This window comes from Actinomyces bovis, assembly GCF_900444995.1.
In the GTDB taxonomy this organism is placed as follows: Bacteria; Actinomycetota; Actinomycetes; order Actinomycetales; family Actinomycetaceae; genus Actinomyces; species Actinomyces bovis.
In genome coordinates this window covers 172493-230163 of sequence record NZ_UAPQ01000008.1, presented here as the reverse complement: position 1 = coordinate 230163, position 57671 = coordinate 172493, and the positions used below count along the sequence as shown (strand labels likewise).

The following is a 57671-nucleotide window of genomic DNA, read 5'->3' as shown; positions in this document are numbered from 1 at the left end:
CTGGCAGCGCTCCGAGGAGTCGAAGTCGTTGGCATTGTTTCCAGAGAAGTAGTTTGCGGAGACCGTCAGGCCGTAGGTCTCATTCGCCATCATGCCCACCCCAGCGTTGTCCACCACTTTGGAGGAGGTCAGGGATTGCCCGGAGCCGTTAGTGAAGTGGAGGGCGGAGCCGGAGGTGGCCTGTCGCAGCACAGTGGAGTCGATGTTGACCTTGTCTCCCAGCACCAGCACCATCGTGCCTGCACCTTGAGTGCCGATCTCCGGGTCCTGCAGGCCCCACATTTGGGTGGGGGCGTATTTCTCGATGGTTAGGTTGGCGACGGCGGCGCCGTTTCCAGCGATAGTGAGTGCCCGGGCATGCTGCACTACCTCCACCAGGTGTCCTTTGGGATTTGAACCCATGACGTAATGGGCACGGCGGGAACCAAGCACCTTTCCAATGCGGTCTTGTCCCCCACCTTCAAACTCCATGGGCTGGCGCTCCACGAAGAAGGTGCCTTCTTTGACCTCCTCGCGGCTAGCAACCTGTGTCAGTGGCCGTCCGTCCAGGTAGATCTGCTCTGGGTAGCCCTTGACGCCGTCGTGCTCAGAATCCGGGTTGAATGTGCACTCCTGGCAGAAGCGCACCAGTTCATCGCGGGAGGTCCAGACCTCGCCGTCGGCATCCCAGTCCTTCACTACCTCTGCACCAGAAAGCACCACCTGCTCGCCTCGTCCGGCCTCAAGCCGCACGCGTTCGGGCATGATCAACTCGCCCTCGCGGTAGGTGCCGGAATCCAGGCGAACCGTGTCACCGTCCACGGCAAGGTCCAAGGCATGCCGAATGGTGGCAAAGGGGGCAGAGGCGCTGCCAGAGCCGGAGTCATCACCGGTTGGGGACACGTGTATCACCCGCCCCCCACCCGAACGAGTTAGGAATGCCAACAGCACAATCAGGGCGGCGACGGCGATGGTCAGCACCAGCGCCAGGGCCACTCGGCGAAGTCTCACAGGGAGGCCTCCAGGGACGAGGTTTTGAGGACAGGGATCCTCTCCGGTATGTCAGACCATAGCCCGATCTGCAGTGCGAGTGTTAAGCACGCGCCCAGACGCCGGGTGCCGTCTCAGCGCCGCGCCAGGCAGCCCGGCCCCAAAAGAGCTTTGATATCCGAGTAGAAAGCCGGGGTGGGTTCCACGCGCAAGGAGGCGTCCAGCTGAGTACGAATCTCCCTGCCCGGACTAGTCAAAGTCAGACGCACTTCACTCATGCCTGGATGCTTGGTGAGCACGGAGCGGAACTGCTGCACCAGGGGCGTGGTGCAGCGGTTAGCTGGCAGCGTGATCTGCACAGATTCGTGTGTGGCATTCGAGACGTCTGGGAGAGTGAGTTCTTGGGCATACAGCGCTACTTGCCCATCGCGACGGTTTAGCCGCCCCCGCACGGTCACAATGGTGTCTGGGGCCAGCATGGTGGAAACGGTCTGATAAGTGGCGGGGAAGAACAAGGCTTCCACGCTGCCGCCCAAGTCCTCTATCTGCGCGATAGCCCACAGGTTGCCTTGCTTGGTGGTTTTGCGAGTGAGGCTGGTGATGAGGCCCGCGATGGTCACTATGGTGCCGTCCTCGCGTTCCTCGTTGTCCACCAGGTCCACGATCTCGGTGTCAGCGAGTTTGCCGAGCACTCCCTCCAGTCCCAGCAGGGGGTGGTCGGAGACGTAGAGGCCGAGCATGTCACGCTCGTAGGCGAGTTTCTTCTTCTTGTCCCACTCGGGCAGCTCAGGCACTTCGGAGGAGAAGACTGGGCCGTTGCCGAATCCACCTGCGGCGTCGCCCTCCCCAGGCCCGCCCATCAGAGAGGCAAAAAGGTCGAACTGCCCGGCTGCCTCATTGCGCTTAACACCAATCACCTCATCCACGAAGTCCTCGTGGCAGGCTTGCAGGCTGCGGCGGGTTTTGCCCAGAGTGTCAAAGGCTCCGGCCTTGATAAGGGAGTCGATGGTGCGTTTGTTGCACACCACGGCGGGCACCTTGTCCAGGAAGTCTTCGAAGCTGGTGAACTCGCCCTTATCTTCGCGGGCCTGCTCGATGGCCTCCACGACGTTCAGGCCTACGTTGCGGATGGCCGCTAGGCCGAAGCGGATGTCCTCCCCCACGGCGGAAAATTGGGCGCGTGAGGCATTGACGTCGGGAGGCAGCACACGGATGCCCAAGTGGCGGCACTCCCCCAGGTAAACGGCCAGCTTGTCCTTGTTGTCCTTCTGACTGGTTAGCAGGGCCGCCATGTATTCGGTCGGGTAGTGGCACTTTAGGTAGGCGGTCCAGTAAGAGACGACGCCGTAGGCCGCGGAGTGGGCCTTGTTGAAGGCGTAGGCGCTGAAAGGCACCACGATGTCCCACAGGGTCTGGATGGACTCCTCGGAGTACCCGTTCTTGAGCATCCCCTCCTTGAAGCCGATGAACTCCTTGGCCAGGATCTCGGGCTTCTTTTTACCCATGGCCTTGCGAAGCTTGTCGGCTTTGCCCAGGGAAAAGCCGGCGAGCTCCTGGGCAATCTTCATGACCTGCTCTTGGTAAACGATCAGGCCGTAAGTGGTGCCCAGGATAGGCTCCAGCACCTCTTTGAGTTCGGGGTGGATGGGCACGATCTCCTGCGCGCCGTTCTTGCGCAGCGCGTAATTGGTGTGGGAGTCCGCACCCATAGGGCCGGGTCGGTAGAGGGCGCCCACAGCGGAGATGTCTTCAAAGTTGTCTGGCTTCATTAGGCGCAGCAGGGTGCGCATCCCGCCGCCGTCCAGCTGGAAGACGCCCAAGGTTTCGCCCCGAGAAAGCATCTCGTAGGTGCCGCGGTCATCCAGGGGGACATTGTCTATATCCAGGGCGGGCTTGCCGTTGGCGACTATGTTCTCCTGGGCGTCAGAGATGACGGTGAGGTTGCGCAGACCCAGGAAGTCCATCTTGAGCAGGCCCAGGTGCTCGCAGGTGGGGTAGTCAAACTGGGTGATATAGGCGCCGTCCTGGAGGCGCTGCATCATGGGGATGACATCGGTGAGGGTTTCCGAGGACATGATGACGGCGCAGGCATGCACGCCCCATTGACGGGTCATGCCCTCCAGGCCTTTGGCCAACTCCACAATCTTCTGCGCGTCGGGGTCCTCCGCATGTAGCTTGCGGAACTCCTCCGCTTCGCTGTATCGCTTGTCGGTTGGGTCAAAGATGCCCTTGATGGTGATGTCCTTGCCCTGCACTGCGGGCGGCATGGCCTTGGTGAGTTTGTCACCGACGGCGTAGGGGTAGCCCATGACGCGGCTGGAGTCTTTCAGGGACTGCTTAGCCTTAATGACGCCGTAGGTGACTACCTGGCTGATCTTGTCTGAGCCGTATTTTTGCTTGACGTACTCGATGACCTCATCGCGCCGACGCTCGTCAAAGTCGACGTCAATATCTGGCATGGAGATGCGCTCAGGGTTGAGGAAGCGCTCGAAGATCAATCCGTGCTGCAGGGGGTTGAGCTCGGTGATCCCCATGGCGTAGGCCACGATGCTACCTGCGCCAGAGCCACGGCCAGGGCCTACGCGAATGCCGTGCTCCTTAGCCCAGTTGATGTAGTCGGCCACCACCAGGAAGTATCCCGGGAAGCCCATCTGCACGATCACGCCGATCTCATATTCGGCCTGTTTGCGGCAATCTTCCGGGATATCGCCGTGGAAGCGACGCTCCATGCCGGCCCAGCACTCCTTAACGAACCAGCTCTCCATGGTTTCGCCTTCGGGCACGGGGAAGATGGGCATGAAGGAGGCGCCGTCGTCGACAGTCTGGAAGGAAACCTCACACTGCTCGGCCACCAGCAGGGTGTTGTCGCAGGCTTCCGGCATCTCTTTGAACAGGGCGCGCATCTCAGAGCCGGGGCGCAGGTAGTAAGTGTCGCCGTCAAACTTGAAGCGATCAGGGTCAGTCAGCACCGAGCCGGAGTTGATGCAGAGCATTGCGTCCTGAATCGTGCGGTCTTCGGGGCGCACATAGTGGGAGTCATTGGTGGCGATCAGGGGTGCATTGATGGTCTTGGCTAGACGCAGCAGGTCCTGGGTGACGCGCCGCTCGATCTCTAGGCCGTGGTCCATGAGCTCGACGTAGAAGAAGTCCTTGCCAAAGATGTCTTGCAGCTCACCGGCAGCGCGCAGGGCTTCCTCCCACTGGCCTAGGCGCAGGCGCGTCTGGACCTCGCTGGAGGGGCAGCCAGTGGAGGAGATCAGGCCTTTGGAGTAGCGGGAGATGAGTTCGCGGTCCATGCGGGGGGCTTTGCCCCACTGGCCTTCCAGGGAGGCGTAGGAATCCAGGCGCATGAGGTTGTGCAGGCCCTCGTTATTCCACGAGAGCAGCGTCATATGGGTGTAGGAGCCGCGCGCGGAGACGTCGTCGCTGCGCTGGGACTCGTCACCCCAGAAGATGCGGGTTTTATCAAAGCGGGAGGTGCCTGGGGTCAGGTAGGCCTCCACGCCAATGATCGGCTTGATGCCCGCTTTGACGCATTCTGCGTAGAACTCGTAGGCACCAAACATGTAGCCGTGGTCGGTGATGGCCAGGGCACGCTGGCCTAGGCGTTTGGCCTCGGCTACGTAGTCCTTGATTTTGCCCGCGCCGTCCAGCATGGAGTAGTCCGTGTGGACGTGCAGGTGGACGAAGTCGTCGTAGGGGCCCTCATCAGGGTTGACCGCGCTGTTGCTCTCCGCCATGGGCCCATCCTAGAACCGTCGTTCAAGCCCCTAGCACGAGCTTGAACATGTCCTGATGCCAGATGCCGGCGTCAAGGTAAGGCTGACCGCTTATAGCCCGGTATCCGCAGCGCTGGTAGAAGCCCATCGCCTGTTCCTGGGCGGAGAGCACCACCATTACCCCGATGGTGCCCGGTGCCACTCCAGCTTGCTCAGCGATTGCCCCGGTCAAGGGCTTTGCCGCACGGCGCAGAGCTTCCTCCTCGACTGCCGCCACCAGTCGGGCACCCAGGCCGGTGCCGCGGGCTATCTGGCGCACTGCTAGGCGGCCAAGGTGAACCTGTCCTTGCGGCTCCGGCTCTAGCAGGAGCCGAGCGGTTCCCAGAGGCGTGCCATCGGCGTCTGAAGCGAGCAGGTGAATGGTGCCGGGTGCATCGTCGCGAGCATCTATTTCCAAGGCCAAGGGCACTTGCTGCTCCTCCACGAAGACCTCCAAGCGCACGTCGGCAGACCCGGTCCGCACTTGCTCAGCTCGGGCTCCAGTCGCATCCCCAGCCACACTGGTCAAGCGGAAGGGTTCTTTTGCCTGGTGAGCCCGCGCGATTGTGAGGGGCAACTGAGCTTTAGCCATGTCTTCCACCCTGCCACTAGCCTTCAAGGCAGGCGCAGAACGTCCAGGGCATGGGCCAGGTCCTCTGGGTACTCGGAGTGGAAGGTCATCCACTCCCCCGTGATTGGGTGTGCCAGCCCCAGTTCAACCGCGTGCAGCCACTGGCGCACCAGGCCGGTGCCTTCGCTCAGCTTGGGGTCGGCGCCGTAGGTCTCGTCCCCTACGCAAGGATGACCGACGGCGGCCATGTGCACGCGAATTTGGTGGGTCCGGCCCGTCTCCAGATCCACTTCCGCCAGGCAAGCTGCGGGCATGAGCTCGATGACGTCGTAGTGGGTGATGGACTCGCGACCGCCGTCGATAATCGCCATCTTCCATTCGCGGCTAGGGTGGCGGCCGATCGGAGCGTCGATGGTTCCGCGCAGCGGGTCCAGGTGCCCCTGAACCAGAGCGTGGTAAGTCTTCTCTACCGTGTGCTCCCGAAAGGCTCGCTTGAGCACCGAGTAGGCGCGCTCGCCTTTGGCCACCACCATGACCCCGGAAGTCCCTACATCTAGGCGGGAGACAATGCCTTGGCGCTCAGCCGCTCCGGAGGTAGCGACCGGCACCTGCATGGCTTTAAGTGCACCCAGTACATCCGGGCCGTCCCAGCCCATTGAGGGGTGGGCAGCTACACCGGCAGGCTTGTCCACCACGACGATGTCTTCGTCCTCGTAGAGCAGGCCCAAGCTTTCAACGGGTGTGGGAACCGGCTCGGTGGGGCGCGGCTCCGGCAAATCCACCTCCAGCACATCGCCTGGCTTAAGCCGATCTGACTTGCCCAGTTCACGTCCCTCTAGGCGCACGCCACCACTGGTGCAAAGCTCTCCAGCCCGGGAGCGGCTCAAGCCGGTCATACGCGCCAGTGCGGCGTCCGCTCGCTCGCCAGCCAAGCCCTCAGGCACCGGCATGATGCGCAGGCTCATGCTACCGGGCCCTCTTGAGCAGCCTCAGGGTCTTGACCGAGCAACTTGCCGTCCAGCTCCCGGCCCGTAGCGGTAAGCCACATGATCATTCCGGCAGCTGCCACGATCGCAATATCTGCAACATTGCCTACGAACACCCCGTAGTCAATGAAGTCGACAACATAGCCTCGCCCCACACCCGGCGCCCGGAATAGGCGGTCGATGAGGTTGCCAATCGCGCCCCCAAGCACTAGGGCCAGCGCCACGGCCCAAGCCGTCGCGGCCAGGCGCCTGGCAACCCGCGCGATCACCACCACGACCACCACCGCAACAATCGTGAAAATCCAGGTCTGGCCGCTGGCAAAGGAGAAAGCAGCGCCTGGGTTGAAGACGAGCCGCAGACCCAGCAGCGAGCCCAGCAAGGGCCGACGCCCCTCGTCTGCAAGTTCATGCAAAGCCCAAAGCTTCGTGGCTTGATCGGCAGCTACCACTAGCCCGGCAAGGAGCCACAGCAGGATCACCAGTCTGCGGTTGCCCGTAGTTTGGTGATCCGGTGACACAGAAGTGCTGTCCTGGGATTCCATCTCTCAGTCCTCAAGCTGCTTAGTTTGGCGGCAGGAGTTTCTCACTGCCTAGCGTCACAAGCACGCACGGCACGCGCTAAGGGCGACGACCGTGATGGTCGTCGCCCTTAGGGCGCGCCTATGCGGCTGAGATTTGCTGCTCAGAGGTTGACGCCGTCTGTGGAGGTGCCGCCACCGTCCACAGTGTTGAGCAGACCAGATAGGAAGCTCTTGAGGCGGGTGCGGTAGTCGGTCTCGAAGCGCCGCAGCTCGTCGATCTTGTGCTCCAGACCTGAGCGCTCCTTCTCAAGCTGGGCCAGCGTGCGATTGCGCTGGTCTTCCGCCTCGCGGATGATCGACTCACCGGTGGTGCGAGCCTCTGTAATGATGCGCTCTCCCTCAGCCTTGCCGTTGGAGACGTGCTCATCGTGCAGCTTCTGGGCCAGCTCAAGCATGCCCTTGGCGGCGGCGGGTTCCTGCCCGGTACCTGCTGCAGGGGCAGCCACGGGGGCGGCCTCAGCGATTGCCGGCGCCGGGGTGGGAGCCACGGGAGCAGCTGCGGGGGCCTCGGTCTTGCCCGCGCTCAGCGAGGCAATCCGAGCGTTAGCGGCCTCGAGCTTAGCCTTGAGGTCGGCGTTCTCGGCCTCCAGTTGGCGCATCGCCTCAACTACGTCGTCGAGGAACTCGTCAACCTCGTCCTGCTCGTACCCCTCGCGGAACTTCGTCGCCTGGAACTTCTTGTTGAGGACGTCGTCTGCGGTGAGCAGCGTCATGGTCGTCACCTCAATGTCGTGCGGATTAGATAAGAGAACCGAAACCGGTGCCTCGGTGTGAACACATTACCCGAAGCAACTCCGAGCCAAGGTTGCGGCACCGAATGTGATGACCAAGATACCAGGAACCCCGCACAAACACCCCGCATGCGGGACCGCTGTTCTCAATCCGCAAATCTCTTAGGAGCGCTTCAACAATCCAGCAATCACCTATGCGCCCCCCTGAAAAACCCTTGAGTTCACAGGCCTATGCAGCTGCAAAACACAGCGGCGTCAACAATCCCAACCTTGGGCATACCACAGGAGGGAAGGCCAGCCGTTCACCGGACAGTCTTTGTAGGGATAACACGCGCACCCTCTCAGAAGCTATGGTCTTCGCCCTTAGAGGAGTGCCGCCTTAACTTCAGACCAACAGCGCTAGCAGCGACCTCAGCAGCACGATGCCGAACCACAGAACCAGGAAACTCAGGTCAATTCCGAAGCCCCCAAAACCCAGAGCGGGGATCTTGGAACGGATTAAGCGCAGAGGTGGATCAGTCAGTCCGTAGACCGCATTGGCCAACACCAGCAGTGGGCCGCTTGGCTTCCAACTGCGAGAAAAGACCATTACCAGGTCCAACACAACTCGTACTAGCAGAACGAGCGTGTACAGGAGCAGCAGGCTTGAAAGGATGGAGACGATGGCTTGCACGCCGCCAACTCTCGCAGATCAGCCCTGGTTGAAGAAACGGTCGCCAGCCTCGGCGGCCTCGCCGGACTCGATCGACACTGTGGCCGGGGTCAGCAGGAAGACGCGCGGGGTCACGCGCTCGATGGCGCCGTGTAGCCCAAAGACCAGCCCAGCGGAGAAATCCACCATGCGGCGGGCGTCGGGCTCACTCATTCCGGTGAGGTTGACAATGACGGGCAGGCCATCGCGGAAGGCCTCGCCAATCACGCGCGCCTCGTTGTAGTTGGAGGGATGTACCGTGACGATACGACGCAGGTCGACGCCGCTCGGCTCGGCCAGCTCCTCATAGGTCTCAGCCGGGGCATAGTCATCCACATAGCCCTCGGAGTACTCGGAGACGGCTGACTGCTCAAGCCCCTCGTAGGACTCTTCACCCTCATAGTCCTGGGAACCGAGCAGGTTGGTCATGCTGCGCAGTGCTCGCATCTGAGTGCTCCTTTAAGAAAAGAACGGGCGCTAGTTCTCCCGTTGTCTGAAACGCTAACGGTTTTGACCTCTGCTACCTGGCAGACACGCCGATTACCTGCAGTAGCGCTCAGCTCAGTTGAACCACTCCGGCCAAGCGTCCAGTAGTGCCTTCACGGCGGAAAGAGAAGAAGCGTTCATCCTCCAGGGTGCACCACTGAGGGGTCTGCACGAGCTTGACTTGGAGACGCTCAAGCTGGGCGCGCACTCCCGCAGCCACATCTACTGCGGGGGTGCCCCAACTCGTGACGGCGCCACACGCTGGCTCAATTGCGACTGATTCGTCTCGCATAGAAGCTGGCACCTCATAGCAGGAGCCACAAATTGAAGGGCCGATAGCGGCATAGAGTTCCTGCGCCCCCAGGCGTCGCAGCTCACTGACAGCGGCTTGGACGACGCCGTCAAGCATGCCTTTGCGACCTGCATGCACAGCGGAGATTAGCGGCAGCTGCCCGTCCGCTAGAAGCAGCGGTACGCAGTCCGCCACGAGCACCCCGGCGGCCTTGGCAACATCCACACGTCCGTCCACCACTAGGGCATCAGCGGTTGGTTCCCGGCCTGTCTGAGGGTGGGCGACGAGGGCGGAGTGCACCTGCTGCATCCAGGCCAGTTGTTCTGGCTTTAGCCCGAGGTCCTGCGCCAACTCCGCCCGATTGCGCCTGACTCGTTCAGGGTCATCACCGACATGCCCAGCCAGATTCATACCCCAGAAAGGGCTCTCAGCAGGCGCGGGAGCCCCGCCACCGCGGGTGGTAAACCAGCCGCGGGCGACGGGGCCCAGCGCGACCTCAAGGAGGTCAGTCATGCTCTGCCTAATTCAGCGCAGGAAGTCCGGCAGGTCGATATCCGTAACGCCCTCATCGTTGATGACGGGGGGCACCACAAGCTGCGGCGAGGCTGCCGGCTTCCCGGGGTAGATCGGTGCCGGATCCTCCGCCGGCAGCAGGCTTTCCGCCGCCTCGGGAGCGATTGAAAGGTCTGCGGTGGGGGCGGTGGGCGGGTTCATCTGGGCAGCTGCAGGTCGCGGAGTGGCCCCTGTGTCCAGGCGGTGCGCACCGCGCCCAATTGAATTGGTGTACGAGGGCTGCGCAGCCTGGTTGCTGTACTGCGGCTGTGCTCCGGTGCGAGCAGTGGGCTGGCCGTATCCGGGTGCCACCTGCTGCGGGGTGCGCGGGGCGGAAACCACCGGTACCTCATCAAATCCAGCAGCAATAACGGTTACGCGCACCTCGTCACCCAGGGCGCCGTCGACGACGTTACCCACGATGATATTGGCCTCTGGGTGGACGGCCTCACGCACTAGCTCAGCCGCCTTGCTCATCTCCAACAGGCCCAAGTCTGCGCCGCCCTGGAAGAAGAGCAGCACGCCGTGGGCGCCGTCGATGGAGGTCTCAAGCAGCGGGGAGGAAATGGCCATCTCGGTGGCGGCGACGGCACGGTCCTCGCCGGAGGAGTAGCCAATGCCCATGAGAGCGGAGCCAGCGCCCTGCATAACGGATTTGACGTCGTTGAAGTCGACGTTGATAAGGCCGGGGGTGGTGATCAGTTCGGTGATGCCCTGGACACCCTGGAGGAGCACCTGGTCGGCCTGTTTGAAGGCATCGACTACAGAGATATTGGGGTCGGCAATGTCTAGGAGGCGGTCATTGGGGATCACAATGAGGGTGTCAACCTGCTCACGCAGGTTGGCGATACCTTCCTCGGCCTGGGCGGAGCGACGGCGGCCCTCAAAGGCAAAGGGGCGGGTGACCACACCGATGGTCAGGGCGCCAATCTCGCGGGAAATCTTGGCGACCACGGGTGCACCGCCGGTGCCGGTGCCGCCGCCCTCCCCCGCGGTAACAAAGACCATGTCGGCACCGGTGATGGCGGCACGGATGTCCTCGACGTGGTCTTCTGCGGCCTTGCGTCCGATGGAGGGGTCGGCGCCAGCACCAAGGCCACGGGTAAGGTCGCGGCCCACATCGAGCTTGACGTCAGCGTCGGTCATAAGCAGGGCCTGCGCATCAGTGTTGACGGCAATGAACTCCACGCCGCGCAGGTCGGCCTCGATCATGCGGTTGACGGCGTTGACGCCACCGCCACCAACGCCCACCACTTTGATGACTGCCTGGTAGTGCTGAGATTCCGTCACTGTTGCCCTCCACTTGACTCCGGCCCCGAAAACCGTCAACCTCAGGTTAAGGTTTATACTTATGTCATTCTCGGGCTGACGAGGAAAACGCTACGTGCCTATACCCTCGCCCGCCCGCATTTACGTCGGTGTGTCCAGCGTGTCGTGCACGCCAGCACTACCCAGCTCAGGAAGTGGCTGGGTATTTGGGTGAAGACACGTCATAAACCTTGGCTTGGGTGCCCAGTAAGGTCCGCAGCACCTGCGCCTTAAGCTCCGGCTCCGAGGTATCCCCCCACACCACACTCGCTCCACTTTGCAAGGTCAAAGTGACCTGTCCAGCGGCGGAGGCAGTACCTGAGCTCACCTGCGCCCGTGTCTGTGTATCCAAGGCCCCCACGGCGCTGACCACGGCGGTAACCATCTCCGCACTGAGTTCCTGGCCAGCAGGCGCCTGGACGCTAGCCAGCCCGGGCGACGGCGTCGCCACCGTCTCCAGCACCACTGCCTCAGCATCCAGCACCTCGTAGCCGCCGTTTGCTTGCCGCACTGCCACCGGCTCACGCATCTCTAGGCGCACTACCAGCCCATTAGGCCAAGCGCGACTAACCCGAGCCGCACGCACCCGCACCAGATCGCGGGCGGTGGCTACCTCGAGATCGTCCAGGTCCAGGCGCAGCAAGGAGAAGCCCGCTACGGGCGCATACACCTGACGAACCTGCTCAACACTGACGGTACCGTCCGAGCCGCGCACTTCCACCTGTTCAAGTTTGAGTGCAAGCAGAGGGGAGGCCAGAACAGCCCAGCCCGCTAGTCCCAGCACCAGCACCACAGTCAGTCCCAAGAGAATCCGGCGACGCCGTAGCCGACTTAGCGCGTTGCGACGCTCTTTGAGGCGCTCCTCCAGCCCGGTGGAAACCACCTGCTCCGTACGCTGGCCACGGGTTTCCAGCGCCTGAGGTGCCCGCTGACGCACTGCCGGGAGCCTCCCGGTCCGCCCCTCATCCGGGCTCACAGTTACAGATGGCTTCTGCGCAGGTGGCTTTGCCGGGGGCTGCTCTTCAGCTCCGGGCCGGGGTGCGGAAGGCTTGCGCATCAGTTCTCCGTGGAGGCGCCTGCACCGGCTGCGAGGTCGGCTAAGACGATAGGTCCAAGCTCAGTGACATCGCCTGCTCCAATGGTGAGCAAGAGGTCACCCGGCTTAGCGGCGGCGGCGATGGCATGCGCCGCCTCCTCACGTCCACGCACAAAACGGCCACGCCCGGCAGGCAGATATTGGGCCACGGTGCCGCCGTCGATACCGGGGAAGTCCTCAGCCCGCTCGCGCGCAGGATAGATATCCGTGACGACGGCGAGGTCCGCCTGGCTCAAGGCAGCCCCAAAACGCTGCGCGAAGTTCTGGGTGCGAGAGAACAGGTGTGGTTGGAACAAGGCCAGCACGCGGCCACCACGGGCCTGGGCCACGGCGCGGGCAGTGCGCATAAGCGCCTCGATCTCAGTGGGGTGGTGGGCGTAGTCGTCAACTACCCGGACCCCAGCGACCTCCCCACGATCCTCAAAGCGACGCTTAGTGCCGCCAAAGGCGCCCAGGCTGTGGGCCATCACGGCCGGGTCTACGCCAAGCTCCAAGCCGGCAGCCCAGGCACCGGCCGCGTCCAAGGCCACGTGAGCACCGGGAACGGAAAGCTCAAGCTCCACCGGCCCCACTATGGCGCCGTCGGTGCGCTGCAGTTCTAATCGAGCGGAGGTACCGGAGTCTTTAGCGGCCAGCACCGTTAGCTGCACATGCCCCTCCCCTACTGGGCCACCGGGGATGTCAGCGGCCTTGGTAGTCCCAAAGGTCTGCACTCGGGTGCCAGCACTAGCAGCTGCTCGGGCTAGGCGCAGAGCGCCCGAATCGTCAGCACAGGCCACCAACAGGCCGCCCGGCACCAGGCGGGCTGAGAAGTCTAGGAAGGCCTGCTCAAAGGCTGCAGTACTGCCGTAGTTGTCCAGGTGATCTGGTTCAACATTCGTGACCACCTCAATGCGCGGGTGGTAGTTCAGGAAGGAGCAGTCGGACTCGTCAGCCTCAGCCACAAAAGCCTGCCCTTGCCCCAAGTGTGCCCCGGTGCCGATGGCACAAACCACTCCCCCAATGGCAAATGACGGGTCTGCTCCCGCCTGAGTTAGAGCCTCAGCCAACATGCCGGAGGTGGTGGTTTTACCGTGGGCACCAGCCACCGCCACGAAATCGCGTCCTTGGGCGGCCAGGGCCAGGGCCTGCGAGCGGTGGATGACCTCCTGTCCGCGGCTGCGGGCCACAGCCAGCTCCGGGTTGGTGTCCTTGATGGCGGTAGAAACTACGACGGTAGCTTCCGGGCAGACCGCAGCGGCGTCATGTCCGACCCACACCTCAACCCCCGCCTGGCGCAAGCGTTCCAGGGCTTCAGAATCCTGCGCATCCGAGCCGGAAACCACGGCGCCACGTTCTGCCAGGAGTGCAGCCACCACACTCATGCCTGCGCCCCCCACTCCGATCAGATGGAACTGACTGCCTTCCAGGGGTGCCAACTGCTGTGGCTCGGCGCTACCCATTGCGGTCTCCTCGGTGCTCTTGCTTACTGCTGGGTGCATGGTCGGTTCAGGCGCGGGTGGAAGCCGCGCGCCTAGCGGCCCGGACTACCGCGCTTACCAGGGTCGCCAGCCGCTGGGCGCCGTCGCGTACTCCCGCTCCACGCGCTGCCTGGGCCATGGGCTGGCGGCGCGTAGCTTCGGCCACCAGGGCCATGAAGTCGGCCACGTGCTCCGTGCTTAGCTCAGCATCAGCGACCATCCTTCCGCCTCCGGCAGCGACGACGTCGGTGGCGTTCAGCCGCTGTTCGCCGTTGCCAATTGGCAGGGGCACATAGAGAGCTGGCAAGCCCAGCGCGGTGAGCTCAGCCACGGTGCCTGCGCCCGAGCGGCAGATAACCGCATCTGCGCAGGCGTAGGCATGCTCCATCTGCGGCAGGTAGTCGAGCACGTGGTAGCGCGCTTCCAGGCCATTGGCGCCATCAGCCACCGCCTGTTCCAGGGCGGCACGCACCGGGGCGTCCTTCTCCTTGCCAGTCAGGTGTAGTACTTGCACCCCGGCTGGGGTATTTGCCATGGCGGCACTCAGGACCTCGTTTAGATGCTGCGCACCCAGCGAACCGCCAGTTACTAGGAGGGTATGCAGTGTCGGGTCGAGCCCGAGCGCTGCTGCACCCCGCTGGCGTGCCTCAACCCGCCCGGCCTCAGTGGCTTGCTGCTCCACTAGCGCAGCGATCTCCGGGCGCAGGGGCAGACCGGTGAACTCTGTGCGCCCAATGCGGGCCTGTAACGGGGTGGAAGCGAAGGTTAGGGCGACAGCCCGGGCCCAACGGGCGCCAAGCCTATTTGCCAGCCCGGGCCGAGCATTCTGCTCGTGGATTACAACTGGCACTCCGGCCTTGCGGGCCGCCAGGTAGGCCGGGGTGGAAACATAGCCCCCAAAACCGACAACCACCTCAGCACCAAGCTGCTCGATGGCGCGGCTGGCACCGTCGACGGCGGCTTTGAGGCGTCCCGGTAGGCGCAGCAGGTCAAAGCTGGGGCGCCGCGGCAAAGGGACCTTGGCGATCGTCACCATTTCCAGACCGGCAGCAGGGACAAGGTCTTTCTCCAGGCCTGTGGCTGTGCCAAGCACCAGTAGCTGAACACTGGGATCAGCGGTTTGCAGAGCTGCGGCGGTAGCCAGTAACGGGTTCACGTGGCCTGCGGTGCCGCCTCCAGCTAGCAAGACTCGCGGCCCGGTCTCAGGTGGCACGGGAGCTGTTTGGTCAGCCGGGGAGGATGAGTCGGGGGTGGCCTCAGGATCGGTCATGGTTCCTCCTGCGGGGTGTTATGACGGCCAGGGTACGTCGGACGGCGCCACCCCGGACTGCCAGGGCAGCTTGAGCCTCAGGTTCATTGCGGGCTAGGCACAGCAGCACCCCCACAGCGAGGAGCACTGCGATCAGCGAAGAGCCGCCTCGAGAAATAAAGGGCAGGGGCACACCTAGGACGGGCAGGACACGCACCACCACAGAGATGTTGATCAGCGCCTGTCCCACGACCCAGCAGGCTATCGCACCGACGGTCACCGAAGTGAAAATGTCCTGGCTGCGCCGCATGATACGCATGCAGAAGTAGCCGAAGGCGAGGAATAGCAGGAGGACCAGCAGACCGCCGATCAGGCCAAGCTCCTCGCAGAGAATCGCGTAAATGTAGTCACTCTCGGCTTGGGTCAGGTAGCCCCACTTCTGGCGAGACTGACCCAAGCCGACGCCAGTCCAACGTCCGGTGGCGATAGCCCACAGAGCGTGTCGCGGCTGATATCCGGCGTCTAGATAGTCAGGCGTGGGCATCCCCAGCCAATCCAAGATGCGATTGCGGCGGCTCAGGGAGGAAAGGGAACCTAAGGCAAAGAGAAAAACTCCAACGAATAGCGCGGCGACGAACCAGCGCTTCGCCAAGCCACCAACCCACAGGGCACCGGCCACGATTAGCACTAGCACGATCACCGTGCCCAAGTCTCCGCCGCCCATGACCAGCCCGGCTGAGAGTCCTACCGGCAGTCCGATTGCCCACAGCAGTACCTTGGGTTCTGAGAGCCGATCGTGGAAGCGCTCCACGATTGCCCCTAGCGCCAGCACCAATCCGATCTTTAGGAACTCCGAGGGCTGAACCGCGCCGATTAACGGTATCTCAAGCCAGTTCTTGTTGCCGTTCACCTCTTTGCCCACGAACAAGGTGGCTACCTGGGCGATCAAGCCCGCCGGGAAAACTAGGTACCAGGACCGCTTTAAGAAACGCACTGGCAGCCGCGAGATCATGAATGCCCCAATAATCCCTACGACTGGGAACAGGGCGTAAAAGTAGATGTCTTTAGCTATACCCGAGCCCTCTGCGGCCAAGCCCACAGAGAGCACGGAGAACACCATGACTAAGCCGATCGTTAGGAGCAGCAAAGCCGTCAGACCAAGCCCGTAGTAGCTGAGAACGGCAGACTCCCCTGGTTTGGGGCCATCGGCGGCTGTGCGCCCACGGCGCACCAGCCACTTGCGTTCACCCGGCTTGGCCATCGGGTCCCTCCTCACTCCTGGGAGGCAACCATTTCACGAGCAGCCTGCGCAAAGAGGTCGCCGCGCTGGGCGTATGAAGTGAACTGATCCCAAGAGGCACAGGCGGGGGCAAGCATCACGGTATCCCCGGGCTGAGCCAGTTTGGCAGAGGCCGCTACAGCTGCAGTGATGATCTGCTCCGGGCTGCCATCGGCCACGCGGGCCACCGGCAAGCTCGGGGCCTGCTGTTCCAGGGCCTCCAGCACGGCCGTCTGATCCTTACCAATCACGACGGCGCCACGCAGTTTGGGAGCTACCTTGGCTACCAGCTCATGGAAGGTAGCGCCCTTGGGGTCGCCCCCGACGATCCAAATCCCGGTGCCTGCAGGCAGGGAAGTCAGTGCGGCTTCCGCAGAGTGCGGGTTGGTGGCTTTGGAATCATCAACCCAGGCCACGCCTCCGCCGACCGCCACTGTGACGATGCGGTGCGCACCGGGGTTAAAGGCGCGCAGGCCAGCAGCTACCGCCTCAGGTTCCACTTCCGCTGCGCGGGCCAAGGCCAAGGCGGCTAGGGCGTCTTCGACGATATGTGCCGGCAGTCGTTCGGCCTGACCACCAGGCGCCAAGTGAGCGAGGTCCGCGATGGTGGCTAGCTGCACGCCCTCGCGGTGACGCTCGGCGTGAAAAGCCCGATCGATCAGGAGTTCCTCGACTCGGCCTACCTGGCCGAGTGCAGGCGCGCCGAGGGTAAAGCCGATGGCACGGCAGCCCTCAACGACGTCAGCGTCGCGAACCATTTGCTCGGTGCTTGGGTCGGCCAAGTTGTAGACGGCGGCTTTGCGGGCCTGGTGGTAGACGCGAGCTTTATCGGCTGCATAGGCCTGCTGGCTGCCGTGCCAGTCGATGTGGTCCGCGGCCACGTTCAGGCACGTAGCTGCCAGGGGTGACATGGAGCTGGTGGTGTGCAACTGGAAGCTGGAAAGCTCCACGGCTAAGGCATCGACGTTCCCCTCGGCCACCACCTGGATGATGGGCGGGCCCACATTGCCCACCGCTGGGGCCTTGAGCCCTGCGGCATTGAGGATCGAGGCGAGCATATTGACCGTGGTGGTCTTGCCATCGGTGCCGGTGATGGCTAGCCACGGTACATCCGGCCGAGCGGAGGCAGCCTGAAGCCGCCAGGCTAGTTCCACCTCCGAGACCACCTCGCAGCCCAAAGCGAAGGCGCGTTGAAACACTGGCGCCTGCGGGGGTACCCCCGGGGAGACGACCACCAATTTGGGTCGGGTGTTCTCTAGCACCTGCGCCATGGCGTCGTCGTCGGCAGCCTGGTGCACCCGGAGGCTGCCGCCGGCGGGCTGAGGTCCCTGCGCGCACTGTTCGAGCAGCGTGCCCGTAGCCTTCTCTGAGCGGTCCAAGGCCTCTACCTGGGCCCCCAGGGTGAGGGCGACCTCCACAACGGCGCGTCCCGTGCCGCCCAGTCCCACCACAGCGACCCTTGCGCCATCAAGCATGCTCATGCCAGCAGCCACTCCGCGTAGAAGACTCCGAGCCCAAGGGCCACGAACAGGCCCGCGATCAGCCAGAAACGAATAACTACTGTGACCTCGGCCCAGCCGAGCAGTTCAAAGTGGTGGTGAATTGGGGCCATGCGGAAGACCCGCCGTCGGGTGGCTTTAAAGAAGCCCACCTGAATCACGTCGGAGAGGACCTCCATGACGAAGAGTCCCCCGATGATCACCGCCAGGAACTCGGTGCGCGTCAGAATGGATAGGCCGGCAACGGCGCCGCCCAGGGCCAGTGAACCTGTATCTCCCATGAAGATTTGTGCTGGGGAGCCATTCCACCACAGGAAGCCGAAACAGGCTCCCATCAGTGCTGCGGAGACCATGGCCAGGTCGCGGGGGTCCCGGGCCTGGTAGCACAGGGTGGCCACGGATTCGGCGGGAACGAAGCGACAGGCCTGGTTGGTCTGCCACACGCCGATCAGGGAGTAGGCCGCAAAGAACATGGCGGAGGAGCCCGCTGCCAGACCGTCCAGGCCATCAGTGAGGTTGACGGCGTTAGACCAGGCAGTAATCAGGAAGTTAGCCCAGAGAATGAACAGGAACACACCAATGCCGATGCCTAGGAAGGCTAGGTCGAGCTGGGTGTCTCGGGTGAAGGAGATGCGCGTGGAGGCGGGAGTGAGGCCATTTTCATTGGCGAAGGCCAGCGCTCCCACTGAAAAGCCGATGCCGATCAGGGCTTGGCCAAAGATTTTTTGCCAGGGTTTAAGCCCCAAGGAGCGTTCCTTGGCGATCTTGGCAAAGTCATCCATGAAGCCGATCAGTCCAAGCCCCACCACTAAGAACAACAGCAGGACCGCGGAGGCCCTGGGGGCCCGCAGCTCGGAGAGGCAGGCCATGCCGTAACCGATGACCGTGGAGCACAAGATGACTAGGCCCCCCATAGTGGGAGTGCCACGCTTGGTGAAGTGGCCCTCAGGACCGTCCTCGCGGATGAACTGCCCATACTGTTTGCGGTGCAGGACCCGGATCAGCGCTGGCGTGCCTATAAATGTAAGCAGCAGCGAGACCGCGGCCGAGATGAGGATCGCCCTCATGCTGACAGGACCTCCTTGAGATGATCGGCTAGACGCCAGGCGCCCGAGCCGTTGGATCCCTTAATCAGAACGGCGTCACCGTCGTGCAACAGGCTGATGATCTGGCCGATCGCGGCCTCCGCGTCGGGGAAAGTGACGGTCTGTACCTGCGGGTCAGTTGCTTTTACGGCAGCAGTCAGGGGGGCGGTGCCCTCGCCAATGGCAACGACAAGCGCCGCACCCGCCTGCACCGCTAATTCGCCCGTGCGGGCGTGGTCACGCCCGGAGGACTCACCGAGTTCCAGCATTTCCGAGATGACGACGACGCGGCGCCGCTCCCTTGCAATGGCCGGCAGTGAGGCCAAGGAGGCAGTCATGGAGTCAATATTGGCGTTGTAGGAGTCGTCGATCAGGAGGATGTCGCGGGACAGGTCTGAGACGTCGAGCCGGTGGGGGCTCTCCATACGGGCCTGCTCCAGTGCGTCAGCCACCGTTTCCGCGCTGGCGCCGGCGGCTAGGGCCAGGGAGGCTGCGGCTAGGGCGTTAGAGACATTGTGAGCGCCGGGCAGGCACAGGCGCACGGTGGTGGGGGCGTCCAGACCGGGAAGGTGCAGCTTGAAGACGGCGTGGGCCTTGGGATCCAGCTTGACCTCGGTGGCTCGGACCTGGGCATTTGGATGGCCGCTGGCAGAGAAGCGCAGCACCTCGCCAGGAGCTAGTGATTCCATAGCGGCACTGCGAGGATCGTCAAGGTTAAGCACTGCGGTGCCGGTAGGTAGCAGGCCGGTGACGATCTCACTCTTGGCGGCAGCCACGCCGTCGACGGATCCAAAGCCGCCCATATGCGCGTGGCCGATGAGCAGCACGGCGGCGGCGTCAAGCGGTGCGATCTGAGTCAGGTAGCTAATGTGCCCGGTGCCGGAAGCGCCCATTTCCAGGACTAGGTAGCGGGTGGACTCGTCGGTTTCCAGCACGGTGAGAGGCAGGCCAACCTCGTTATTGAAACTCAGGCGCGGAGCGACAGTGGGCCCGCAGGCTGCCAGCAGCTGGCGGGTGAGGTCCTTGGTGGTGGTCTTGCCTACCGAGCCAGTCATGCCGACCACTGTGAGTTGCTGCCCGCGGGCCTGGGCACGCTCGCGCAGGTCAGCCAGGTGGCGGCGGGCCAATTCTCCCAGGGCCTCCACAGGGTCTGGCACCTGGATTAGGGCGATGGCCTGACTGTCCAGTTCGGCGGAGGCTAGGGAAGCGCGGGCGGCGTCGAGGTCTTTAATGATCGCGGCGCTGGCACCAGCTGCCGCCACCTGCCCCAAGAAGTCGTGACCATCGACGCGCTCCCCCTGGATCGCCACGAATAGTGTGCCTGGGCCGGCTTGGCGGGAGTCGGTGACTACCTGCGTGACCACCGGGCTGGTGGCGGGGGCTGGTGCCACGAGCGTGCCGTTGGCGTGAGCCAGCAGCTCGTCAATGGTGCGGGCGATCATGCGAGAGATCCTTCTTTGTGGCGTAGTGCCTCAGCAGCGACCACGCGGTCATCCAGGCTGATGTCCTCACCAGCCACATCCTGAATGGTTTCGTGACCGCGCCCTGCGACCAGCACGGTGTCCTGTGGATCGGCCAGTTCAATGGCGCGCCGGATGGCGGCCTCTCGGGGAGCGACCTCCTCCAGCAGGGTGCCGGGTGGGGTGGCAGGCACGGCCACAGCCATGAGTTCGGCGCGGATGGCGGCGGGGTCCTCGTTGTGGGGATCGTCGTCAGTCAGGATGACGACGTCGGCCCCCTGCATAGCAATCTTGGTCATCTGTGGACGTTTGCCGGTGTCCCGGTTGCCGGTGGCGCCAAAGACCAGGATTAGGCGCCCTTGGACGGTAGGGCGCAGGGAACTCAGCACAGCCTCTAGGGCACCGGGGTTGTGGGCAAAGTCCACGAGCACGCGCGGGCCCTTGGAGGCGTCTCCAACCACTTCTACCCGACCGGGGACCACGGGGCTTACTCCCGCCGCTCCCAGGGCCTGGCCGATCTGCTCCAGGCTGACGCCGGTGGCGTGAACCATAAGGACTGCCAGGGCGGCGTTGGCGACATTGAAATCACCTGGCAGGCTGGTGGAGGTCTCCAGCCGCGCCCCTGCGGGACCGACCAGAGTGAAGTCAGTGCGGTCAGACCGGTGCTGAATGTCCTGGATAGACCAGTGTGCTTGGTAGGCCTGTCCTGCTGCGTCCGCAAGCGGGGTGCGCAGGGTTAGGAGCTGAGCCTCGGGACTTGCCGAAAGGCGCTCAGCCAGCCGCCGCCCCCAGACGTCATCTACGCAAACCACCTGATGTTGCGAGTGCTGCGGGGTGAAGAGCAGTGCCTTGGCCTCAAAGTACTCATCCATGGTGGAGTGATAGTCCAGGTGATCCTGGGTGAGGTTGGTGAAGCCAGCCACGGTGAAGACCAGGGGCTCAGTGCGGTGCATGGCCAAGGCATGGGAAGAGGCTTCCATGACCAGGTCAGTGCCACCAGCTTCACGCAGGCAGGCCAGAAAACGCTGCAGGTCTGCAGGTTGTGGGGTGGTCAGCACGGCGGGGCGGCGCTTGCCTGCCAGACTAACCTCTACGGTGCCAATAAGCCCGGTTATCCGCCCCAGCGCCCGCAGCACATGGTCCACCATGGTGGCAGTGGTGGTTTTGCCGTTAGTGCCGGTGACGGCGGCGGTAACTAGGTGATCTGCGGGTTGGCCGTAGACCATGGCGGCCAGGGGACCCACCACACTCTGCAGCTCTTGGCTAATTAGCACAGGCACCGCTATGCCCTGTTCAGTCAGGAGAGCAGCCCCGGCGTCGTCGGTAAGGATTGCTACCGCCCCAGCAGCCAACGCCTGCGGTGCGTATTCGGCTCCATGCACCCGGGTACCGGGCAGGGCCACAAAAAGGTCACCGGCGGAGACCTCTGCGGATCCTTGAGCCACGCCCGTAACAGTGATGGCCCCAGAACCAGAGCCCGAATTGGACCGAAGGTTAAATCGCTGCGCCAAGCCCGCTAGCTCAACTGGCGCTACATGTTGTGGGCGCAGCGGCTCTGTAGACGCGGGGGCGTTCAAGCTCATGGTTCCTCAATCTATCGCGATGGGCCGTGTCAAGGCGCGTTGGTATGCCCACGCCGCATCCCTCAGGGTGGGAGCAGGCGGCGCGAGCGTAAGCCTAAATGCTTGGCTACTGACTCGGCGATGCGACAACTGATGGATCAGGGCTAATGCCGAGTGCATGCATAGTGGCAAGCGCCACCTCTCGGAAGATTGGGGCGGCAATCACACCGCCGTAGATGCCGTGCGCGGGCTTATGAACGATCACCGATACCGCCGCAGCTGGGGCACGAGCGGGCAGGAAACCGACAAAAGAGGCCACATTGCCGGTCTGGGTCCCGCCTTCAATAACCTCGGTGGTGCCGGTTTTGCCTGCCACCAGATAACCATCTACTGCAGCGGTTTGCGCGGTTCCACCCTTCTGAGTGACCTCGATTAGCATCTCCGTGAGGGTCTTGGCGGTCTCCTCACTGATAACTCGAATACCTTCAGGAGTGCTCTGCTCCGTACGGGCTCCGTCTGGTGCAACCCAGGAGTCAACCACCCGCAGCGGCACTCGCACTCCCCCATTAGCTATGGTTGCCAGGGTCTGAACCGCCTGCAGGGGGGTGCAGGCCACACCCTGGCCAAACATGGTGGTGTAGCGGGTCCGGCCGTCCCAAGTTGCGGCCTCAGACAACAAGCCTGGCGATTCCCCGGGCAGTTCAATGCCGGTTAGCTCACCCCAGCCAAATTTGCGCATGTACTCGTGGCGCACGGCATCGTCTAGGCGATCACCAATCTGTACCGTGCCTACGTTCGAGGAGTCCACGAGTACCTTGGTGGTGGTCATCTGAATGGTGCCGTGGTGGTGCGAGTCTTCAAAGACCTGGCCATTGGGAGCACTCCAATAGTCTGGGACGTTCCAGGTGTCCTCCGGCTTGGTCTTCTGCTCCTCCAGCGCGGCAGCAAAAGTGACGACTTTTCCAACGCTGCCGGGCTCGTAGACGACCTCCACGGTGCGGGTGCCGGTGTTGGCGGTGGCATCTGGGTTGGTGGGGTCGAAGGAGCCAGAGTCGGCCATGACGATGACCTTGCCCGTTGCAGGTTCAGTGACCAGCACCGAGATCCACTCTGGCGACCAGGTGGTCATGGCTTTGGCCACGATGTCCTGAACTACCTTCTGCAAGTCAGCGTTTAGGGTGGTGCGCACGGTGGAGCCTTGCAGGGCTGGCACCGTGCGTTCCGGGACATAGGGAATGATGAACTGACCGCTGGAGGAGCGCTCGTACTGCCAATAGCCGTCAGTTCCGGTCAGCAGCTTATCCTGGGTGAGCTCCAGTCCGGTTTCCGCTTTTACGTAGCGGTTCTTAGAGCCTTCATCCTTCTCATCGTGCGCGTATCCGACGATGTTGCTGGCTACGTTTCCCGCCGGATATAGCCGCTTTACCCGTTGTTCTTGCTCGATTCCCTGGATGCTCAAGGCGTCGATCTTGCGCCACACCACCTGGTCGATTGCCTTGGCGATTACGACGTAGGTGCTGTCCCCAATCATCTTGGCGCCGAGCTCACGCGCATCCATATCAAGCAATGGTGCTAACTGAGCTGCGGCCTCAAGTGCGCCGCGCCCAATGATATGGCTGACGCCATTGTCGTCCTTGACGACGTGCTCGTACTGGTTGATAGCCAACTGGTTTACGGCGACGTCGTAGACGAGCATTGAGGAGGCGAGAGCTATGCCGTTTCGGTCCTGAATCTCGCCGCGCAAAGCGCGCAGAGTTGTGGTGGTTTGGCGGGTTCTGCGAGCGTCCTTAGCCCGGGCCTCAGCCTCGAAGGCCTCGAACTGTACGAGCCGCGCCGCGATCACCGAGAAACCAGTGATCCCCGCAACCTGGAGAGCCCTACGGCGTGACAGACTCACGGAGCCTGCTTGGTCGCGTCAGGGGCCGGCTCAGCAGCTGCCTGTGGGCTTTCGGCCTCCGGTGCAGCCGCTGGCTGTGGGGCAGCACCAGGGGCCGGCTCAGCAGCTGCCTGTGGGCTTGCGGCCTCCGGTGCAGCCGCTGGCGGCGCAGCAACAGGCGGCGGTGCGGCATTGGCCCCGGTAGCCGCACTAGCAGCCGGAGTGGGAACCGCAGCAGGCTTACCGGCGGCCAGAGAACCATCGCGCAGGTTTACGACGCCAGGTGCACCTGCTGGCACCATGCCCAGTTTCTGTGCCCGCGTGGAGAGCTCAGCCGAGGAGCTGCGCTGATCAAGTTGAGACTGCAGCACCACAGAGGCTTCACGTACCTCTGAGACCAACTCGCGAGTGCGCTGCAGCTCACCGGCCGTACGCGCCATCAAGGCGGTGAGAACCAGGATGAGTATGAGAGTGCTCAGCAGCAGCGCCACCACCATGCCGAGGATGGGTAGTTTGAAGCGAACCTGGTTCAGGCCCCGTACCACTGACAGATTGGGGCGGGGCTGAGGCGCGAGGCGCGGCATGGCACGGGAGGCGCTTCGAGCGCGTGCGGCCTGTGCGGTCATCGGGAGCTCCTGCGTCGATTGCTGTTGCGTTTGTGGTCTTTGTCTGTGCGGCCTGCGGTTCTGCGCCTGCTACTGCTGGGCGTTGCCACGGCCTTGGCTTGGGCTGGCGCCTGGTTCACCGCTCGGACTCGTTCGGCGGCCCGCAGGCGCACCGGGGCGGAACGTGGATTTGCTGCCAGTTCAAGCTCGTCGGCTTGTTCAGCACCGTGCACCAACAGCTCCAAGTAGGGGCGGTCAGCTTCAGGTATGACTGGCAAACCTTCGGGTGCGCGTGACTTGGATCCGGCGGTTAGCGCGGTCTTGACTAACCGGTCTTCAAGGGACTGGTAGGACTCGACCACCAAACGTCCGCCGACGCGCAGAGAGTCAAGTGCTCGCGGCAGCGCCGCAGCCAACACCTCAAGCTCAGAATTGACGGCCACACGCAAGGCCTGGAAGGTCCGCTTGGCCGGGTTGCCACCGGTGCGGCGGGCAGCTGCGGGGATTGACTCTCGCACTACGTCAACCAGCGCGTCTGTGGTCTGCACAGGCTGGCCTGCCTCTCGTCGCCGCACAATCGCAGCTGCGATGCGCGAAGCAAAGCGCTCTTCTCCGTAGTCACGCAGAATGCGGGCGATCTCGACGGCGTCGGCGGTGGCCAACAACTCTGCGGCGCTGCGACCTTGGCTCTGGTCCATGCGCATATCTAGTGGGGCCGGGCGAGCGTACGAGAAACCGCGGGGAACGTCGTCAAGTTGCAGCGAGGAGACCCCCAGGTCCATGAGCACGCCGTCGACCAAACCGTCCATATCGGCTTGCGCCTGCTCGGCAGCTACCTGCTGCACACAGTCATAGGTGGTATGTACCGCCTGGAAGCGCTCCCCAAAGGCAGCCAAGCGCGAGCTGGCAAGGGCGATTGCCTGCGGGTCCCTGTCGATGCCGACGACCTTGAGATTTGCGAAGCGCTGCAAGGCGGCCTCGGTGTGTCCGCCCAGGCCTAGGGTGCAGTCGATGAGCACCGGGCCATAACTTGAAGGCGTGGACTCGATTGCTGGGGCCAGCAGGTCGAGGCAGCGCTGCAGGAGCACTGGGGTGTGGCGCTCGGCGGTGGGCCGTTGGGTCTCGCCGGTTATATCCGCGCTGACTTGCATTCGCCACCTCCTCTCTCCTGCTTGTGGCAATTGGACACTGATGGTGTTGTGGCTTGGGCTTTGGTCTGTGGGCTGTTGCCGCTTGGCGCTGGTGTTCCCGTCCTGCCAGGACTCCCTCCGCGGGGCTCCGGCGCCGGGGAAGTGACGTCGGAGGTGGCGGTTGGAGACCTCACGGGACGGGCTCAGCAGGTCGTTGCCCATGGCTGGGCCCCGGCGGCTGAGTCTGTTCTCAGAAGAACCCAGGCAAGACCTCCTCAGCGGTGTCGGCGAAGACCTGCTCCTGCTCGGCCAGGTAGGTCTCCCAGGCCTTGGCATCCCAGATCTCCACACGGGCCCCGGAGCCAACAACAGCCAGGTCGCGCTCAAGTCCGGCGTAGGCCCGCAGGTTCTGCGGCAGGGTGATGCGGCCTTGTTTGTCTGGGACCTGCTGGTCGGCGCCGGAGAGCATCACGCGCACGTAGTCGCGGGCCTGCTTCTGAGCCAGCGGCGCTGACCGGAGTTGGTGGTACATCTCCTCGAATTCCTTCACGGGGAAGGCGTAGAGGCAGTGGTCTTGGCCGCGGGTGATTACGACGCCGCCCGCCAGCTCTTCACGGAACTTCGCGGGGAGGATCAGGCGGCCTTTGTCGTCGAGCCGGGGCGCGTGTGTGCCCATAAACATGGTGGCGCCCTCCTCCCACTCGACCTTTGGTTGGCCGCCACCTTACTCCACTTTCCTCCACATTACTCCCCCTGTTATCGATAGGAATCCTCAAATCCACTCAACCGCACAACGAATCACTGCAATCACGCGGCTTGCTAGGGGTGGTGTGTGGTGGAGGGATTTCGCCAACAGACGGAGCTCAGACACTACTTTCGGCGTGGCGCACCACCAGCAACCACAGCTGGTACCTCCGCACCCATACCCATCAGGCCCCCTCAAATCGCCTGCAATAACGGCGATTCACTGAGATAGCAGACAAAGCTCCCCACAGTTCAAACCCGGTGAGACCGCCCGGCGCTCAGCTTCGGTGGAGGAAAGTGGAGGAGCTCCTAGCCCGGCGGCGTCACTGGCGGCCGCTGCTGGCGCAGGCACAGCAAACCCTCCCGTACCGAAGCTACGGGAGGGTTAAAGCTGGTCGCCTAGGTGGACCGAGGGGTTGTTCTAGCGGCCGGACTGGCGCCGCCGCTCCCAAAGCTCTTCTTGGCGCGACATGAAGGAACCCTTGGAGCTTTCACCCTGGGTACCACGGCTGACAGTTCCAGGCTTAACTGGCTCACGACTTAAAGCTCGCATAACTCCCAGCACAGCCAAGGCGAAGCCCAGGAGGCCGAGCAGAATGCTGAGCACGGAGTGCCGAACCGTCACTCCTGCGATTAGGGCCACCAGGCCGAGGAGTGCCAAAGCCACACCGCCGCCAATCCGGCGGGGAGAGAAGTGGAACGGAACTGGCTTCGGGTTGCTCATGGTCTGAGCCAGATAAGGATCCTCGGTGCTGAATTGGCGCTCCATCTCCCGCAGCATCCGCTCATCGCGTTCAGACAGGGCCATGGTCCACCTCGATTCCTTGCTCTCGTCACGGTCGCCCGTGACCGCCGTACAAAGTCGGGCTCAGAATATGCTGCATCCCCCGCTAAGGAAAACCGGCTGAACTCCCCATCACCGAAACCCAGCTGCGGCAGTGCTTAACGGCGCTTGTCAGGATGCGGCGCCTTGCTTGAAAGCAGCAGGCTCGCTGGCCGCAGCGCCTCCTGGCCCCAGCGTTGTTTAACGGAGTCAGCGGTCCGCTCCACCTGGGCACTCCGAGGATCTTCATTTAACAGCAGTTGCACCCCCTCCCCCTCATGCTCCAGTCCCTCCGCCCGTACTCCCAGCAGCCGGTAGCCGCCCGCAGGCACGGGAGCCGAACGCCACAGTGCTTCCACTGCGGGCCACATCTGTGCCACCAGATCAGTGGCTGCTGGCAAAGTGCGGGAGCGGGTAATGGTTTTGAAGTCTGCGCCCCGCAATTTCACCGCAACAGTTCTGGCCCGTAAGTGCCCGGAGCGCAGGCGGGCCGCCACCTGATGACATTGATCAAGCAGCACTAGGCGGGTGTGTTCCACATCCGTGATCGTCTCGTAGAAGGTGGACTCGGTACTTATCGATTTCTCTTCTCGCTGCGGCACCACTGGGCGTGGGTCAATGCCTTGAGCCAGTTGCCATAGATGTCTCCCGGCCGCACGGCCAAGGATCTTCTCTAGGCGTTGAGGCTCGGTGCGAGCAAGCGTGCACACGTCGTCGATATCCCAGCGCGCCAGCGCCGCAGCAGAGCGTTCCCCCACGCCCCACATGGCCCCAACCGGTAGCAGATCCAGGAAGTCGCGGGTCGCATCCGCCGGGACCAGCAACAAACCGTCAGGCTTAGCGTGGGAAGAGGCCAGCTTGGCCACGAATTTGGTGGCAGCGACTCCCACCGAGGCTGGCAGCCCCGTGCGCTCACGGATCTGTGTGCGAATCCACTTGGCAATCTGCACCGGTGTGCCCATGCGGCGGCGAGCACCGGAGACATCCAGGAAAGCTTCATCCACACTGAGTTGTTCAATCAGGGGCGTGACTTCCGCGAGCACTGCCATGACCTGCCGGGACACCTGCGAGTAGTGCCGATGCCGCACCGGCAGCACCACCGCCTGCGGGCAGCGGCGCAGCGCCTGGCTCATGGGCATCGCAGAGCTGACGCCGTAGACGCGGGCCTCATAGGAGGCTGCGCACACGACACCACGACCATTGGTGCCGCCGACAATCACCGGGCGTCCCACCAACTCGGGGTGGTCCAAAATCTCGACAGCCGCGAAGAAGGCGTCCATGTCCACGTGCAGTATGGGGGTGGCGGAGTCGTCATCTCCCCAAGAGCTGCGCGCGCGGACACTGCGTGGTGCTCTGCTCATCTCCTCACCACTCCTTTCGCCGGCCTGGGTTGAACCTCACCCTGTCGTGCTCAAAGCAGCAGCACCAGGCTAGCGTGCCCCTGTGACCAGAAACGCTTCCCGCCGCACCACCGCAGCCAAAGGTGGCTTTGAGCTGTCCACACTGCCGGTTGGCCCAGTGCCGGTGTCATTGGGCACCGCCGAGCTAGAGCGGCGAGATACGGGGGTGCTGCTGCGGCTAGATGGCACCGAGTCATCCTTCATTGACCTGGCTGACCCCACCCACCTGGACTTCGAGTACCAGCAGCAAATGGAAGCAGCCATCGGGACATTCTTTGCTGCTGGCACGCCGGTGCGGGCAGTGCACCTGGGCGGGGCGGCCTGTGCTCTGGCCCGCGCCTGGAATGCCAGTCGGCCAGGCTCAACCCAGCTGGCGGTGGAACTGGACGAGTTGCTGGCGAGCAAGGTGCGCCAATGGTTTGACCTGCCCCGATCCCCTGCCCTGCGCATCCGGGTAGGCGACGCCGCCGCGGTGGCCCCCACCTTGCGTCCGGGTGAATGGGACGTGGTGGTGCGAGATGTCTTCGCGCAAGCCGTAGTGCCAGAAACCGTGCGCACCTTGGAGTTCACGCAGGCCTGCGCCCGCGCCTTGGCACCAGGCGGCCTATACCTGGCGAATATGTCCTCGCTGCCACGCCCCCGGGCAGCCGCAGAGCTGCAAGTGGTGCGGGAAACCTTCAAAGTGCACGCGTTGGTGGCGGATAATGCGGTGGCGCGCGGCAAACGGCGCGGCAATATGGTGGTGGTGGCCGCCAATGCCCCTTGGACCCCGCAGCAGCGCGAGGAGTTGGAACGCTCGATGCGGCGCCTCCCCCTACCTGCGCGCACGTGGGAGCTGACTGATCCCGCCCTGCCGCAGCTGTAAGCCTCAGCGTCCAGCTGAGCCCAGGTTTGCGTCGTCCGGACCGGCGGCGTCATTGGCCTCCAAGAAAGCCTCCAAGCGGGCTCCGATCTCATCGGCACTAGGCAGATCAAGGGCCGCGGCCGCCTTGGCAGCGCCATCATCAGGCACGAAGGAGTCGTACTGTGCCTCCAGAGCAGCCACAACCGCCCCAACTTCTGCCTGAGCGGCGGCCTCGGCGTCGATCTCCGCTCGGTTCATGGCGGCAGCGGCCTCCAAGTCGCCCACGGGCAAAGCCAAGCCGGTGATCTCAGCAACGGTGCGCAGCAGCGCCGAGGCACCTTGCGGAAAGCCGTCACGAGCCACGTAATGGGGCACGGAGGCACTCACGCCCCGCGAGTCCAAGCCAGCCTGCCCTAGGCGCAACTCCAGGAAGCCACTCATAGTGCCGGGTAGCTCCACGCGCCCGAAGAACTCAGGCTGCTCAGGCAAACGCTCAGGGTGGTTGCCGTGGTGGAGGATATAGGTGGGCCGAGTGTGGGGCGTGGCCATGGGGATACCGGTCATGCCAATCGCCGTCTGCACGCCCAGGGTCTGGACTAGGTGGTTGACGACGGCAGCGAACTCCTCCCAGCGGTAGTCCGGCTCAGGTCCGTGGAGCAGCAGGAAGGGAGTGCCGTCGTCGTCATGCACGAGGTCCACCACAAGTTCAGGCATGGAGATGGATTCGTACTGACGCTTGTCAAAGACCATGACGGGGCGGCGAGCACGGTAGTCCACTAGGGAATCGACGTCGAAGGTGGCGAAGCGCTGGTTGGGCAGGGTCATCAGGAGCTGGTCCACTGCCAGGGAGCCAGCTCGGCCAGCGTCCATGGCCCCGTCAAAGTGGTGCACCAGGACGCGCGGCGACACCGGCTCACCCTGAGGGTGATCGATGCTCAGCATCGGCGTCATTCCGTCTTCCTTCCGACGTGGTTTCCTGCGGGCTTGGGTCTAGCGTGACCGGTGATGGTCTAGCAGTGCAACCCGCTTCGCACCCTTCGTGTTCCCAGGGGCAGTGTGCTGAGGATTCGCCCTCAGGTGAAGAGTTCGCTATAGCCCCAGTACGGAGAATAATGGATCGGCCCTAACTAGGTGCCTGCACCCACCCTAGCGGGTGCCCATGAGAGGAATCCTGTGACCGACTCCGCCTTCCGGCCAGGCAACAAGACCCCTGCCTCCCCAGCCAACTCCGCTGCCGAGGCAAGCGCCGCCCCCACCGGCTCCACCAACGTCCGCGAGCGCGAGCTAGCCGCAGAACAAGACTTGGTGGACCTGGCTTACAGCGAGTTGGACCGCCAGCTTTCGCAGGCACGTGAGTCCCTGGCCCGCACGGAGTCCGCCGGGGCGCACGGCACGCATCAGGCGCGGGGTGAGCGGGACGCCTATGCCGCGCACTACAGCAACCAGGTGAGCACGCTTGAGGGAGTTGAGGATCGCCTGGTATTCGGACGCATGGACATGTTGCCTGCTGAGGGGGTTTCTGCCAGTGGTTCTGTGCCGGTGGGTGGACCCGGGCGGCACTATGTGGGGCGCCTAGGGCTGCAGGATGAGCGACGCCGTGAGGTGGTGCTGGACTGGCGTGCTCCCCTGGCTCGCGCTTTCTACCAGGCCACGGCCTCACGCCCCATGGGTTTGCTCAGGCGACGCCATATCGACACCCGCGCCCGTAAGGTGATCTCCCTGGAGGACGAGCTCATCAGTGTCGACGCTGTAAGCGGCCAGGCTGGGGGGCTGCCCGCCAAGGTGGCTACGGAGGGACTGCAGGGTGAGGGAGCCCTAATAGCTGCCATGTCTACCGCCCGCGATGGGCGCATGGGCGACATTGTGGCCACGATTCAGGCTGAGCAGGACCGGGTGGTGACCTCCCCGGGCAAAGGCGTGCTGGTGGTTCAGGGGGGCCCGGGCACTGGCAAGACGGCGGTGGCATTGCACCGAGTGGCCTACCTCTTCTACGCAGAACGGGAGCGCTTGGAGCGCACGGGGGTGCTTTTGGTGGGCCCTTCGCGGGTGTTCCTGCGCTATGTAGAGCAGGTACTGCCTTCTCTGGGGGAAACCGGCGTGGTGGCCACCACTATTGGCGACTTAGTGCCGGGGTTACATGCCCAGGGCACTGAGGCGGCTGAAATTGCGGAGGTCAAGGGGCGAGCGCTTTGGGTGCCGGTGCTGCGCCGCGCAGTGCGCAGTCTGCAGCGGGTGCCGGCGGAGCCGCGTCCCATTGAGGTGCAGGGAACTACACTCCAGCTGCTGCCACAGGATGTGCGTGAGGCGATTAGTCGCGCGCGTCGTTCTGGGCGGCCACACAATCTAGCCCGTGAAACCTTCGTGCTTTACCTGTTGGACTGTTTGACGGACCAGTACGCGGCTGCGACCCGGCAGGATGCCTCGGACCCGGATACCAAGGCCTGGATACGCGAAGATATCCGGACCGCCCGGGATGCGCGTCGGGAAATCAACCTGTGCTGGATGCCAACCACCCCGGTGGGCTTGTTGGAGCGGCTGTGGTCGCGTCCAGCGTTACTGGAAGAGTTAGCTCCGGAATTGAGTGTTGACGAACGGGCGCTGTTGCAGCGGCAGCCGGGTTCACTTTTGACGGCTGCGGATATCCCGCTGGTGGACGAGTTGGCGGAGTTGCTAGGTCCCAGTGAGGATGCGGAGGCGCGGCGCGCACGTCTGGAGGCCAAGCGGCGCGCAGCGGACGTGGCTTACGCCGCGCAGGCTATTGAGTCTCAGGACTTAGGGGGTGGCCTGGTCACTGCGGAGATGCTGGCTGACCGCTTTGCTGACACCGGTCCGAGCTTGACTCTGGCAGAGCGGGCGCGGGCTGACCGCAGTTGGACCTATGGGCATGTAGTGGTGGACGAGGCCCAGGAGCTTGGCGCCATGGCCTGGCGTGCACTGGCGCGGCGCTGCCCAGTGCGTTCTTTCACGGTGGTGGGTGACCTGGCCCAATACTCAGGGCCGCACGCTCCAGCCACCTGGAACGAGATCTTGACTGCCTTGGGCGCGGCGCCTGCAGAAGAAGGAGCGGGTCGAGCGGCATCCGGAAGTGGCCAGAAGTGGCGGTCGCGGCCTGAGCTTGGCCGGGGCCGCAGGCAGGTTGGGGGCTCCACCCCGTTGCTCCAGGAGGTGCTGACGGTTTGCTACCGGACTCCGGCATCAATCATGCGCGCAGCCGAGGACGTAGCTGCTGGCATGGGGCACCCGGCGGTCTATCCCGTTAAATCCGTACGCGATCTGCCAAACTGCCTGCAGGTAGATGACCTGACGCAGTTGGCTGGTGACGACTCCGCCTGGCAGGCAGCACTGAGGGCCGCTGTGACAGCTGAGCTTGAGTGGCTCGATGAGCAGGCCGGGGTCGGCGCTGGGCGCCTAGCGGTTATCAGCACTAAGCCTCAGGAGACGGTCGGCGTGCTGGCGGCTATCCCGGCGCTGCATGAGGCGATGCAGGCTCCGGATGACGATGTGCTGCGTTCTCGCTTAGCGGTAATGGACCCGCTGGCTTCCAAAGGCTTGGAGTTTGACGCGGTGGTGCTGCTGGATCCGGCTGCGGTGGGGGCGGTGAGTCCTGGGGATCTCTATGTCGCTATGACTCGTCCTACCCGGCGGCTGCGGGTGCTCAGTCGGCAGGCCTTGCCGCCGGGGCTGCGGGAGGCAGGACGCTGACGGCGCAGTCGCTGGCCACCTACGACACCGTAGGTTACGGTTACGTAGGTTCTATTTTGCAGCCGTCCGCCCCCGCTGGGTGGGTTGGCCATCGCCCTCCAAGGGAGTAAACGTGAGCAGCGCCGACGACGTCCGCCCCACCTCAGCAACGTCAGAGCGATCTGCGCCCGAGGGCTCAGACAGCCAATGCCAGCGCCCTCACTACGCCCCTGGCGTCCCCTCTGCAATTGCACCGGTGACTCAGCCCTTACCGGAGATGTTGGCACAAGCCACCCGTAGTTTCCCTGAGCGGGTAGCCCTCGACTTTATGGGTGCCACCACCACCTATGCTGAGCTCTCCGCCCAGGTCGCTCGTGCTGCTGAAGCTCTGCGTCGTGCTGGTGTTTCCAAGGGGGACGTAGTGGCGGTGGTCCTGCCCAACTGCCCCCAGCACGTTGTGCTGGCCTACGCCGTCTGGCGGCTTGGCGCGATCCTCGCCGAGCACAATCCGCTGGCGCCAGCTGCCCAATTGCGTGAGCAGCTAGAGCTACATGGTGGCCGGGTGGTGATTGCCTGGGAGAAGACACTGGACAAGCTCACTCGAGCCACTGGGTCCCTTGGGGCTGCCGGGCTGGGTGGTCTTGCGGTCTACGCCGTCGACCTGTCTCGCGGATTGCCGTGGACTAGTCGCTTTGCTCTGCGACTCCCCCTAGCTGCGGCTCGGGCACAGCGTTCTGAGCTGCGTGGGCAGGTGCCGGCGGGGGTAGCGTCCTGGGACGAGCTGGTTGAGTCTTGCTCGCCCTTGGCCACCTCTCACCCGCAGCCGCAGGTGCAAGATGTGGCCGTGCTGCTGCACACCGGCGGGACCACGGGCACTCCCAAGGCGGTCAAGCTGACGCACGCGAACCTGCGTTCTAACGCGGAGATGAGCTTGGCGTGGGCTAGCCAGGTCACTGCGCAGGGGCAAGAGACTTTCTATTCGGTGTTGCCCTTCTTCCATGCCTTTGGGCTCTCCCTGTGCCTGTTGTGCGCGGTGGGCTTAGCGGCCACTCAGGTGATCTTGCCTAAGTTCAGCGCCGATTTGGTGCTGGGCGCCTGGCGACGCCGCAATTGCACCTTCTTCCCGGGGGTGCCGGTCATGTTTGAGCGAATTGCTGCCAAGGCGGCAGGCAGTGGCGCGGACCTATCCTCCTGCAAGGTGGCGGTGTGTGGGGCGGCAGCTACCCCCGCTCAGGTTGCTGCTGCCTGGGAGGAGTTGACTCGCGGCGTAATCATCGAGGGCTACGGCATGACTGAAGCCTCCCCCATCATCCTAGGCAACCCAATCTCTCCGGAACGGCGCGCTGGCGCACTAGGCGTGCCCTACCCCTCCACTGATGTGCGGCTGATAGACCCGGAGCATCCAGAGGTGGAGGTGCTACCCGGAGAGGTGGGCGAGCTAGTTGTTCGTGGACCGCAGGTCTTCGCCGGGTACTGGGAGAACCCGGAAGAAACTGAGGCGGTGATGCTGTCAGGTGGCTGGCTGCGCACCGGGGACTTAGCCCGTCAAGAGGAGGACGGCTTCTATGTGATGGCCGACCGCCGTAAAGAGCTGATTATCTCTGGCGGATTCAACGTCTACCCCACGGAGGTGGAGAAGGCTGTGCGCTCCATGCCGCAGGTCGCAGATGTGGCTGTGGTGGGGCTGCCTGGCGCCTCCGGGGACGAATCCGTGGTTGCGGCGATTGTGCCGCATGAGGGTCAGACAGTGACTTTGGAGCAGGTGCGTGCCTGGGCTGAGAAGACCATCTCCCACTATGCCCTGCCCAAACAGATTGCGATCCTCACGGAGCTGCCACGTTCTCAGATCGGCAAGGTCATGCGCCGGCTGGTGCGGGAAGAGCTATTGACACGGGTCTCGCAGACGCTCAGCAAGGTTGAGGACCTGGCGGATCATGGCTCCGATCAGGGGCACTCCAGCAAACTGTAGGCCTGCCTTCGCTGCACCTTCAGGCCTGGTTGCTTCTCCTTTTGCTCGGGGGCGGGATATTTGGCTCCTGATGCCGCTGGCATTGGCGGCTGGCGGCGGGGAAATCCGCTTTTCAGGTCGGCGGTTTTGCCTTGATCGCGCCGAGGATATGGCTGGGCCTGGTGTCTCCCGCACGGGGGAGGTCACCAGGCCCAGCCAATACCAAGCAGCCAGAAGGCCCTCAGCTCAAGTGGTCAATTCACTTAACCACCACAATCACATCCGCCTTACCCGACTCCTTACGCACAGAGAGCTTCGAGCCAGCAGTGATCCCCTCAACACTCACCTTGGTAGTGGCACTGCTAGTCAAACGAGTCTGGGCCAACACCGTGGTACCACGACGCAAAGCCAAAGTGTCCTTACCATCACCATCCCAATCACCCACCAACAACTCATCGGCGGCCCGCCCCAAAGAAACCGAAGCATAAACCGGAGCATCACTACGGTTCTCGTTATAGAACACCACCCGAGTACCCACACGCACCGCATAAGTCACCGTGCCATCACCATCCCAATCACCCTTCAGCACCATGCCAAGAGCACCACTCTCCACCTTAGACACATAAGCCGGCTTCGACTCAGGTGCAGGAGCCGCGGCCTTGACTGTGTGTGCACTCTGGGCAGAGACGGTCTCCGAGTTCCCCACCTTGGCGCTCACGGACTCGCTCAGCACGGTGCCGTCAGTGGCCCCAGCCGAGACCTTCTCCTCCCAGGTCAGGCGCAAGCTGTATCCCTGGGGCAAGGTGCCGTTCCAGGTGATGGCGCCATTAGCGCTGTCTAGTTCAGGCTGTGGGGCAGCCTTGCCCTGCTCCGGTCCGTCCCAGACGCGCAGTTCCCATAGGGAGACGCCGTAGTACTCACCGTTAAAGGCCTGGCGTGAATGGGCCTGCATCTTGACGTACTTGACTGGTTCTTGGGAGTTGAGCTTGTAGCTGCGCTTTTCAGCAGCGAGCTTCTTGCTTGGGCAGATCTGGCTGAGCACACCGGTGCCGCTCTTCCAGGTCCTACCATCAGCGGAAGTCATGATCTCAAAGCTTGGGGCGCAGGCCGCCTCCCAGACCACGTCCACGTGGTCTACCACAGTGGGCTGGGCCAGTTCCACGGCGATCCAGGCCTCGTTGGAGTAGTTAGAGGACCAGCGGGAGTCTCCCGTGGTGCTGTCGTCCACCACCTTCTCCTTGGACCAGACGGTGTCTGCTTCTTGACCAGAGGCAGTCACCGGACGTCCTAATGCCACGTTAGTGCCTGCCCGGTCGGGAACCGGCTGCCCCTCGGCGTCCACGTATTCAACCTTCGGAGCACCGTTGACGGTGGCGTTCCCGCCCAGGCCTGAGATGTCAGCATTGACGGTGGCACTGACCTCGGTGGTGGCGTCAGAGCTCAAGGTGACAGTGCGGGAAATGGCCTGCCCCGGCGTGACCTGCTGGCCGCTTTCCGGAGTGGAGCCGAGCGCCACCTGGGCCTTGACTTTGGCCATGGGCGCAAGCTTTCCAGGGGTCTCCCCCGCAGCCTGCTGCCTGGTGTTCCAGGTGTTGAAATCGGTGGCGTCTGTGGGGTTCCAGACCCGGGAGGCCATGGCCCGCAACAGTGGCTTAACGCCTGCGGCAACCTGGGCCTCGGTCTCAACCTCGGGCTTGTCACACCAGATGGCGAAGGAGGAGCCAAGGTTCCAGGCGGGCTGGGGGTCCGGCCAGGTCTGAGTCAGGCCAGACTGGTGATTCGGGTAGACGCCGGGGTGCCAGCTGTAGATCTTCTCAGCGGTGGGCTTGGTGGAGTAGGCCCATGTGGGATAGGTCAGCACGTAGTAGAAGTAGGCGTCGTTGAAGTTGATGAGCTTGTGTCCCTCATCAACCATCTTCTGAACTGTGGGGAAGGCGCCGTGCCAGCCGGTCCAGTAGGCAACATCGACGTCTGCCGCAAGCTTCTCCGTGGTGCCGGTGTAGCTCAGGGCGTCGTTCCAAGCCCGCACCTGGGTTTTGCCCTTGGACTGGAGGTACTTGGCGGTCTCATTCAGAAAGTGGACGTAGCCGTCCAGGACTGTGGCCTTCTCACCAGCGGTTGAGCTCTCCTTGGCGTAGGCGAGCAACTGTGGGAAGTCCCGCGCTAGGTCAGAGTGCAGAGACGGGTAGTAGGAGTTCCCGGCTAGGGGGAAGACTTCATCTCCGCCCAGGTGCCAGCTGGTTGAGGGGAAGAGCAGGACGAACTCGTCAATCAGCTCTTTCACCAGCTGACGAGCCTCTGGCTTGGAGTAGTTCAGGATCTTGCGTCCGGCGTCGGTGTTGCCCACCCGCAGTTCCGGGTGTCTCTCCAGCATGGCGCGCATATGCCCGGGCATATCAAAGGCCGGGACTATTTCCACGTGGTACTTGGCGCCCTCGGCGATGATCTCCTTGAGTTCATCCTGGGTGAGGTACTCGGAGGACATGATCTCCGGGTGGGTCTTGGACTCTAGGCGGAAGCCTTCGTTCTCGGAGAAGTGGTACTGGAGTTGGTTTAGCTTCACCCAGCTCATCTCGCGGATCTGGTTGATGATCCAGTCTTTGGTGAAGTATTTGCGCGCCGCATCCAGGTGTAGGGAGCGCACAGACATAGCGGGCTGGTCTACTACCTGTCCCGCTTGGAGGCCACCGGAACTGCTCAGGCTCTGCAGCAAGGTTCGGGTGCCATAGAAAGCCCCCGCGTCCCCTGTGGCGGTGATCTTTACTTGCTGTGGCGTGACGTTCAGGCTGTAGCCCTCGTGGGTGGTAACGCCAGTTACCGTCGGCTGTAGGTCAAGGACAATGTCTCCTGGCGCAGCTTCTTGACCGACGACGACGGCGGGAGTGGAGTTGAGCGCCAGGCCCTTGGCGGCGCTGAGGTTTTCTAGTTCTGCGGCGAGCAGGCGGGCCTCGTCACCGAGCGCGGACTCGTCGGCGGCATCTCCGATGACTAGGCGTGTGCTGCTGGTGAGTACGAAAGGTGCCGTAGTCTCAGCTTTGAAACTGCTGACTGCAGGCACTACACCGGGCAGACCTTCGCCGGTGAGAGCCGGTGCTGCGTGGGCTGGCGCCAGTGGCAGCGTGGCGGCTCCTAACGCCACTAGGGCAGTGCTGAGTGTCGCTGCCAGGAGCCTGCGGCCTCCTGGGGGTGGGCTTACTTGGGGCATGGACTGACCTCCTCGTCGAGGTGCCCGGCTGCGCGGGCTAAATCCGTTTACTGGGAGCGCCTGGGGGAAGGCGGCTGTCACACATTGACAGCGAGGCTGTCCCCGTGTTTGCCGCCTACAGGCGAGACGAGCATAACCACGATCGGTAGGTTCATGTGTGGAAACAGCCACAAAAGCCGTTTAGTATCTTTGGCGCAAGCGGCAGACTCAGTTTCTTTCCAGAGATTCGACGGACACCCATGACAGACGCAGGTAGCACAGCCCTGCCTGCCACACCAACCAGGGACCTGCTGAGCGCCCCTCAGTCTTTTGGAGCCGCCCCTTCGCGCTGCTTGCGGAGCTCGTCGATTGCAGCTGCGAAGTCTTCCAAGGTGTCAAAGGAGGAGTAGACCGAAGCGAAGCGCAGATAAGCGACCTCATCTAGCTCACGCAGCGGACCGAGGATCGCAGTACCAATATCCTGAGAGTCAACCAGAGCCTGACCGGAGGCCCGCACGGTTTCTTCAACCCTGTGGGCCAGCAAGGCCAGGTCGTCATCTGAGACGGGCCGCCCTTGACAGGCCCGGCGCACTCCAACGATGACCTTGGCGCGGTTGAAAGGCTCTACAGCACCGGAGCGTTTGCGCACAGAGAGGCTGGCCGTCTCCACCGTCGAAAAGCGCCTACCGCACTGCGTGCACTCGCGACGCCGTCGGATGCTGGTGCCGTCATCAGAGGTACGAGAGTCCACCACCCGTGAGCCGTCATTGCGACAGAAAGGACAGTGCACGGCGTACTCCTCATTCCCGCCGGCGGCGATTCCCCACTGACAGGAGATTGCAGGCACTTCCACCATCCGGCTAAGCACAAGGCTACCGCAGCACCTCGCAGCAGTCTCAGCCAACCGGAACCAGCAGCCTCTGACCAGGCTGCAACACGGAGTCCCGCAGCCCATTGAGCTCGCGAATCTGGGCAACTGCTTCCGGGACATCCGCGGCACCGGTTGCAGCCGCTACATCCCATAGGCTCTGACCAGACTGAACTACCGCAGTGGTGGTTTGCACCGGCTCAGCAATGATGGCGGCGGTGATGGCGCCAGCACATGCAGTGGCCACGATCGCCACGGTCACCAGCGCACCAGCTACCAGTACCCGCAGCCATCCAGGTAGAGCGGCCAGGAATCCAAGCTTTGACACTTCTTGGGCGGGCACTGCCGCTACGGCGTCACCCTGCTTTGAAGCCACTCCCACCCTTGCCTTCACTTCGCGAGCTGGCCGCTGAGGCACCTTAGCCGCCGCGATCAGGTTTTGCTCAGCCCTAACGCGACGCGCCGCTGGCACAGCAGGTTTGAGCGCCGCCGGCAGCGATACCGTCGCTGAGACAAGTGCTGGGCGAGGCGCGGACTCTGGCACGAAGTCAGGGGTGACCAGACGCAAATGGGACGGGCGGACACGCTTAGCCCTAATGGGCGCTGCGGCCACAGAAGCAGCAGCTTCCTCACGCGAAGCCTGCACTGGGATCACCATGGCGCTCATCAGCATCCTCCTGGACATATGTTCGACGAACAACTGTTCGATAGACTAGCGAACCAAGGGCGACACGTCCAGCATCTTTCGAACACATGTTTGAAAAGTGTTGTACGGGCCCGTAGGGTTGATATGTCAAGGTCACCACAGACCACTGACACGAATTCGTGCACACATCAGCTTTTGGGGACTCTGAGCGGAGTGCCTGACGGCACTGCAGGAGGAGATGACTTTGATCGGCAAGCAGCACCAACAGTTCAGCTCATCCACCCCAGGTGTGACTGCCCCCGGAGTAACCCCTGCGCAAATAGTGGAGGGCTTGGACAGTCGTTCCCGAGCGGTTTACCTTGCCGTGCGCGACGCCGTTCGTGACCACGGCTACCCGCCATCCATGCGAGAAATCGGTAAGACGGTCGGGCTAACCAGTCCCTCTTCCGTGAAGCACCAATTGGACAAACTAGAGCGACTTGGCTTGGTACGCCGCGACCCGAATCGGCCCCGGGCACTTGAGGTGCTGGATGTAGAACCTGGTCTACCTGAACCTCCCCCACAGTCCGGAGCGCCGCAGCAGCCGGAAAGCTCTCAGCAAACAGAACCTTCTCCCGCAGGCTCACACGGTCCGGTCGTCACCCTGCCTCCGCCACCCATAGCCACCGCATCCGCCCTGCCGGCCCTGCCCGGCATTGCCGCAGGCGAGGCTGTGGCAGTTCCGCTGGTGGGACGCATTGCCGCAGGATCCCCGATCCTGGCTGAGCAGGAGGTGGAGGATGTCCTAGCCCTCCCCCGCCGCCTCACTGGTGACGGTGAACTCTTTATGCTGGAGGTGCACGGGGACTCCATGCTTGAGGCTGCGATCTGTGACGGCGACTGGGTGGTGGTGCGCTCCCAGCCAGACGCCGCAAACGGCGAGATCGTGGCCGCGATGATTGAAGACGTTGACGGCGCCTCTGCCACAGTCAAGGTGCTCTCCCGCAAGGACGGCCACCAGTGGCTCCTGCCTCGCAACCCCGATTACGCCCCTATTCCGGGTGACACAGCCACCATCATGGGCAAGGTCGTAACTGTGTTGCGGGCGCTCTGAGGCACGCCCCAAAACGAGCTTCCACAAGCAAGTGCCTGGCTGAGGAGTGAATCTCCCACAGCCAGGCACTTGCTATCTGCAAGGACTCTTCCCGGTCTCAGTACCCTAGCCCGCGCGAAACCTCGCGCAGACGCTCCGCAGAGGCTGTGAGGCGGTCACGCTCATCTAGGGTCAGCGGCAACTCCAGGCGCCTCCCCGCGCCTTCGCGGCCCACGATGGTGGGCACCGCCATGCAGACATCAGAGATGCCGTGCCAGTTGCTCAGCAGTGGGGAGATGGTCAGCACGCGCTGCTCGTCATTCAGCACGGCACCGATGATCCGCTGCACTGCCAAACCGACGGCGTAGTTGGTGACACCCTTGCCTTCAATGATCCGGTAGGCCGAACGCACGACGTCGTAGGCGATCTGGTCCCGCTTCTCCTGATCGAAGATCCCACCGTCCTGCGTGCGCCCCCACTGGGTAATGGGCACGCCGCCAATCTGGGTGGAGGACCACAAAGGCACCTCAGAGTCGCCGTGCTCACCGGCGATGTAACCGTGGATATTCTGCGTGGCAGTGCCGGTCTCCTGGGAGACGAGGTAACGCATGCGGGCGGTGTCCAGCACCGTGCCAGAGCCGAAGATCTGGTTGTCAGGCAGCCCGGTGATTTTCTTGGAGCAGTAGGTCACCACGTCCACAGGATTAGCCACCAGCACGAAGATCGCATTGGGGGCTACTTCCACGAGCTTGGGCAGGATCTTCTCCATGATGCCTACGGTGGCCCCAGCTAGATCTAGGCGAGACTGGCCTGGCTTTTGCTTGGCACCGGCAGTGATGGCGATGACGTCGGCGCCGCGGCAAATCTCCGGGTCGTCTGAGCCGGAGACTGAGCCAGCCGAAGTGAACTGGATGCCTTGAGCGATGTCGAGCGCCTCGGCTTCCACCTTCTCCTTGGCGATGTCCTGTAGCACGATCTCCCGCGCCACCCCCTTGCTCACGCAGGCATAGGCCAAGGTGGAACCGACCGCACCGGCGCCGATGATCGCGACCTTAGAAGGCCGACCGGACTGACCAATGGGGTAGGAGCCTTGGGCGCTGTTGGTGATCGTGGTGTCTGACACAGTGTTCCTCCTTATGGCGTACTTGGGCGGCGCTGTTGGCGCACCTTTGATTATCAGGGTACGCGGCGCGGGTCACACAAACTTGGGAACCAACGTCCTGATCAGGCTGAGGCAAGCCGGGTCAAGGCCCCGATGACCACCTCACGGTCCTGGGTGGGCCACAGTCGGGGCATGGTGCGGGCCAGGAAGCCGCCGTAACGAGCGGTACGCAGCCGCGGGTCCAAAACGGCGACCACTCCCCGATCATCCATGCGCCGAACCAGCCGCCCAGCCCCCTGAGCCAGCATCAGGGCGGCGTGCGTGGCGGACACACTCATAAAACCGTTGCCTCCGGCCGCGTCCACAGCCTCTGCGCGAGCCTGGGCCACAGGGTCATCGGGCCGAGGGAAGGGGATGCGGTCCATAACCACCAGCCGACAGGTGCGTCCGGGCACATCCACGCCCTGCCACAAGCTGAGGCTGCCCAGCAGGCAAGCGGAATCGTCAGCGGCAAAGGCCTCCACCAGTGTGGGCAGCTGATCCTCCCCCTGGGCGTAGATCGGCAAATCAGTGCACTCGCGCAGCAGCGAGGCGGCCTCCTCCGCACCCTTGCGCGAGGAGAACAGGCCCAACATGCCGCCACCGGAGGCAAGGGCAAGCTCCAGCATCTCCTCAAGCGCTTCCGGACTGACGCCGCGCCCAGGCCGGGGCAAGTGGGTGGGAACATAGAGGATGCCTTGACGGGCGTAGTCAAAAGGAGTGCCAACGTCCAAGCCATCCCATGCTGTTTTACAGAGCGTTAGGCCTAGTGCCCGGGCCATGGGTTCAAAGCTGCCGCCGAGTTCCAAGGTGGCGGAGGTAAGCACCACAGCTTTGCCGTCCAACAGGGTGTCGGCCACGGAACCAGCGACCTCAATTGGCGCCAGCACCAGGCGGGGCGGGTCCTGACCTCGATTCGGCCGCTCACACCAGGCCACATCTTGGTGTTTGGCCACGGAGTCGCCGGTCATGCGTGCGACGGCGTCGACCAGCTCTGCCACTGCGGTGCGCGCTAGAGCGATGCCGCCAGCGTCAGCACCCACCGTTCCCCCAGCTTCCTTGCCTCGCTCACGCACGTCGGCCAGTACCTGGCGCGCGGCGGCGTCGATCAGCACTAGAGCGCTCCGAAGTGGCTCAGGCAAGCCTGCGGTCAGACGCCCATCGGGTACGGCCGCGAGCGCCAACTGGAGAGCTTGCCCGGCCTCTTCCAAGTCCGCAGCGACTACCCCGGCTAGCTTCCTGGCTGTGGCGGCTACCCGGGTCACCGCTCCGGCTGAGAGCGTTACGGTGCCTTGGGAGCGAACCCGGTCAGTGAGTTCATGAGCCTCATCGACTACCAACACCTGGTGCTCGGGTAGGACTGAGGGGTTGCCTGCGCTGGCGATACCAAGCATGGCGTGGTTGGTTACCACCAGGTCCGCTTCTGCGGCGGCGGCGCGGGCGCGCTCGGGGAAGCATTCGGTGCGCAGGGGGCAGGCGGAGCCGATGCATTCAGCGCGGGTGACGGAGACTTGAGCCCAAGCACGGTCTGAGACACCGGGGACTAGGTCGTCGCGGTCACCGGTGGTGGTTTCCTGCACCCACTCGCGCAACCGCACCACCTGCTCCCCCAGGCTGGCAGTGGCGCCGGCCGCAGTGCGCCTGGTGGTGGCGCTGGCGGCGGAAAAGAGGGCGCTGGGTTCTTCTTGGTCAGGGTAGCCGCCCTCCGCTCGGTGCAGGCAGGCGTAGTTCTGCCAACCTTTGAGCAGGGCGACTACTGGCCGGGTGCCAGTCACCTGGGCTACGGCGTCAGCGGCCAGGGGAGCATCTTTGACCAGCACTTGGCGTTGCAGTGCCAGGGTTGCGGTAGATACCACCGTCCTTTCCCCGGTGGCGACGGCGTGGATCAGTGCGGGGATTAGGTAGCCCAGTGACTTTCCGGTGCCGGTGCCGGCTTGCACTAGGAGGTGCTCCCCAGACTCAATGGCCTGCGTAACGCGCTGGGTCATGGTGACTTGGCCGCTGCGGGCGCTGCCTCCCAGACGGGTGACAGCGACTGCAAGCGCCTCCTCCGCCTGGGCTACAGCGCCAGCAACCCCGCCATTTGAGGCCGGGCTGGCGGCGCCCTGCTGCTCACTCATTTGCCGTTATTCCACCGGCTCGTCTCAGGCGAGCTGTTCGGCCTCAGCTACCCGCATCGCTGACACCTCTGCGGCGGCACTCTGGAGCTCTGCGGCCAAGGCCGCGTCGACCCGCCCGCGCAAGCGCGTGCCGGCCTCCTCGTACTCGACGGCGTCGATTTCCCCGTCTGCGTGGAACCGGGAGACTAGGTCTCCGCGCGAGTAGGGCACCACCAGATCCACTTGTACATTGGGACGAGGCAAGAGTTGAGCGATGCGCTCCTCTAACTCAGCAATTCCCTCACCTGTGTGAGCTGAAACGATAGCGGCACCCGGCAGCCTGGTGCGTAGAGCGGCCAGGGTGACGGCGTCTGCTAGATCAGCCTTGTTGAGAACCAGTAGTTCGGGCACCTCCAGGGCGCCGGGAATGTCTGTCAGCACTTGGCGGACAGCGGCGATCTGGGCCAGGGGGGCAGGGTGGGCGGCGTCGACCACGTGCAATACGAGGTCTGCCCCGGCCACCTCTTCCAAGGTAGAGCGGAAGGCTTCAATTAGCCCGTGTGGCAGATTGCGCACGAAGCCGACCGTATCGGTGAGCGTGTAGACGCGCCCATCAGCGGTTTCTGCGCGGCGGACGGTCGGATCCAGGGTGGCGAAGAGCGCGTCCTGAACTAGCAAACCGGCGTCGGTCAGGGCGTTCATGAGCGAGGATTTCCCGGCGTTGGTGTATCCGGCGATGGCCACTGAGGGGATGGGACCACGGCGGCGCGAGCCACGCTTGACTTCGCGGGAAGAAGCCATGGCCTTAATCTCCCGACGGAGCTTAGCCATGCGGTCGCGGATACGGCGGCGGTCCAGCTCAATCTTGGTTTCGCCGGGGCCACGTGAGCCGATGCCCTGTCCGCCTGCCACGCGGCCACCGGCCTGACGGGACATGGACTCACCCCAACCGCGTAGGCGTGGCAGCAAGTACTCGAGTTGCGCTAGCTCCACCTGGGCTTTGCCTTCCCGGGACTTGGCGTGCTGGGCGAAGATGTCCAGGATCAAGGCAGTGCGGTCAACTACTTTGACTCCCACCGTGTCTTCCAGGGCGCGCCGCTGTGAAGGTGCCAGCTCGGAGTCCACGATGACCGTGTCTGCTCCGGCAGCGCGCACCATCTCGGCGAGTTCTTTGGCTTTGCCGGAGCCCAGGTAGGTGGCTGGGTCAGGGTGATCGCGTTTCTGGATCAGGGCGTCTAGGACCTCTGATCCCGCGGTCTCGGCCAGAGCGGCGAGTTCCGCTAGCGAGGTTGCTGCGTCTTGGGCATCGGCAGCATCCAGGACAGAAGCACTGGCACCAGTGGCCTGCGGTAAGTCCAGCCCCACCAACACCACTTTTTCTAGGCGGATCTGCCGGTACTCAACCTCACTTACGTCCTCCAGCTCAGTGGACAGGGAGGCGACACGGCGGGTGCCTGCGCGAGCCTCACGTTCCAGAGCCCCGTCGTCGGAGAGTTCACGGTGCTCGTGTTCGCCGGCGGTGGAGGCTAGGGCAGTGCCTTGGCGGGACAGGATGCGGCTGACGATGTCCTCCGCGGTAGGTGCGGCACTAGGAGCGGCAACGCTGTCCGGGGCGGCACCGGGATCGGCAGAAACTGATTGTGGATTAATAGACTGGTTGGTCAAGAAGGGGTCCTTTGCGTATGCGTGCGGTGGTCCGGAGCGAGGCTCTACGGACCCACATTGGGGGCGGTTCTGGTTTGGCGTCTTGGCGCGGCGCCGTTCCCGGCTCAGCGCATACGGAGGTTCCACATGGGCGGCATCGTAGCGCCGCCTAGCCCACCGGGCCAATGTGGGGCCTGCCACCTGCCTAACTGGGCTGGCTAGGCTCTGCTTGTGAGCCAGCCCGATAGCCCAGACGCAGCGTTGCCCTTCCCCTCCCTCTCGCTGCGGTCCGTGCTCACTACCCGCACGGGACATCTGGCGTTGGCGATGTTGGCGGTGGAGTTGCTAACCGGCATGCAGGTCTATGTGGGGCAGATGGTGTTGCCTTTTATGGCCACGGAGCTGGGGGCACGTGATCAGTACGGTCTGGTTACAGCCGCGGCCCAGGTACCGGCCTTCCTGACCATGCCCTTGGGCGGGGCGATGCTGGGCCCTGGTGGGCTACCTGCCGCTACTGGTGCTCGCGCGGTCTGCCGCTGCACGCACGATCCGGGACCTGCACGTGCACTCGGACGATGACGCACCCTGGCTCCCTGCTATCGCGCTGGCCACAGGTGTGGCCTTGCTGGGGGCCTTCTCGGCCTCCTCCTACCGCTTCTGGATGGCCAGCGTTTTAGCTGGGGTCTTGATCGTATGGGCTTGCGCGCGCGTCTTTCCTGCCGGGGTTACTCAGGTCTTGCGGGGCCGGCCTGCTGCCCTGGCCGTGCTTACTTGGCTCAGCGGCGCCTATTTTTCCTTGGACTACCTGATTTCCCCTGCTGCCCATGACGTGCTGGGATTGACTCCCGGGGCCATCGGCTGGGCACTGACCAGCGCGGGCCTTTGCTGGAGTGTGGTGGCCATGTGGTGTGGCGCTCACCCTGCTGAGAACGCCCTGGTTTACGGACGCCGCACGGTGGCGGCTGCTGTGCTTTTTGGCCTGGGTGGCTGCGCGGTGGCCGCTGCCCTGGGGGCGGTGTTGCCCTGGTGGGGATTACATTTAGGGTGGGCGCTAATGGGGGCCGGTATGGGCTGGACCCATCAGGACACCTTGACCCGCTGCGTCACCGATCCCAATGAGTTGGACCTACCAGCGGACTGCATCTCACAGGCCCGGATCGCTACATCGGTGACGGTTGGTGGAGCAGTGGGAGGCGCAGCACTGGGCACTTTCGTTACCGCTGTGGTGGCTCCAAGTGCCGACGGCGTCGAGGCAGCGCGGGTGGTTATCGTGGTACTACTCCTTACGGTCATGCTGTCCCTGACGCCGCTGCTGGCACGCCGGGCAGCCTGAGGGCAGGCGTTACTCTCAGAACGTGAGCGAGCAGCACTACTTCACCGCCTCCCCGGCTACTGAGGCCGCAGAACGCCAGCATGTCTTCACCATCCGGGGGCGCGAGTTTAAGGTAACCACGGCCTCTGGGGTTTTCTCCTCGGACCGCCTGGACAAGGGCACGCAGGTGCTGCTTGACCAGGTGCCAGAGCCTCCAACCCGTGGCACTTTCCTAGACCTGGGATGTGGTTGGGGCCCTATAACCTTAGCCTTGGCAGATGCGGCTCCTGCGGCCACCGTACTGGCGGCGGATGTAAATGAGCGGGCGCTGGATCTCACCGCGCGCAACGCCGTCGCCCATGGCTACACTAATGTGCGGGCGGTCCCGGCGGAGGCCTTGCGCTCCGAGCTGCAGGCCAATGACACCCGCCTGGACCTGATCTGGTCCAACCCGCCGGTGCGCATCGGCAAAGAGGCACTGCATGAACTGCTGCTCAGCTGGCTACCACTGCTAGCTGCTGACGGCGAAGCCTGGCTGGTGGTGGGCAAGAACTTGGGGGCGGATTCGCTAGCCAAGTGGCTGGGAGAGCAGGGCTTCGAAGTACAGAAAGCGGCTTCCTCCAAGGGCTTCCGAGTGCTCCGGGTGCTCAACCCTGACCAGTAACAGCCCGCTCAACTTGCTCCGTGACGCCCGATTGGTCAGAGGCCGGGGTGCTCCAACGGCCTGCGCGTACATCCAAGGCCAGGCATACCGCAGCCACTAACACAGTGGGAAGAATCCAGCCGGTGGCGTCATTCCACAGGCCGGTGCGGGCCAGCAATTCACTGGGGGCTTTTACCCCAATGTCAGCCAATGCCGAAACCGCCCCGAGCACGGCCGCCGTCGCCGTCGCCCCCTGGTAAGTCAGGCGCAGGTGACCTGGAGCCACAGTGTCCAAAATAGTCACCACCACTAGAGCAATGGTGATCGGGTAGAGCAGCAGCGTCACCGGGGAAACGATCCGCAGGATCAAGGTCAGCCCTAGGTTAGCCAAGGCAAAGGCCACCACCGTGCCCACCACCACATGGCGCGCAAAGCTTAGTGTTGGCAACTTGGAGACTCCGTAGCCGGCCCAAGCAGCCATCAGACCAACCGCAGTGGTCAAGCATGCCAACAGGACAATGGCCGCGAAAACGAGCGTGCCGGTGGTGCCCAAGGCCATGGTTGAGGCGGCACGCAGCAAGGCGGTGCCATCACTCGGGTCTCCTGATACTCGGGCGCCCACCAAAGCCAGCCCGCCGTAAACCAAACCAAGTAACACGGCAGATATGACAGCGGCCCCACTGGTGGCCCGCATAACCTGCCGTGTGCCCACGAATCCTTGCTCACGCACTGCGGAGATCACCACGATCCCAAAGACAATCGCCCCCAGCACATCCATGGTGAAGTAGCCGCGGGTCAGGCCAGTGGTCATAGGACTGGTAGCAAAAGGCTCCACGGCCTCACGGGCCACCGTCTGCCCGCGGAGCAGCACCGCAGTACAAAGCACAGCAATCAGTCCGAGCAGGGCTGGCGTCAGGAACTTACCTACCCGGTCTGCCAGCTTTGAGGGGGTGATGGCCAGGTACAGGGTCACCGAAAAGAACACCAGCGCGTGTGCAGCTAGGGCGAGTTGGCCTCCGCTGAGCCCCATTAGCTCAAGCACTGGTTTGGTGGCCAGCTCGTAGGAGACCGTGGCGACGCGCGGAATGGCATAGAGCGGGCCGATAGCTAGGTAGACGGCGGCGGGCATCGCCATGCCAAAGACTTTGCCCACGCGATTTGCTAGGCCCAGTACTCCCTCACCGGAGGTGGATACGGCGATCAGGGAGATCAGCGGCATGAGCACGCCCGTAAGGAGGAAGCCGATCATGACCAGGGGCAGGTGTCGCCCTGAGCTGGCGCCGAGCACCGGCGGGAAGATCAAGTTGCCAGCGCCGAAGAACAGGGCGAAGAGCATTAGCCCGGTGGTGAGCAGGGCGCCGCCGCCTGGCGCCCGCCTGGCGTCAGAGCTCTTGGCGTTCTCATTACTGACATTTGCTTTTGCGTGTGGGGCAGTCAAGTGACTCAATCACTCCGGTTGTCGGTGTTCTTCTTGAACCTGGACGATCCTGGTGGAAACGGTCAGGTGGTTGTTTTCAGGCCAAGGTGATGCGGCCGGTGATTTGGGCGGGGCCGGTGAGCAGCACGGTGGCTCCGGGGGCCCAGGGGTCTGTGCCTACGTGCACGCCTAGGCTGCCTCCGGGCACCTCCAACAGGTAGTCCTGAGGAGCCCCCTCGCCTTCCCATTCGTGCAAGGCGACGGCGACGGCGCAGCATCCGGTGCCACTGGATTGAGCCTCACCCACGCCGTGCTCCAGACTGCGCACTCGCGCACGCCCTACTAGAGCACCATCCTCTTCATCCGCGCCTAGGGGCACCACGACATCGAGGTTGCTTCCATCCGGGGGAACCGGCAGCAGGTCAAGCGTTTCAGAACCGGTGAGCCCGGCGAAGTCAACGGAGTCCAGTTCGGCTTCATCAGCTAGGGCGACGACGACGTGGGCGGTGGGCAGGCTAAGGCTTAGAGCAGCCCGATGACCATCCAGACCAGGGAGCTCCACCAGGGTGTCCCAGCCCTCCAGGCTTGCATCCGCCACGGCCCCCTCAGGGCGCCTTAAAGTGGCCGACCCCATATCCACGGTCCATAGCTCGCCGGCACGGGTGATAGCGCGCGCACCGCTGCGGGTAGCAATGATGAGGCTGCCGCCATCCGGAATTGGGCACAGCCCTTCGGCGTCAAGTACATGAGCGAAGAGCTCGGAATCATTGCCACATATCTCGGCCACGGAGCCGTCAGCCTGGTAGCAGTCCATGAACCACTGTGCCTCAGGCACAGCCTTTGCAAAGGCCTCGGCGCCGGGCAAAGCGCTGGTACGCGCCACACGCACAAATCCGTCTGCGCCGATGCCGGTGCGGCGATTACAGATGGAGGCCACCTGGCCGGAAGTCAGAGATACCTGGCAGTCCGGGTCTATCAGCAGCAGAAAGTCTTTGCCAGTGCTGTGGCCCTTGAGGAGCTCAAGGCCTCTGAGGGCCGCTGTTGAGGCCTCACCTGGCTGCTGCTTGGTCATGTGCCAAGCCTATGCGACGGGGTCGGCAGCCTGAACCAGGCTTAATGCCACTTCGGTCACGCGCTCCCACTCCCCTGTGGGCATGGTGCCGTCGTCCTTTAGGTCGACGTCTATCCAGTGCAGGCGAGGGTCGCGGCGGAACCATTTGATCTGGCGGGAGGCGAGCTTGCGGGTGGCCGCAGCCGTGGCTTCCACGGCTTCAGGCAGGCTCATAGCGCCCACTAGGACCGCGAGCGCCTGCGCGTAACCGATGGCGCGGGAGGCGGTGGGCCCCTCGCGCAGGCCCAGGTCCACCAGGGCTGCTGTCTCTTCCAACAGCCCGCCGTCAAACATCGCTTGGGCGCGGGTGTTGATCCGGGTGTTAAGCGCCGCGCGTGGGGGGCGCAGGGCCAGATGGATGGTAGGGACGGCGTCGGTGTAGGCGGGAAGGGTGGCAGAGAAGGGACGGCCGGTGACCTGCACTACCTCTAGGGCACGCACGATCTTGCGGGTGTTGGCTGGCTCAATGCGTTTGGCGCTGGCGGGATCGGTGGTGGCGAGTTCTTCCCACAGCGCGCGGGTTCCTTCCCGCTGGGCGCGCTCCTCTAAGCTTGCGCGCACGGCAGAGTCTGTGCCGGGGAAGTCTAGGGCGTCGGTTATCGCGCGCACGTATAGACCTGAGCCGCCAACAATGATCGCGCGCCGCCCCCGTTCTGCGATGCCGTGCAGGTCAGTGCGGGCGTGACGTTGGTAGGCGGCCACGCTGGCTGCCTCGCGGACGGTGAGCACATCCAACTGGTGGTGGGGGAAGCCGCGGCGCTGTTGGACTGAGAGCTTGGCGGTGCCGATGTCCATGCCTTGGTAGAGCTGGGAGGCATCGGCGTTTATGATCTCTACCCCCTTTGGGCCACCCAAGTGTTCCCCTAGTTCCAGGGCTAGGTCTGACTTGCCGGCGGCAGTCGGGCCGACTACTGCTACGCGTTTGCTCACGGTCACAGGTTAGACAGTGGGAGCTCTGGGATGCCCTGATACGCATCCCGCCAGTTAGGCTGTGCCTATGCCCTCTCCTTCGCCTGCTGCCGCCGGAACTGAGACACCGCGACCTGCGGTGCCGACGCCGGTTGACGTCTCGCGAGTGCTGGCGGTTGTTAAGTCACTGGGATTGCGCCATTTTGTGGACGATGAGGGGGACGTTGGCATTCCTTGGCGGTACGTGACAGTTCACGTAGTTTTCCAGGACACCCGGGCTATTCAAGTCCGTGGCGCTTGGCATCGCATCGCCACGATTGAGCACTTGGCCAAGTTGCGGACGCTGGTTGAGGATTGGAATGTTTCGAAGCTCGGCCCCAAGGCGTATCTGACCGTGTCTGATGGCGGCATGGTGCGTTTGCACGGTGAGGTGACTATGCCACTTGAGGCGGGTATGACTGACGCGCAGCTGGAGGACTTTGTGTTCATTGGTTGCCGCTTCATCGTGGCCTTAATGCGGCATGCTGAGGACGTTTTCCCTGACCCCTTGCGTGTGCCGGAGGGATCATGAGTTGGCTCGGTAAGTTGCTGCGCGAGTTCATCTCACCACATCCGGGTGAGCACAGACAGTCGCCTAGCCCCACCCCTAGGTCAAACGCATCGAATCTGAAGACCGGCAGTTCCCGCCCTCACTCCCCCACTCCGGCACATGCCGTATCACGGCGTTTGGAGACCACTCGTCCTTTCACCCTGGAACGCCTGGAGAAACTCATCGCCGATCTGGACTACCACGTACAGCGGCAGGAGGATGATGGCCATGTGAGCCTGGTGGGCTCTTGGGATTCTTTCCCTTTCCTGATTGAGGAGCTTGAGGGTTGCCCGGCTTGGTTGTTGATTGCCGGAGACTGGCCGGAGCCCGCTCCTTCCTCCCAGCGCGATGAGATTGCGGCCTCGGTTAACGACTGGAATCGGGATAAGTTCTTCCCTACGGTTTGTGTGCTAGACACGGATGAGGGCGTGCTGGTGCGAGCTAGCTACCTGGTGGATCTGGGCTCTGGGGTCACTGACCGTCAGCTGCGTTTGCATTTGGAACGGGCACTGGCCTCATGCACGCAGGCTCTGGCGAGCGTGGGGCCTTTGCTTCCCGAGTTGTAACAATGCCCCTGGGCCGCTCATTGACAAATGGTTTAATGATTCAGTCCCTTTAGCTACTTCTGACTTTTATCATAGAAGGGTTGCGGATAACTGCGATCGAAGGTGAGCGCTATGCAAACCCAGTCCCGGCTCCGAATGACCTTGTCTGTCCTGGTATCAGCAGCCCTGCTAGCAACTGCCGGTTGTGGCGGCTCTGGCGGAGGCGCCAAGGCCTCAGGGAGCAGCACATCTGCTTCTTCACAGACCAGTACTGCAACACCTAGCGACGCCGTCGGCTCCACGCCAACGGCCACTGAGAGCGCCCTAAGCACCCCTGACCTCTCTAATTCCACCCTTGATGTGCCACGGTTATGCGCAGATTTTGCTCTGGCTGGCGCTGGCAGCCAGGTGGCCTTCACTAGTTCTGAAGCCCTTGGCCCCCAGCCTGGCAGCAAGGTCACTATGTCTCCAGCAACCTCAGTGACCCTTGCAAACGGTCCGGCCACCATGGTGCTGTTCAGTTGTGGTGCAGGCGGCAATTACATTCATGACTCGCTCGCCATCTACGACCAGGACCTGAAGCTGCTGGGTTCGCTGGAGCAGTGGGGCGGAACTGCACAGCGCCTACCCGCGAGCTTTGACAGCTACCGGATGGAGGAACTGCAAGCTTCCGGAGACACATTTACTTTTGCGGTATCCGGCATTGAGGTGCTGGGTGATGACAGCTCTCATGCAGGGGCTAAGACCGGTAGGGCCCAGGAGACCGTCAAATGGACTGGCGCAGGCTTTGCGGTAACTGCACTGAGCTTCTCCACGCCCTCTGGTGAGGTGGCGGCTCCGGATCAAGCCGAAGTACAGGCCTTCTTTGATGCTGCTGCCTCGGGCGATGACACGCTCGTGGCCAAGCGCACCAGTGGTGAGACGCTGAGCCATATCCAGACAGGTTGCGTGGGCCTCTGCGAGCGGCATTGACACCTCGGGAGTTGAAGCTAAGGTCCCGTCAAGCCGGGCTGAGGGTTACAACACCTGGCTGGTAATTGAGCCGACCGCAGATCCCAAGGACTTCACTGTGAAGGTGCTGGGGCGCTCCTTCAACTGACTGGAGACCGGCGGAACTGGAGGCTGTGGGAGCGCGTTAGGCTCTGCCTGTGGCCCCTCAAAGCATCGTCGTGAGCGCAGTGATTATGCAGGACCCCAGTGGCAGGCTGCTGACGGTCAGGAAACGGGGCACTAGCAGGTTTATGTTGCCGGGAGGCAAGCCTGAGCCGGGCGAGGATGCACTGAGGACGGCCATTAGAGAAGCGGCTGAAGAGCTGGCAGTGGAACTGGAGCCAGCGCGTATGCGGGACTGGGGAGAGTTCACTACTTTGGCCGCGAATGAGGCCGGGACCACTTTGATCGCCTCGGTCTTCGAGCACCCGTATGTGGCTGGCGTGCGCCCCTGTGCGGAGGTTGCAGAGGCCCGCTGGCAGGAGTTGAGCGGGGCGGAGCCTGGGGACCTTGCACCACTGACGGTAGAGATCATGAAGCTCTTGCGGCAGCAAAGCCGGTGAGCGCACGCTGGGATAATGCCGCATTCGGCGCCGTCAGTGGCAGTTGCCTCTGACGGCGCCGCGCGGTCATGGCTCGCTATCAGGCCTTTCGACGGCGGAGCAGCAGCACTCCACCCAGAGCTGCGACGCCGAGCGCTACAGCGCCGACCCCCAGGTTGACACCGGTGACAGCTAGCCCCTTCTTGGCAGGCTTTGCCGTCGGCGCTGGAGATGCCATCACTGTGGGCTGAGGACTTGGCGCGGGTGCCGTGGTGGTTGGTGCGACGCTAGGAGTCGCTTCACTGCTTGGCGTGGGGGTAGCCGCAGGAGTCGGCGAGGCCGTAGGCGTCATGGACGGTGTGGGCGTGGGACTAGGGCTGGGCGCGGTGGCGGCAATAGTGGTGCTGGAACCAACCACCGGCACGCCCTGGACGGTTTCACCCTTCAACTCCAGGGTCGCCTCTTGGCTAACGGCACCACTGACCTTAAAGGTGAAGGTGACATCTGCACCGTTTCCAGCCAGTTTGAAGGCGGGGAAGACCAATTCAGTCTTGCCGCCTTGCGCCTGGTTAACCGTAGGCGCTCCGGCCCCTTGAACTGAGCCAGCCACATAGCTGATCCCCTCAGGCAGCACGACCGTGGCAGATTTGGCATCCAAAGCCTTGGAATTGGGGTTAGTGATCGTGGCGGTGACCAGGTGTTGGTTCTTGTTGGCGGAATCTGCAGCGGCTTGAATCTTGGTGGGTAGCGCCACCTCACCAAGGGGTGAGAAGTTCGTGATCATGGAATAGGACTTGGATTCACCAGCACTCAGGTTCAAGTTCCAGCTGAGCGCCATGCCGTTGTCTTGGTATTCATCCGCACCCTCTAGCTTATTCGGCAGGGGCTGCTTGGTGGCAATGGTTTCCCAAACATTGCGGTAGAAACCGTAGAAGTAGTTGGAGCCATCGGTGGTTGGAACGAACTCCTCGATGCGCCCATTCGTGGACTTCTTGCCCTCATTGTCCTTGGCGCGACAAATCACTGACTGCTTGGCGGCGTCATACTCACCCCACCCCCGGTCGTCATCCTGCAGGTAGCAGTCTGCGCCGTGGTAAAGCACCGCCTGGGCCGCTTTGCTGCCGGTGTTCGTAACAGTTGTGGTTGTGTTGTACGACTTGGCGCCCTTGACGTAGGTATCGACCTGGGTCACCTGCATCGAGCCGCCTGAGACGACGGTGGTGATGGTGAATGGGTCTGCGGACGTTCCTGAGCCACTGGTCTTTTGACTTACCGGAGTCCAATACTTTCGTACAGCACTGGACCCCGCTGGGATATGTTTCGGCCCATAGAGTTGATCTCCTACTGCCAGCAGAGTGCCACAGGCCGTGTCGCGATAGAACTCACCACTTACGTCTCCCAGGTAGTTCACAGCGCAGTTGAGAGTTGTGGAGATTTCGACCTTCGTAAGAGGGCCTTCCGGGCTCGTAACTTCTGCAGCCTGTGCCACAGCGCCTAGGCTGAGGGCTATTGTCGTCAGCAATGCGAATGGAATACGGCGTTTCATATGGGTTCCCGTCGGGTTGCACCCCATTGTCTGGGGACTCGGGGTGGGATGTGCGAGCGCTCCGGCTGGAGTACTTCAGGGGAATGGGCGAGCTCATGAACTCACCAAACCAACCCTGTCACGTCTAGTAACGACTCTCAACAACCGGCAAGACACCCCTAGTCACAATAGACACAGCAGTCACGCAAGCCACACGAGAAACATAAGCTTTCTGAATCACCGGGACTTTAGTCCCACTTCTTGGTCGACTCCGGCAACGAAAGCCTTGCGCATATCTCAACTACATAACAAAAACCCGACAGATTCGAAGCGTGAGACTTCAGCCCCGGCGCACACGTAGGGCCGGCAATCCCAAGCTAACTGGGGCTGTCTCCGGCTCCGGCTCACTGCGAGCCTCACGCTGCCGCCTCTCCCAGGCGTCCCCCGCGCGGGTGCGACGCACTTTGAAAAGCATCGGCCCGTCGTCGTACCAGACTCGATCTCCCGCCGGCAGGGCGGCATTGGCGGAGGCTTCAGCCTCGCTGAGTCCACGCCCACAACGGGCCGAGTCTGCGATCAGGTGATGCGGTGCTCCATGAGTAACTCGTACCTGCACCAGGTCTCCAGGGCGGGGGGCACCCCCGGCGTAGTCATCTGCCGGCAGGCCTTCCGGCATGGCTAGGTGGACGAGGCGGTTGTCCGCAGCACGCCCGGAGAGACGAGCGGTGACGCCGTCGCGACGCCCCTCCCCCTCAGCCACTAGGACTTCCACTATGCGACCTTCCTGTTTGACGTTCTCCTCATGCGTGATGCGGCGAACCAATTCATCTAGGCGGCGGTAGCGGTCCTTGACCACCGCCACCGGAACCTGCGGCAGGTCGGCGGCAGGGGTACCTGGGCGTGGCGAGTATTCAAAGGTGAAGGCGGAGGCGAAGCGCGCCTGCTCCACTACGTCCAGGGTGGCTTGGAAGTCTTCCTCGGTCTCCCCCGGGAAGCCGACGATCAGGTCAGTGGTGATGGCCACCTCCGGCATGGCGGCACGAGCCCGCCCCAGAATCCCCAGGAAACGTTCAGAACGGTAGGAGCGGCGCATCGCACGCAGCACCCGGTCAGAACCAGACTGAAGTGGCATATGGAGGCTGGGCATGACCTGCGGCGTCTGCGCCATGGCCTCAATCACATCGTCGGTAAAGGCGGCCGGATGCGGACTGGTGAAGCGCACGCGCTCAATGCCCTCTACATTGCCTGCCGCGCGCAGCAGTTTGGCAAAAGCTCCCCGATCCCCGAAGCCCACGCCGTAGGAGTTCACGTTCTGCCCCAGCAGAGTTACCTCTGTGACCCCCTGCGCAGCCACCGCTTCAATCTCAGCGAGAACTTCCCCGGGGCGACGGTCGCGCTGCTTGCCGCGCAGGGAGGGAACGATGCAGAAGGTGCAGGTGTTATTGCAGCCCACGGCGATCGAGACCCAGGCGGCATAGGCGCTCTCGCGGCGGGTGGGCAGGGTTGAGGGGAAGACTTTGAGGGACTCTTCCAGCTCTACGGCCGCTTCAGCGTTGTGGCGAGCCCGCTCTAGCAAGGCAGGCAAGACGTCGATGTTATGGGTACCAAAGACCACGTCCACCCAGGGGGCACGGTCGATGATGCCTTGCCCCATCTGCTGAGCTAGGCAGCCGGCTACGGCGATTTGCATACCGGGTCGCTCACGCTTTACGGCGGCCAGCTGTCCCAGATTGCCAAAAAGCCGCGTGGCAGCGTTTTCACGTACTGAGCAGGTGTTGATGATGACGACGTCGGCGCCACCATCGCCCGCCTCTGTGGCGCGGGCGGCCATCTCAGGCACTTCCTCGACGCGGCGATAGCCGGCCTGCTCCAGCAGCCCGGCCATGTGTTCAGAGTCGTGAACATTCATCTGACAGCCCAACGTGCGCACGTGATAGGTGCGTGGATGCGCCTGCGCAAGGCCAACAGTCTGGGCGGGAGTAGTGGTGCTCATCGAGGCGGAGTTTACGCACCTGCTGCAGCGAAGGCCCCATGCGCTGCGTCATATGAAGGCGGAGCCGCGACACCTACCTCTCTCGCGCTAGTTCCGCACCGGGGTGATGGTGCCAGCACTAAATGAGTCCACGCAGCCTGCGCCTACCCACCGCAGCGAGTATCGGCGGCCCCGCTCACGGGAGCCGCCCAGGCCGGGGAGGTTGGCGAAGTCGGACTTGTGGGACTACCTCAGCCCGGCATTACAGGATAAGTTTCGTACAACCGAACTTTATCGGTAGGCTCGTCGCCGCAAGGCCTCTGGTATCCACACATAGATCGGAGCAACGATGACAAACCCCAGCGAAACACTCATCCAAGCCGGAATCACCAACACAGCCGTCCATGACTTCGTCGCCGAGTGGGCGGCCATCCTTGACCCAAAGCACATCGAGGTCATCGATCACGACGCTGAGCAGCGACTCCTAGCCGAGGCACTGGCGGAGGGCGAGATCATTGAGGCCGGGACCGGTCGTTACCTAGCCCATAGCCATCCGAAGGACACTGCCCGCTCCGAGGAGCGCACGGTAGTCGCCACAAATAACCCCGCCGACAAAGGGGTTTACAACAACTGGCGCGACGCCAAGGAAGTCCGCGTACAGCAGGTCGAACGCATGCTAGGTGCCATGCGCGGCCGCACCATGTACGTGGTCCCTTACCTGATGGCCCCTCCCGGCTCTCCCCTGGCCGCCTGGGCAACTGGCGTAGAGCTCTCCGACAACCGCGTCGTTGTGCTG

General features: G+C 63.3%; 48 protein-coding genes (2 of these 48 running past the window's edge). 12 read left to right on the top strand and 36 right to left on the bottom strand.

The features are described from left to right. The 24 genes from DR039_RS08020 to DR039_RS07905 form a co-directional block, all read right to left on the bottom strand. Positions 1-990 carry the 5' end (the start) of a right-handed parallel beta-helix repeat-containing protein gene (locus DR039_RS08020; RefSeq protein WP_126622237.1) on the bottom strand. 1032 nt of this gene lie to the left of the window's left edge, so 990 of the gene's 2022 nt are visible here — the first part of the coding sequence; the start codon lies at positions 988-990; the stop codon falls past the left edge of the window. 113 nt (positions 991-1103) lie between these two features. Then, positions 1104-4709: a DNA polymerase III subunit alpha gene (gene dnaE / locus DR039_RS08015; RefSeq protein WP_111836857.1), complete on the bottom strand. Its 3606-nt coding sequence runs from the start codon at positions 4707-4709 to the stop codon at positions 1104-1106. A gap of 22 nt (positions 4710-4731) precedes the next feature. Further along, positions 4732-5211, bottom strand: coding sequence for a GNAT family N-acetyltransferase (locus DR039_RS08010; protein ID WP_318268912.1), 480 nt, complete (start codon positions 5209-5211; stop codon positions 4732-4734). A 131-nt stretch (positions 5212-5342) separates the two neighbouring features. Further along, positions 5343-6263, bottom strand: a complete 921-nt coding sequence (locus DR039_RS08005; protein WP_111836855.1) for an RluA family pseudouridine synthase — start codon at positions 6261-6263, stop codon at positions 5343-5345. Next, positions 6260-6826 (bottom strand): signal peptidase II, encoded by a 567-nt coding sequence (gene lspA / locus DR039_RS08000; protein ID WP_111836854.1) that lies wholly within the window; start codon positions 6824-6826, stop codon positions 6260-6262. The genes DR039_RS08005 and lspA overlap by 4 nt, the downstream gene beginning before the upstream one ends. Positions 6827-6966: 140 nt before the next feature. Further along, positions 6967-7578, bottom strand: a complete 612-nt coding sequence (locus DR039_RS07995) for a DivIVA domain-containing protein (protein ID WP_170166879.1) — start codon at positions 7576-7578, stop codon at positions 6967-6969. Positions 7579-7981: 403 nt separating this feature from the next. Then, positions 7982-8269 (bottom strand): YggT family protein, encoded by a 288-nt coding sequence (locus DR039_RS07990; protein WP_229116888.1) that lies wholly within the window; start codon positions 8267-8269, stop codon positions 7982-7984. 18 nt (positions 8270-8287) lie between these two features. Next, positions 8288-8734: a cell division protein SepF gene (locus DR039_RS07985; RefSeq protein ID WP_111836852.1), complete on the bottom strand. Its 447-nt coding sequence runs from the start codon at positions 8732-8734 to the stop codon at positions 8288-8290. Positions 8735-8843: 109 nt separating this feature from the next. Beyond that, positions 8844-9578, bottom strand: a complete 735-nt coding sequence (locus DR039_RS07980; protein ID WP_111836851.1) for a polyphenol oxidase family protein — start codon at positions 9576-9578, stop codon at positions 8844-8846. A 12-nt stretch (positions 9579-9590) separates the two neighbouring features. Next, complete coding sequence (gene ftsZ / locus DR039_RS07975) at positions 9591-10907, bottom strand: cell division protein FtsZ (RefSeq protein ID WP_111836850.1); 1317 nt, start codon at positions 10905-10907, stop codon at positions 9591-9593. A gap of 166 nt (positions 10908-11073) precedes the next feature. After that, positions 11074-11982, bottom strand: a complete 909-nt coding sequence (locus tag DR039_RS07970) for a cell division protein FtsQ/DivIB (RefSeq protein ID WP_111836849.1) — start codon at positions 11980-11982, stop codon at positions 11074-11076. Next, positions 11982-13463 (bottom strand): UDP-N-acetylmuramate--L-alanine ligase, encoded by a 1482-nt coding sequence (gene murC, locus DR039_RS07965; protein ID WP_111836848.1) that lies wholly within the window; start codon positions 13461-13463, stop codon positions 11982-11984. The genes DR039_RS07970 and murC overlap by 1 nt, the downstream gene beginning before the upstream one ends. Positions 13464-13509: 46 nt before the next feature. Beyond that, complete coding sequence (murG, locus tag DR039_RS07960) at positions 13510-14751, bottom strand: undecaprenyldiphospho-muramoylpentapeptide beta-N-acetylglucosaminyltransferase (RefSeq protein WP_111836847.1); 1242 nt, start codon at positions 14749-14751, stop codon at positions 13510-13512. Further along, positions 14738-15991: an FtsW/RodA/SpoVE family cell cycle protein gene (locus DR039_RS07955; RefSeq protein ID WP_111836846.1), complete on the bottom strand. Its 1254-nt coding sequence runs from the start codon at positions 15989-15991 to the stop codon at positions 14738-14740. The genes murG and DR039_RS07955 overlap by 14 nt, the downstream gene beginning before the upstream one ends. An 11-nt stretch (positions 15992-16002) precedes the next feature. After that, on the bottom strand, positions 16003-17490 hold the full coding sequence (gene murD / locus DR039_RS07950) for a UDP-N-acetylmuramoyl-L-alanine--D-glutamate ligase (protein ID WP_111836845.1): 1488 nt from the start codon (positions 17488-17490) through the stop codon (positions 16003-16005). Then, positions 17487-18575 (bottom strand): phospho-N-acetylmuramoyl-pentapeptide-transferase, encoded by a 1089-nt coding sequence (gene mraY / locus DR039_RS07945; RefSeq protein WP_111836844.1) that lies wholly within the window; start codon positions 18573-18575, stop codon positions 17487-17489. The genes murD and mraY overlap by 4 nt, the downstream gene beginning before the upstream one ends. After that, positions 18572-20035: a UDP-N-acetylmuramoyl-tripeptide--D-alanyl-D-alanine ligase gene (locus tag DR039_RS07940; protein ID WP_111836843.1), complete on the bottom strand. Its 1464-nt coding sequence runs from the start codon at positions 20033-20035 to the stop codon at positions 18572-18574. The genes mraY and DR039_RS07940 overlap by 4 nt, the downstream gene beginning before the upstream one ends. After that, positions 20032-21636: a UDP-N-acetylmuramoyl-L-alanyl-D-glutamate--2,6-diaminopimelate ligase gene (locus tag DR039_RS07935; protein ID WP_111836842.1), complete on the bottom strand. Its 1605-nt coding sequence runs from the start codon at positions 21634-21636 to the stop codon at positions 20032-20034. The genes DR039_RS07940 and DR039_RS07935 overlap by 4 nt, the downstream gene beginning before the upstream one ends. Positions 21637-21742: 106 nt before the next feature. Continuing rightward, positions 21743-23512 carry a peptidoglycan D,D-transpeptidase FtsI family protein gene (locus DR039_RS07930; protein WP_111836841.1) on the bottom strand — a complete coding sequence of 590 codons (1770 nt, stop codon included), beginning with the start codon at positions 23510-23512 and terminating at the stop codon, positions 21743-21745. Next, a complete protein-coding gene (locus DR039_RS07925; protein ID WP_111836840.1) occupies positions 23509-24117 on the bottom strand; it encodes a hypothetical protein in 609 nt (202 codons plus the stop codon). Before DR039_RS07925 ends, DR039_RS07930 begins: the two co-directional genes overlap by 4 nt. After that, the gene (gene rsmH / locus DR039_RS07920) at positions 24114-25247 is read right to left on the bottom strand and encodes a 16S rRNA (cytosine(1402)-N(4))-methyltransferase RsmH (protein ID WP_111836839.1); all 1134 of its coding nucleotides are present in this window, start codon (positions 25245-25247) and stop codon (positions 24114-24116) included. The genes DR039_RS07925 and rsmH overlap by 4 nt, the downstream gene beginning before the upstream one ends. Positions 25248-25476: 229 nt before the next feature. Further along, entirely contained in the window at positions 25477-25908 is a 432-nt protein-coding gene (mraZ, locus tag DR039_RS07915; RefSeq protein WP_111836838.1) for a division/cell wall cluster transcriptional repressor MraZ, read from the bottom strand. 483 nt (positions 25909-26391) lie between these two features. Then, positions 26392-26778: a DUF3040 domain-containing protein gene (locus DR039_RS07910; protein WP_111836837.1), complete on the bottom strand. Its 387-nt coding sequence runs from the start codon at positions 26776-26778 to the stop codon at positions 26392-26394. 134 nt (positions 26779-26912) lie between these two features. Beyond that, positions 26913-28154, bottom strand: a complete 1242-nt coding sequence (locus tag DR039_RS07905; RefSeq protein WP_111836836.1) for a DNA polymerase IV — start codon at positions 28152-28154, stop codon at positions 26913-26915. Between the two features lie 82 nt (positions 28155-28236). On the opposite strand from DR039_RS07905, the gene DR039_RS07900 reads away from it, so the two are divergent. Further along, the gene (locus DR039_RS07900; protein WP_229116886.1) at positions 28237-29058 is read left to right on the top strand and encodes a spermidine synthase; all 822 of its coding nucleotides are present in this window, start codon (positions 28237-28239) and stop codon (positions 29056-29058) included. Positions 29059-29061: 3 nt separating this feature from the next. On the opposite strand, the gene DR039_RS07895 is transcribed toward DR039_RS07900, so the two are convergent. Beyond that, a complete protein-coding gene (locus DR039_RS07895) occupies positions 29062-29988 on the bottom strand; it encodes a PAC2 family protein (RefSeq protein ID WP_111836835.1) in 927 nt (308 codons plus the stop codon). A gap of 222 nt (positions 29989-30210) precedes the next feature. On the opposite strand from DR039_RS07895, the gene DR039_RS07890 reads away from it, so the two are divergent. Together DR039_RS07890 and DR039_RS07885 are read left to right on the top strand one after the other, a co-directional pair. Further along, complete coding sequence (locus DR039_RS07890; protein WP_111836834.1) at positions 30211-32739, top strand: HelD family protein; 2529 nt, start codon at positions 30211-30213, stop codon at positions 32737-32739. A 226-nt stretch (positions 32740-32965) separates the two neighbouring features. Then, entirely contained in the window at positions 32966-34687 is a 1722-nt protein-coding gene (locus DR039_RS07885) for an AMP-binding protein (RefSeq protein WP_407641283.1), read from the top strand. A gap of 238 nt (positions 34688-34925) precedes the next feature. On the opposite strand, the gene DR039_RS07880 is transcribed toward DR039_RS07885, so the two are convergent. The 3 genes from DR039_RS07880 to DR039_RS07870 form a co-directional block, all read right to left on the bottom strand. Beyond that, on the bottom strand, positions 34926-37871 hold the full coding sequence (locus DR039_RS07880; protein WP_111836832.1) for a family 20 glycosylhydrolase: 2946 nt from the start codon (positions 37869-37871) through the stop codon (positions 34926-34928). Between the two features lie 301 nt (positions 37872-38172). Continuing rightward, on the bottom strand, positions 38173-38640 hold the full coding sequence (gene nrdR / locus DR039_RS07875; protein WP_111836902.1) for a transcriptional regulator NrdR: 468 nt from the start codon (positions 38638-38640) through the stop codon (positions 38173-38175). A gap of 106 nt (positions 38641-38746) precedes the next feature. Next, positions 38747-39385: a LysM peptidoglycan-binding domain-containing protein gene (locus DR039_RS07870; RefSeq protein WP_170166878.1), complete on the bottom strand. Its 639-nt coding sequence runs from the start codon at positions 39383-39385 to the stop codon at positions 38747-38749. 217 nt (positions 39386-39602) lie between these two features. Here DR039_RS07870 and lexA point away from each other — a divergent pair, with 217 nt between their 5' ends. After that, on the top strand, positions 39603-40457 hold the full coding sequence (lexA, locus tag DR039_RS07865) for a transcriptional repressor LexA (protein ID WP_111836830.1): 855 nt from the start codon (positions 39603-39605) through the stop codon (positions 40455-40457). 97 nt (positions 40458-40554) lie between these two features. Here lexA and DR039_RS07860 read toward each other — a convergent pair whose 3' ends face one another. The 3 genes from DR039_RS07860 to hflX all read right to left on the bottom strand — a co-directional run bounded on the left by DR039_RS07860 (position 40555) and on the right by hflX (position 45242). Further along, complete coding sequence (locus tag DR039_RS07860; RefSeq protein WP_407641282.1) at positions 40555-41544, bottom strand: L-lactate dehydrogenase; 990 nt, start codon at positions 41542-41544, stop codon at positions 40555-40557. A 116-nt stretch (positions 41545-41660) separates the two neighbouring features. Beyond that, positions 41661-43565, bottom strand: a complete 1905-nt coding sequence (locus DR039_RS07855) for an ATP-dependent DNA helicase (protein WP_229116899.1) — start codon at positions 43563-43565, stop codon at positions 41661-41663. 156 nt (positions 43566-43721) lie between these two features. After that, positions 43722-45242: a GTPase HflX gene (hflX, locus tag DR039_RS07850; RefSeq protein WP_229116898.1), complete on the bottom strand. Its 1521-nt coding sequence runs from the start codon at positions 45240-45242 to the stop codon at positions 43722-43724. A 309-nt stretch (positions 45243-45551) separates the two neighbouring features. On the opposite strand from hflX, the gene DR039_RS11555 reads away from it, so the two are divergent. The 3 genes from DR039_RS11555 to DR039_RS07840 are packed head-to-tail and all read left to right on the top strand — an operon-like array spanning position 45552 to position 47296. Continuing rightward, positions 45552-45899: a hypothetical protein gene (locus DR039_RS11555; protein ID WP_229116885.1), complete on the top strand. Its 348-nt coding sequence runs from the start codon at positions 45552-45554 to the stop codon at positions 45897-45899. Continuing rightward, positions 45883-46653: a hypothetical protein gene (locus DR039_RS07845; RefSeq protein WP_229116884.1), complete on the top strand. Its 771-nt coding sequence runs from the start codon at positions 45883-45885 to the stop codon at positions 46651-46653. The genes DR039_RS11555 and DR039_RS07845 overlap by 17 nt, the downstream gene beginning before the upstream one ends. 22 nt (positions 46654-46675) lie before the next feature. Next, a complete protein-coding gene (locus tag DR039_RS07840) occupies positions 46676-47296 on the top strand; it encodes a class I SAM-dependent methyltransferase (RefSeq protein WP_111836826.1) in 621 nt (206 codons plus the stop codon). On the opposite strand, the gene brnQ is transcribed toward DR039_RS07840, so the two are convergent. The 3 genes from brnQ to miaA all read right to left on the bottom strand — a co-directional run bounded on the left by brnQ (position 47280) and on the right by miaA (position 50733). Next, positions 47280-48629, bottom strand: a complete 1350-nt coding sequence (gene brnQ, locus DR039_RS07835; RefSeq protein ID WP_267489834.1) for a branched-chain amino acid transport system II carrier protein — start codon at positions 48627-48629, stop codon at positions 47280-47282. The two genes, DR039_RS07840 and brnQ, sit on opposite strands and share 17 nt — an antisense overlap. 160 nt (positions 48630-48789) lie before the next feature. Continuing rightward, entirely contained in the window at positions 48790-49764 is a 975-nt protein-coding gene (locus DR039_RS07830; RefSeq protein ID WP_111836825.1) for a diaminopimelate epimerase, read from the bottom strand. Positions 49765-49773: 9 nt separating this feature from the next. Then, a complete protein-coding gene (gene miaA / locus DR039_RS07825; protein WP_111836900.1) occupies positions 49774-50733 on the bottom strand; it encodes a tRNA (adenosine(37)-N6)-dimethylallyltransferase MiaA in 960 nt (319 codons plus the stop codon). A gap of 67 nt (positions 50734-50800) precedes the next feature. Between miaA and DR039_RS07820 the strand changes: the two genes are divergently transcribed. The 4 genes from DR039_RS07820 to DR039_RS07805 all read left to right on the top strand — a co-directional run bounded on the left by DR039_RS07820 (position 50801) and on the right by DR039_RS07805 (position 53399). Next, positions 50801-51283 carry a type III secretion system chaperone family protein gene (locus DR039_RS07820; protein ID WP_111836824.1) on the top strand — a complete coding sequence of 161 codons (483 nt, stop codon included), beginning with the start codon at positions 50801-50803 and terminating at the stop codon, positions 51281-51283. Further along, positions 51280-51867, top strand: a complete 588-nt coding sequence (locus tag DR039_RS07815) for a type III secretion system chaperone family protein (protein WP_111836823.1) — start codon at positions 51280-51282, stop codon at positions 51865-51867. Before DR039_RS07820 ends, DR039_RS07815 begins: the two co-directional genes overlap by 4 nt. A 111-nt stretch (positions 51868-51978) precedes the next feature. Beyond that, a complete protein-coding gene (locus DR039_RS07810; protein WP_126622235.1) occupies positions 51979-52818 on the top strand; it encodes a hypothetical protein in 840 nt (279 codons plus the stop codon). A 176-nt stretch (positions 52819-52994) separates the two neighbouring features. Next, positions 52995-53399 carry an NUDIX hydrolase gene (locus tag DR039_RS07805; RefSeq protein ID WP_229116882.1) on the top strand — a complete coding sequence of 135 codons (405 nt, stop codon included), beginning with the start codon at positions 52995-52997 and terminating at the stop codon, positions 53397-53399. 79 nt (positions 53400-53478) lie between these two features. Here DR039_RS07805 and DR039_RS07800 read toward each other — a convergent pair whose 3' ends face one another. Both DR039_RS07800 and miaB read right to left on the bottom strand, forming a co-directional pair. Continuing rightward, a complete protein-coding gene (locus DR039_RS07800) occupies positions 53479-54576 on the bottom strand; it encodes a hypothetical protein (RefSeq protein ID WP_111836821.1) in 1098 nt (365 codons plus the stop codon). A 667-nt stretch (positions 54577-55243) separates the two neighbouring features. Continuing rightward, a complete protein-coding gene (miaB, locus tag DR039_RS07795) occupies positions 55244-56896 on the bottom strand; it encodes a tRNA (N6-isopentenyl adenosine(37)-C2)-methylthiotransferase MiaB (protein ID WP_111836820.1) in 1653 nt (550 codons plus the stop codon). Positions 56897-57224: 328 nt separating this feature from the next. Here miaB and DR039_RS07790 point away from each other — a divergent pair, with 328 nt between their 5' ends. Next, positions 57225-57671, top strand: the start of a protein-coding gene (locus DR039_RS07790) for a phosphoenolpyruvate carboxykinase (GTP) (protein WP_111836819.1). The gene runs 1425 nt beyond the window's last position; only the first 447 of its 1872 coding nucleotides appear in the window; its start codon is at positions 57225-57227; its stop codon lies beyond the right edge, outside the window.

Coding starts and splice junctions, on each gene's coding strand:
- DR039_RS07830 (WP_111836825.1), bottom strand. CDS start 49,764: ATGACCAAGCAGCAGCCAGGTGAGGCCTCAACAGCGGCCCTCAGAGGC.
- DR039_RS07925 (WP_111836840.1), bottom strand. CDS start 24,117: ATGACCGCACAGGCCGCACGCGCTCGAAGCGCCTCCCGTGCCATGCCG.
- miaB (WP_111836820.1), bottom strand. CDS start 56,896: ATGAGCACCACTACTCCCGCCCAGACTGTTGGCCTTGCGCAGGCGCAT.
- DR039_RS07905 (WP_111836836.1), bottom strand. CDS start 28,154: ATGAGCAGAGCACCACGCAGTGTCCGCGCGCGCAGCTCTTGGGGAGAT.
- dnaE (WP_111836857.1), bottom strand. CDS start 4,709: ATGGCGGAGAGCAACAGCGCGGTCAACCCTGATGAGGGCCCCTACGAC.
- DR039_RS07810 (WP_126622235.1), top strand. CDS start 51,979: ATGCAAACCCAGTCCCGGCTCCGAATGACCTTGTCTGTCCTGGTATCA.
- DR039_RS07940 (WP_111836843.1), bottom strand. CDS start 20,035: ATGATCGCCCGCACCATTGACGAGCTGCTGGCTCACGCCAACGGCACG.
- DR039_RS07800 (WP_111836821.1), bottom strand. CDS start 54,576: ATGCAGGTGACCCAGGTCGATACCTACGTCAAGGGCGCCAAGTCGTAC.
- DR039_RS07910 (WP_111836837.1), bottom strand. CDS start 26,778: ATGGCCCTGTCTGAACGCGATGAGCGGATGCTGCGGGAGATGGAGCGC.
- mraY (WP_111836844.1), bottom strand. CDS start 18,575: ATGAGGGCGATCCTCATCTCGGCCGCGGTCTCGCTGCTGCTTACATTT.
- DR039_RS07970 (WP_111836849.1), bottom strand. CDS start 11,982: ATGCGCAAGCCTTCCGCACCCCGGCCCGGAGCTGAAGAGCAGCCCCCG.
- DR039_RS07820 (WP_111836824.1), top strand. CDS start 50,801: ATGCCCTCTCCTTCGCCTGCTGCCGCCGGAACTGAGACACCGCGACCT.
- DR039_RS07985 (WP_111836852.1), bottom strand. CDS start 8,734: ATGCGAGCACTGCGCAGCATGACCAACCTGCTCGGTTCCCAGGACTAT.
- murG (WP_111836847.1), bottom strand. CDS start 14,751: ATGACCGATCCTGAGGCCACCCCCGACTCATCCTCCCCGGCTGACCAA.
- DR039_RS07880 (WP_111836832.1), bottom strand. CDS start 37,871: ATGCCCCAAGTAAGCCCACCCCCAGGAGGCCGCAGGCTCCTGGCAGCG.
- DR039_RS08005 (WP_111836855.1), bottom strand. CDS start 6,263: ATGAGCCTGCGCATCATGCCGGTGCCTGAGGGCTTGGCTGGCGAGCGA.
- DR039_RS07870 (WP_170166878.1), bottom strand. CDS start 39,385: ATGAGCGCCATGGTGATCCCAGTGCAGGCTTCGCGTGAGGAAGCTGCT.
- DR039_RS07995 (WP_170166879.1), bottom strand. CDS start 7,578: ATGACGCTGCTCACCGCAGACGACGTCCTCAACAAGAAGTTCCAGGCG.
- lspA (WP_111836854.1), bottom strand. CDS start 6,826: ATGGAATCCCAGGACAGCACTTCTGTGTCACCGGATCACCAAACTACG.
- mraZ (WP_111836838.1), bottom strand. CDS start 25,908: ATGTTTATGGGCACACACGCGCCCCGGCTCGACGACAAAGGCCGCCTG.
- DR039_RS07855 (WP_229116899.1), bottom strand. CDS start 43,565: ATGACCCAGCGCGTTACGCAGGCCATTGAGTCTGGGGAGCACCTCCTA.
- murC (WP_111836848.1), bottom strand. CDS start 13,463: ATGGGTAGCGCCGAGCCACAGCAGTTGGCACCCCTGGAAGGCAGTCAG.
- DR039_RS07935 (WP_111836842.1), bottom strand. CDS start 21,636: ATGAGCTTGAACGCCCCCGCGTCTACAGAGCCGCTGCGCCCACAACAT.
- DR039_RS07980 (WP_111836851.1), bottom strand. CDS start 9,578: ATGACTGACCTCCTTGAGGTCGCGCTGGGCCCCGTCGCCCGCGGCTGG.
- rsmH (WP_111836839.1), bottom strand. CDS start 25,247: ATGCAAGTCAGCGCGGATATAACCGGCGAGACCCAACGGCCCACCGCC.
- lexA (WP_111836830.1), top strand. CDS start 39,603: ATGACTTTGATCGGCAAGCAGCACCAACAGTTCAGCTCATCCACCCCA.
- DR039_RS07955 (WP_111836846.1), bottom strand. CDS start 15,991: ATGGCCAAGCCGGGTGAACGCAAGTGGCTGGTGCGCCGTGGGCGCACA.
- DR039_RS07815 (WP_111836823.1), top strand. CDS start 51,280: ATGAGTTGGCTCGGTAAGTTGCTGCGCGAGTTCATCTCACCACATCCG.
- murD (WP_111836845.1), bottom strand. CDS start 17,490: ATGAGCATGCTTGATGGCGCAAGGGTCGCTGTGGTGGGACTGGGCGGC.
- DR039_RS07895 (WP_111836835.1), bottom strand. CDS start 29,988: ATGACGCCGATGCTGAGCATCGATCACCCTCAGGGTGAGCCGGTGTCG.